The organism is Salinisphaera aquimarina (genome assembly GCF_042643355.1).
In the GTDB taxonomy this organism is placed as follows: Bacteria; Pseudomonadota; Gammaproteobacteria; order Nevskiales; family Salinisphaeraceae; genus Salinisphaera; species Salinisphaera aquimarina.
The window spans coordinates 1,030,922-1,086,668 of record NZ_JBHRSS010000003.1 but is presented as its reverse complement, the minus strand read 5'-3'; the positions used below and the strand labels follow the sequence as shown (position 1 = coordinate 1,086,668).

At 64.4% G+C, this 55,747-nt stretch carries 55 protein-coding genes and 2 pseudogenes (2 of these 57 cut by a window edge); 29 read left to right on the top strand and 28 right to left on the bottom strand.

Annotation, left to right across the window (positions count from 1 at the left end; genetic code table 11):
• From ACFOSU_RS08505 to ACFOSU_RS08495, 3 genes are all read left to right on the top strand, one after another.
• A protein-coding gene (locus tag ACFOSU_RS08505; RefSeq protein WP_380688435.1) for a DHA2 family efflux MFS transporter permease subunit crosses the window boundary here: on the top strand, positions 1-393 show its end. The gene continues 1,167 nt to the left of window position 1, outside the view; the window shows 393 of its 1,560 coding nt (coding positions 1,168-1,560); its start codon lies beyond the left edge, outside the window; the stop codon is at positions 391-393.
• Positions 394-420: 27 nt separating this feature from the next.
• Positions 421-1,680: an HlyD family secretion protein gene (locus ACFOSU_RS08500; RefSeq protein ID WP_380688433.1), complete on the top strand. Its 1,260-nt coding sequence runs from the start codon at positions 421-423 to the stop codon at positions 1,678-1,680.
• Positions 1,681-1,797: 117 nt separating this feature from the next.
• A complete protein-coding gene (locus ACFOSU_RS08495) occupies positions 1,798-2,091 on the top strand; it encodes a hypothetical protein (protein ID WP_380688431.1) in 294 nt (97 codons plus the stop codon).
• Positions 2,092-2,125: 34 nt separating this feature from the next.
• Here the strand turns inward: ACFOSU_RS08495 and ACFOSU_RS08490 are convergent, their stop codons facing one another.
• Positions 2,126-3,385, bottom strand: a complete 1,260-nt coding sequence (locus ACFOSU_RS08490) for a GGDEF domain-containing protein (protein WP_380688429.1) — start codon at positions 3,383-3,385, stop codon at positions 2,126-2,128.
• A 129-nt stretch (positions 3,386-3,514) separates the two neighbouring features.
• Between ACFOSU_RS08490 and ACFOSU_RS08485 the strand changes: the two genes are divergently transcribed.
• Positions 3,515-4,273: an SDR family NAD(P)-dependent oxidoreductase gene (locus tag ACFOSU_RS08485; RefSeq protein ID WP_380688427.1), complete on the top strand. Its 759-nt coding sequence runs from the start codon at positions 3,515-3,517 to the stop codon at positions 4,271-4,273.
• On the opposite strand, the gene ACFOSU_RS08480 is transcribed toward ACFOSU_RS08485, so the two are convergent.
• Positions 4,270-4,542 (bottom strand): hypothetical protein, encoded by a 273-nt coding sequence (locus ACFOSU_RS08480; protein ID WP_380688425.1) that lies wholly within the window; start codon positions 4,540-4,542, stop codon positions 4,270-4,272. The two genes, ACFOSU_RS08485 and ACFOSU_RS08480, sit on opposite strands and share 4 nt — an antisense overlap.
• Positions 4,543-4,553: 11 nt before the next feature.
• On the opposite strand from ACFOSU_RS08480, the gene ACFOSU_RS08475 reads away from it, so the two are divergent.
• Positions 4,554-5,657 carry a PA0069 family radical SAM protein gene (locus ACFOSU_RS08475; RefSeq protein WP_380688423.1) on the top strand — a complete coding sequence of 368 codons (1,104 nt, stop codon included), beginning with the start codon at positions 4,554-4,556 and terminating at the stop codon, positions 5,655-5,657.
• On the opposite strand, the gene ACFOSU_RS08470 is transcribed toward ACFOSU_RS08475, so the two are convergent.
• Positions 5,654-6,604, bottom strand: coding sequence for an alpha/beta hydrolase (locus tag ACFOSU_RS08470; protein WP_380688421.1), 951 nt, complete (start codon positions 6,602-6,604; stop codon positions 5,654-5,656). The genes ACFOSU_RS08475 and ACFOSU_RS08470 overlap by 4 nt on opposite strands.
• Before the next feature lie 115 nt (positions 6,605-6,719).
• On the opposite strand from ACFOSU_RS08470, the gene ACFOSU_RS08465 reads away from it, so the two are divergent.
• Positions 6,720-7,109 carry a DnaJ family domain-containing protein gene (locus tag ACFOSU_RS08465; protein ID WP_380688419.1) on the top strand — a complete coding sequence of 130 codons (390 nt, stop codon included), beginning with the start codon at positions 6,720-6,722 and terminating at the stop codon, positions 7,107-7,109.
• A complete protein-coding gene (locus tag ACFOSU_RS08460) occupies positions 7,106-7,627 on the top strand; it encodes a GNAT family N-acetyltransferase (protein ID WP_380688416.1) in 522 nt (173 codons plus the stop codon). The genes ACFOSU_RS08465 and ACFOSU_RS08460 overlap by 4 nt, the downstream gene beginning before the upstream one ends.
• A gap of 33 nt (positions 7,628-7,660) precedes the next feature.
• Here the strand turns inward: ACFOSU_RS08460 and ACFOSU_RS08455 are convergent, their stop codons facing one another.
• From ACFOSU_RS08455 to ACFOSU_RS08440, 4 genes are all read right to left on the bottom strand, one after another.
• Positions 7,661-8,863 carry an SH3 domain-containing protein gene (locus ACFOSU_RS08455; RefSeq protein WP_380688413.1) on the bottom strand — a complete coding sequence of 401 codons (1,203 nt, stop codon included), beginning with the start codon at positions 8,861-8,863 and terminating at the stop codon, positions 7,661-7,663.
• A 79-nt stretch (positions 8,864-8,942) separates the two neighbouring features.
• Positions 8,943-10,853 carry a propionyl-CoA synthetase gene (locus tag ACFOSU_RS08450; protein ID WP_380688411.1) on the bottom strand — a complete coding sequence of 637 codons (1,911 nt, stop codon included), beginning with the start codon at positions 10,851-10,853 and terminating at the stop codon, positions 8,943-8,945.
• Positions 10,854-11,096: 243 nt separating this feature from the next.
• Positions 11,097-12,206, bottom strand: coding sequence for a bifunctional 2-methylcitrate synthase/citrate synthase (prpC, locus tag ACFOSU_RS08445; RefSeq protein WP_380688409.1), 1,110 nt, complete (start codon positions 12,204-12,206; stop codon positions 11,097-11,099).
• A 210-nt stretch (positions 12,207-12,416) separates the two neighbouring features.
• A complete protein-coding gene (locus ACFOSU_RS08440; RefSeq protein ID WP_380689217.1) occupies positions 12,417-13,115 on the bottom strand; it encodes a GntR family transcriptional regulator in 699 nt (232 codons plus the stop codon).
• A gap of 181 nt (positions 13,116-13,296) precedes the next feature.
• Between ACFOSU_RS08440 and ACFOSU_RS08435 the strand changes: the two genes are divergently transcribed.
• The 3 genes from ACFOSU_RS08435 (at position 13,297) to ACFOSU_RS08425 (ending at position 17,591) form a co-directional block, all read left to right on the top strand.
• Positions 13,297-14,184 carry an isocitrate lyase/PEP mutase family protein gene (locus ACFOSU_RS08435; protein WP_380688407.1) on the top strand — a complete coding sequence of 296 codons (888 nt, stop codon included), beginning with the start codon at positions 13,297-13,299 and terminating at the stop codon, positions 14,182-14,184.
• A gap of 219 nt (positions 14,185-14,403) precedes the next feature.
• Positions 14,404-16,617, top strand: a complete 2,214-nt coding sequence (locus ACFOSU_RS08430) for an ABC transporter substrate-binding protein (protein ID WP_380688405.1) — start codon at positions 14,404-14,406, stop codon at positions 16,615-16,617.
• The gene (locus ACFOSU_RS08425; RefSeq protein ID WP_380688403.1) at positions 16,617-17,591 is read left to right on the top strand and encodes an ABC transporter permease; all 975 of its coding nucleotides are present in this window, start codon (positions 16,617-16,619) and stop codon (positions 17,589-17,591) included. Before ACFOSU_RS08430 ends, ACFOSU_RS08425 begins: the two co-directional genes overlap by 1 nt.
• A 23-nt stretch (positions 17,592-17,614) precedes the next feature.
• Here the strand turns inward: ACFOSU_RS08425 and brnA are convergent, their stop codons facing one another.
• Entirely contained in the window at positions 17,615-17,854 is a 240-nt protein-coding gene (gene brnA / locus ACFOSU_RS08420; protein WP_380688401.1) for a type II toxin-antitoxin system BrnA family antitoxin, read from the bottom strand.
• Positions 17,844-18,099 (bottom strand): annotated as a pseudogene (locus ACFOSU_RS08415) (BrnT family toxin). Before ACFOSU_RS08415 ends, brnA begins: the two are co-directional and overlap by 11 nt.
• Before the next feature lie 89 nt (positions 18,100-18,188).
• On the opposite strand from ACFOSU_RS08415, the gene ACFOSU_RS08410 reads away from it, so the two are divergent.
• Positions 18,189-19,652 carry an ABC transporter permease gene (locus ACFOSU_RS08410; RefSeq protein WP_380689215.1) on the top strand — a complete coding sequence of 488 codons (1,464 nt, stop codon included), beginning with the start codon at positions 18,189-18,191 and terminating at the stop codon, positions 19,650-19,652.
• Positions 19,652-21,667, top strand: a complete 2,016-nt coding sequence (locus tag ACFOSU_RS08405; protein WP_380688399.1) for an ABC transporter ATP-binding protein — start codon at positions 19,652-19,654, stop codon at positions 21,665-21,667. Before ACFOSU_RS08410 ends, ACFOSU_RS08405 begins: the two co-directional genes overlap by 1 nt.
• Here the strand turns inward: ACFOSU_RS08405 and ACFOSU_RS08400 are convergent.
• Positions 21,661-22,194 carry an O-acetyl-ADP-ribose deacetylase gene (locus tag ACFOSU_RS08400; protein ID WP_380688397.1) on the bottom strand — a complete coding sequence of 178 codons (534 nt, stop codon included), beginning with the start codon at positions 22,192-22,194 and terminating at the stop codon, positions 21,661-21,663. The two genes, ACFOSU_RS08405 and ACFOSU_RS08400, sit on opposite strands and share 7 nt — an antisense overlap.
• Before the next feature lie 70 nt (positions 22,195-22,264).
• Here ACFOSU_RS08400 and ACFOSU_RS08395 point away from each other — a divergent pair, with 70 nt between their 5' ends.
• On the top strand, positions 22,265-23,593 hold the full coding sequence (locus ACFOSU_RS08395) for a DUF2254 domain-containing protein (protein WP_380688395.1): 1,329 nt from the start codon (positions 22,265-22,267) through the stop codon (positions 23,591-23,593).
• A gap of 127 nt (positions 23,594-23,720) precedes the next feature.
• On the top strand, positions 23,721-25,931 hold the full coding sequence (locus ACFOSU_RS08390; RefSeq protein WP_380688393.1) for a S9 family peptidase: 2,211 nt from the start codon (positions 23,721-23,723) through the stop codon (positions 25,929-25,931).
• Positions 25,932-26,183: 252 nt separating this feature from the next.
• On the opposite strand, the gene ACFOSU_RS08385 is transcribed toward ACFOSU_RS08390, so the two are convergent.
• The 9 genes from ACFOSU_RS08385 to ACFOSU_RS08345 all read right to left on the bottom strand — a co-directional run bounded on the left by ACFOSU_RS08385 (position 26,184) and on the right by ACFOSU_RS08345 (position 36,430).
• The gene (locus ACFOSU_RS08385; RefSeq protein WP_380688391.1) at positions 26,184-26,849 is read right to left on the bottom strand and encodes a DUF799 domain-containing protein; all 666 of its coding nucleotides are present in this window, start codon (positions 26,847-26,849) and stop codon (positions 26,184-26,186) included.
• A complete protein-coding gene (locus tag ACFOSU_RS08380; protein ID WP_380688389.1) occupies positions 26,846-27,238 on the bottom strand; it encodes a DUF4810 domain-containing protein in 393 nt (130 codons plus the stop codon). Before ACFOSU_RS08380 ends, ACFOSU_RS08385 begins: the two co-directional genes overlap by 4 nt.
• Positions 27,238-27,945 carry a CsgG/HfaB family protein gene (locus ACFOSU_RS08375; protein ID WP_380688387.1) on the bottom strand — a complete coding sequence of 236 codons (708 nt, stop codon included), beginning with the start codon at positions 27,943-27,945 and terminating at the stop codon, positions 27,238-27,240. Before ACFOSU_RS08375 ends, ACFOSU_RS08380 begins: the two co-directional genes overlap by 1 nt.
• A 427-nt stretch (positions 27,946-28,372) precedes the next feature.
• On the bottom strand, positions 28,373-29,776 hold the full coding sequence (locus ACFOSU_RS08370; RefSeq protein WP_380688385.1) for an APC family permease: 1,404 nt from the start codon (positions 29,774-29,776) through the stop codon (positions 28,373-28,375).
• Positions 29,777-29,847: 71 nt separating this feature from the next.
• A complete protein-coding gene (locus ACFOSU_RS08365; protein ID WP_380688383.1) occupies positions 29,848-30,198 on the bottom strand; it encodes a GlpM family protein in 351 nt (116 codons plus the stop codon).
• 159 nt (positions 30,199-30,357) lie between these two features.
• Positions 30,358-31,731 (bottom strand): ABC transporter ATP-binding protein, encoded by a 1,374-nt coding sequence (locus ACFOSU_RS08360; RefSeq protein ID WP_380688381.1) that lies wholly within the window; start codon positions 31,729-31,731, stop codon positions 30,358-30,360.
• Positions 31,728-33,761 carry a dipeptide/oligopeptide/nickel ABC transporter permease/ATP-binding protein gene (locus ACFOSU_RS08355; protein WP_380688379.1) on the bottom strand — a complete coding sequence of 678 codons (2,034 nt, stop codon included), beginning with the start codon at positions 33,759-33,761 and terminating at the stop codon, positions 31,728-31,730. Before ACFOSU_RS08355 ends, ACFOSU_RS08360 begins: the two co-directional genes overlap by 4 nt.
• Before the next feature lie 6 nt (positions 33,762-33,767).
• Positions 33,768-34,784, bottom strand: a complete 1,017-nt coding sequence (locus ACFOSU_RS08350; RefSeq protein WP_380688377.1) for an ABC transporter permease — start codon at positions 34,782-34,784, stop codon at positions 33,768-33,770.
• Positions 34,785-34,849: 65 nt separating this feature from the next.
• Complete coding sequence (locus ACFOSU_RS08345) at positions 34,850-36,430, bottom strand: ABC transporter substrate-binding protein (protein ID WP_380688375.1); 1,581 nt, start codon at positions 36,428-36,430, stop codon at positions 34,850-34,852.
• Between the two features lie 580 nt (positions 36,431-37,010).
• Here ACFOSU_RS08345 and ACFOSU_RS08340 point away from each other — a divergent pair.
• The 4 genes from ACFOSU_RS08340 to ACFOSU_RS08325 all read left to right on the top strand — a co-directional run bounded on the left by ACFOSU_RS08340 (position 37,011) and on the right by ACFOSU_RS08325 (position 41,475).
• Positions 37,011-38,234 (top strand): Tm-1-like ATP-binding domain-containing protein, encoded by a 1,224-nt coding sequence (locus ACFOSU_RS08340; RefSeq protein WP_380688373.1) that lies wholly within the window; start codon positions 37,011-37,013, stop codon positions 38,232-38,234.
• A gap of 2 nt (positions 38,235-38,236) precedes the next feature.
• Complete coding sequence (locus ACFOSU_RS08335; protein WP_380688371.1) at positions 38,237-39,067, top strand: phosphoenolpyruvate hydrolase family protein; 831 nt, start codon at positions 38,237-38,239, stop codon at positions 39,065-39,067.
• An 18-nt stretch (positions 39,068-39,085) separates the two neighbouring features.
• Positions 39,086-39,997, top strand: a complete 912-nt coding sequence (locus ACFOSU_RS08330) for an SRPBCC family protein (RefSeq protein ID WP_380688369.1) — start codon at positions 39,086-39,088, stop codon at positions 39,995-39,997.
• 257 nt (positions 39,998-40,254) lie between these two features.
• Positions 40,255-41,475: an ABC transporter substrate-binding protein gene (locus tag ACFOSU_RS08325; protein WP_380688366.1), complete on the top strand. Its 1,221-nt coding sequence runs from the start codon at positions 40,255-40,257 to the stop codon at positions 41,473-41,475.
• A 72-nt stretch (positions 41,476-41,547) separates the two neighbouring features.
• Here the strand turns inward: ACFOSU_RS08325 and ACFOSU_RS08320 are convergent, their stop codons facing one another.
• From ACFOSU_RS08320 to ACFOSU_RS08300, 5 genes are all read right to left on the bottom strand, one after another.
• The gene (locus ACFOSU_RS08320) at positions 41,548-42,519 is read right to left on the bottom strand and encodes a branched-chain amino acid ABC transporter permease (RefSeq protein WP_380688363.1); all 972 of its coding nucleotides are present in this window, start codon (positions 42,517-42,519) and stop codon (positions 41,548-41,550) included.
• The gene (locus ACFOSU_RS08315) at positions 42,516-43,379 is read right to left on the bottom strand and encodes a branched-chain amino acid ABC transporter permease (RefSeq protein ID WP_380688361.1); all 864 of its coding nucleotides are present in this window, start codon (positions 43,377-43,379) and stop codon (positions 42,516-42,518) included. Before ACFOSU_RS08315 ends, ACFOSU_RS08320 begins: the two co-directional genes overlap by 4 nt.
• A gap of 10 nt (positions 43,380-43,389) precedes the next feature.
• Complete coding sequence (locus ACFOSU_RS08310) at positions 43,390-44,118, bottom strand: ABC transporter ATP-binding protein (RefSeq protein WP_380688359.1); 729 nt, start codon at positions 44,116-44,118, stop codon at positions 43,390-43,392.
• Complete coding sequence (locus ACFOSU_RS08305) at positions 44,118-44,879, bottom strand: ABC transporter ATP-binding protein (protein ID WP_380688357.1); 762 nt, start codon at positions 44,877-44,879, stop codon at positions 44,118-44,120. Before ACFOSU_RS08305 ends, ACFOSU_RS08310 begins: the two co-directional genes overlap by 1 nt.
• A gap of 310 nt (positions 44,880-45,189) precedes the next feature.
• Positions 45,190-45,678 (bottom strand): metallophosphoesterase family protein, encoded by a 489-nt coding sequence (locus tag ACFOSU_RS08300; protein WP_380688355.1) that lies wholly within the window; start codon positions 45,676-45,678, stop codon positions 45,190-45,192.
• Here ACFOSU_RS08300 and ACFOSU_RS08295 point away from each other — a divergent pair.
• The gene (locus ACFOSU_RS08295) at positions 45,677-46,546 is read left to right on the top strand and encodes a ParA family protein (protein WP_380688353.1); all 870 of its coding nucleotides are present in this window, start codon (positions 45,677-45,679) and stop codon (positions 46,544-46,546) included. The genes ACFOSU_RS08300 and ACFOSU_RS08295 overlap by 2 nt on opposite strands.
• A gap of 16 nt (positions 46,547-46,562) precedes the next feature.
• On the opposite strand, the pseudogene ACFOSU_RS08290 reads toward ACFOSU_RS08295, so the two are convergent.
• Positions 46,563-47,479: pseudogene (locus tag ACFOSU_RS08290) on the bottom strand (haloalkane dehalogenase).
• A 256-nt stretch (positions 47,480-47,735) separates the two neighbouring features.
• Between ACFOSU_RS08290 and ACFOSU_RS08285 the strand changes: the two are divergent.
• The 4 genes from ACFOSU_RS08285 (at position 47,736) to ACFOSU_RS08270 (ending at position 49,521) form a co-directional block, all read left to right on the top strand.
• Complete coding sequence (locus ACFOSU_RS08285) at positions 47,736-48,107, top strand: DUF3015 family protein (protein WP_380688351.1); 372 nt, start codon at positions 47,736-47,738, stop codon at positions 48,105-48,107.
• Between the two features lie 50 nt (positions 48,108-48,157).
• The gene (locus ACFOSU_RS08280; RefSeq protein WP_380688350.1) at positions 48,158-48,844 is read left to right on the top strand and encodes a superoxide dismutase family protein; all 687 of its coding nucleotides are present in this window, start codon (positions 48,158-48,160) and stop codon (positions 48,842-48,844) included.
• Between the two features lie 132 nt (positions 48,845-48,976).
• Positions 48,977-49,351, top strand: a complete 375-nt coding sequence (locus ACFOSU_RS08275; RefSeq protein ID WP_380688348.1) for a hypothetical protein — start codon at positions 48,977-48,979, stop codon at positions 49,349-49,351.
• Positions 49,348-49,521 (top strand): hypothetical protein, encoded by a 174-nt coding sequence (locus ACFOSU_RS08270; RefSeq protein WP_380688346.1) that lies wholly within the window; start codon positions 49,348-49,350, stop codon positions 49,519-49,521. Before ACFOSU_RS08275 ends, ACFOSU_RS08270 begins: the two co-directional genes overlap by 4 nt.
• 15 nt (positions 49,522-49,536) lie before the next feature.
• Here the strand turns inward: ACFOSU_RS08270 and ACFOSU_RS08265 are convergent, their stop codons facing one another.
• Positions 49,537-50,289: an NYN domain-containing protein gene (locus ACFOSU_RS08265; protein WP_380688344.1), complete on the bottom strand. Its 753-nt coding sequence runs from the start codon at positions 50,287-50,289 to the stop codon at positions 49,537-49,539.
• Positions 50,290-50,736: 447 nt separating this feature from the next.
• On the opposite strand from ACFOSU_RS08265, the gene ACFOSU_RS08260 reads away from it, so the two are divergent.
• Positions 50,737-51,198, top strand: coding sequence for a DUF2147 domain-containing protein (locus ACFOSU_RS08260; RefSeq protein WP_380688342.1), 462 nt, complete (start codon positions 50,737-50,739; stop codon positions 51,196-51,198).
• Between the two features lie 92 nt (positions 51,199-51,290).
• Here the strand turns inward: ACFOSU_RS08260 and msrB are convergent, their stop codons facing one another.
• Complete coding sequence (gene msrB, locus ACFOSU_RS08255; RefSeq protein WP_380688340.1) at positions 51,291-51,833, bottom strand: peptide-methionine (R)-S-oxide reductase MsrB; 543 nt, start codon at positions 51,831-51,833, stop codon at positions 51,291-51,293.
• A 170-nt stretch (positions 51,834-52,003) separates the two neighbouring features.
• On the opposite strand from msrB, the gene ACFOSU_RS08250 reads away from it, so the two are divergent.
• The 5 genes from ACFOSU_RS08250 (at position 52,004) to ACFOSU_RS08230 (ending at position 55,428) form a co-directional block, all read left to right on the top strand.
• Positions 52,004-52,810, top strand: a complete 807-nt coding sequence (locus ACFOSU_RS08250; protein WP_380688338.1) for a phytanoyl-CoA dioxygenase family protein — start codon at positions 52,004-52,006, stop codon at positions 52,808-52,810.
• Entirely contained in the window at positions 52,803-53,216 is a 414-nt protein-coding gene (locus ACFOSU_RS08245; protein ID WP_380688336.1) for a DUF4174 domain-containing protein, read from the top strand. Before ACFOSU_RS08250 ends, ACFOSU_RS08245 begins: the two co-directional genes overlap by 8 nt.
• Entirely contained in the window at positions 53,213-53,587 is a 375-nt protein-coding gene (locus ACFOSU_RS08240; protein WP_380688334.1) for a DUF2237 family protein, read from the top strand. The genes ACFOSU_RS08245 and ACFOSU_RS08240 overlap by 4 nt, the downstream gene beginning before the upstream one ends.
• Positions 53,588-53,630: 43 nt before the next feature.
• Entirely contained in the window at positions 53,631-55,031 is a 1,401-nt protein-coding gene (locus tag ACFOSU_RS08235) for a WS/DGAT/MGAT family O-acyltransferase (protein ID WP_380688332.1), read from the top strand.
• A gap of 82 nt (positions 55,032-55,113) precedes the next feature.
• On the top strand, positions 55,114-55,428 hold the full coding sequence (locus ACFOSU_RS08230) for a hypothetical protein (RefSeq protein ID WP_380688330.1): 315 nt from the start codon (positions 55,114-55,116) through the stop codon (positions 55,426-55,428).
• A gap of 3 nt (positions 55,429-55,431) precedes the next feature.
• Here ACFOSU_RS08230 and ACFOSU_RS08225 read toward each other — a convergent pair whose 3' ends face one another.
• Positions 55,432-55,747, bottom strand: partial view of a YbfB/YjiJ family MFS transporter gene (locus ACFOSU_RS08225; protein ID WP_380688328.1) — the 3' portion only. It continues 866 nt past the right edge of the window; 316 of the gene's 1,182 nt are visible here — the last part of the coding sequence; its start codon lies off the right edge, out of view — the gene reads right to left on this strand; it ends in the stop codon at positions 55,432-55,434.

The following is a 55,747-nucleotide window of genomic DNA, read 5'->3' as shown; positions in this document are numbered from 1 at the left end:
AGCGCCCTGCCGGCGCATCTGATCGGCTACGGCTCCGGCGCAATCAATTTCGCCCTGCAACTGGGCGGCGCCTTCGGCACCGTGCTGCTGGTCGCCATCCTCGACCGGCATACGCTCTATCACAGCGATCATCTGACCGCGCGCCTCAATCCCGGCAACGAAATGGCCATGCAGACGATGGATCGTCTCGGCGCCATCGTTGCCCGCACCGGCACCGGCGATGTCTACCGTCAGGCCGCGGCCCAGCATGTGCTCTCCGGCATCGACCGGATCTGGGCGGTGATCTATGCCTATCAGGACGGCTTTCTGCTAGTGGCCGTCGCGCTGCTGAGCATTGCCGTGCCCTCTTACCTGCTCAGCCGCTGGGGCGAACCCGCCACCGCCGGCCGCTAAACCCGATTCCCGGACCTCATTCGCATCATGACCCATACAGACACAATCGAAACAACGACTCCGCAGCCGTCCACGCATCCCGGCAGGCGCCGGCTCAAGATCGTGGCCGCACTGGTGGTGGCCGTGATCGTGGTGGTGTGGATCGGCTTCTGGCTGTATCACCGGCTGACCCACGTCAGCGAAAACGATGCGCGCGTGGCCACCCACGAGATCACCGTGAGCAGTCGTCTCGATGGCCGGGTTGCCGGTTTCGACCTGATCCAGGGTGACCGACTGGCCGCCGGCGCCCGCGTGGCCCAGCTCTATAGCCGGCCCGACGATCTCATGCGCCAGCAACTGGCGGCCCGCGTCGAGCGCATGCAGGCCGAGCTCGATGCTCAGGCCACGCGGATCACGCTGGCCAAACGCCAGATCGCCGGCGGCACCGAGCAGACACGCGACAGTCTGCAGGCCGATATCGCGGCCATGCACGCGGCCCAGGCCAACCGGGAAAAAGCGCGTCACAACGCCAAGCGTTCGCAGGCGCTGTACCAGCAGCACGGCGTATCCCAGGAAGAGCGCGATATCGACCGCTACAACGATCAGGCCGCCGAAGCCGAATACGAACGCGCCCAACGCCAGGTCACCATGGACCGCATCGCCCTGGCCAACGCCGAGACCGGCATGCTCACCGCGCCCTCCACCACGATCGACAACCCGCAGGTACTGGAAAACGAGCGCGCCGTGATGCAGCGCCAGCTCGCCGAGGCGCAGGCCGCGCTCGCCCACCAGAACAACCGCATCGCTGATCTGACCGTCGCCGCGCCGCTGGCCGGCGTGGTCGACCAGACCTTCATCGAGCAAGGCGAGTACGTCTCCGCCGGCCAGCCGATCGTGATGATGCACGACCCGAAGGACGTCTGGATCGAGGCAAAGATGAAAGAGACCAAGATCGGCGATCTCAAGATCGGCCAGCCGGTGGCGATTCACGTCGACGCGCGCCCGGATACGACCTATCACGGCCATGTCCGCATGATCGGCCATGCCGCCACCAACCAGTTCGCGCTGCTGCCCGACCCCAATCCGTCGGGCAACTTCACCAAGATCACCCAGCGGCTGCCGGTGCGTATCGCCATCGACGACGGCCCACGTGCCGCGCTCGCGCCGGGCATGATGGTGGAGGTGGATGTAGACATCACCGCCGACGACGCGACCCTTGCGCGCAATCGCAGGAAGCATGAAAAGACCGGTTCTTCGGCGCGGTTCGGCCGGCTTGACCTGCAGACGCCGGCGCGCCAGACAGACTGAACCGGCCGGCCCGCGCCGGGTAACGTCCCGGTGCGCAGCGCGGGGCGGGCCGCGCGGCATGATGGCTTACACTATGGCCATTGATATACGGTCCGCGCGGGCCGCCGGATCGGGCTCATGGATAGCAACAACTTCTTTCACTGGATCGGCGAAAAACTGGGCGCGGCGATCCGTTTCATCGTCAATATCCTGCACTGGCTGTTCACCCATCTCTACGGCGCGATCGATAGCTTCTTCCACGGCCTGACCTCGGCGCTGGGGATCAGCACGTCGCTGTTGAGCATCGCCCTGCTGGTGATCGGCCTGGCACTGCTCTATGCCGCGCTGCGTGCGCTCATGCGGCGGGCCTGGGTCGGTGGCGTCGTCTGGGCGGTACTGGGGCTGATCCTGCTGAGCTGGCTGATTCACTAGCGCGTGTTGCGGACGGCTGGCATCAACACGGCGCTCATCCGCTCGCGCGACGCGCCACCGGCGCGGCCACGAAACGCTCGCTGACCACGCGATTACGGCCACGCGCCTTGCCTTCATAGAGCAGGCGATCGGCCTTGCCGAGCACATCCTTGAGGCTCACCAGCCCGTCACTGCTGCTGACATGGCACACCCCGACGCTGGCCGTCACCCAGGGCGCCACGGTGGATGCCGCGTGCGGAATCTGGTTCTGCTCGACGGCAGCGCGGGTCTGTTCGGCGAGGGTGGTAAGCTCCAACGCGTTGCCATCCATCCACAGCAGTACGAATTCCTCACCGCCGAATCGTCCACAGACATCCAGAGGGCGACGGGTCGATGAATCGAGGGTATAGGCAACCTCGGAAAGCGCCACGTCGCCGGCTTGATGGCCGTAGTAATCGTTGTAGGCGCCAAAGGCGTCGATATCGATCATCGCAATCGCGTAATCGATCTTTTCGCGATAGGCATGCGCAATTGATTTCTCCAGGGCGTCTTCAAGCGCCTGCCGGTTAAGCAGGCCGGTGAGGCTGTCGAGACGCGACATGTAGCGCAGCAACGTGCCATTGAGCCAGGTCCAGCGAATGAAATACTCCGACGAATAACCGCCCATCACGCCGATGGTGAGCAGCAGCGAGGCCGCGAACAGGTGGTAATACGCGTTCGCCCCGGCATCCACGAACAGTAGCTCGGTAGCCACCGCCGCCGCGGTGGCGACAATCGCAGCCGGCAGCATCAACCAGAAGCGAATACGTGCCAGCGAAAACATGGCCACGATCGTTACGCCCACCATTTCGGCCGGCACGTCGAAGCCGTGATGTGACGCGACCACGCGCTGGCCCATCATGCCCACGTTCATGCCGACAAACATGAGCAGCATGACCCCTTCGATATAACGCGAATAGGGCCAGCGCCAGCAGAAAAAACCGCAGAACACGACGACTGGCATCATCACGCCCAGCTCCAGCAGGCGCGTCGGCCGGACCAGTTCGCCGGGCACACCGAGCAGCGCTTGATCAATCAGGATGATCACGAGGATGCCGACGAACGACACGGTGATCAGGCTGGCCCGACTCAGCCGCCCGGAAACACGCAGATAACGACAGAAATCCGATTCCAGCGCGTTGCCGAAACGCAATGCACGAAAACCGCGCCGAATCTGCGCCTGCAGCAGCCGTGTCGGCCGGATACGTGGCCCAATGCCATCCTGCATCCCCGGGGCGGCGCTCAGGCTATATATATCGGTCGGCGAAGATTTCATGAAAACGGCGTTTTCCGGACTCCACTGGATCGCGCGTGATTAATTCGGCCGCAATTGTCGGAATATAACAATGATTACCGGCAGTTTCTGTTTCATCTTCAACAGACTCATCAGTGAGAACAATACGACGTGGTAGATAACACGACTTTCATCCAGGGCGGCGGCCGAGGCCTTGGGCTTGCGTTCGTCGACTGCCTGCTGGCCGCGGATACCGACAACCGGGTCATCGCCAGCACTCGCGACCCCCACGCCTCGCCGGGCCTGCACAGGCTGCGCGAGACCTATGGCCGCGACCGTCTGCAACTCGTCGCCCTCGATATCGGCGATGAGAACAGCGTTCGCACCACCCGCCAGCAAACCGCGGACCTCACCGACCGGCTGGATCTGATGATCAGCTGCGCCGGCCTGCTGCACGACGACCACGGTCTGTGGCCCGAGAAGCAGCTCGCCGACATCGACGCCGACAACCTGGCTCGCAGCTTTGCCGTGAACGCCACCGGCCCGCTGCTGATGATCAAACATTTCCATGATCTGCTCTCCCACGGGGAACGCGCCGTGATCGCCAGCCTGTCCGCCCGGGTCGGCTCGATATCGGACAACCGCCTCGGCGGCTGGTATGCCTATCGTGCCGCCAAGGCCGCCCAGAACCAGTTCACGCGTACTGCCGCCATCGAACTCCGACGCAAATCCAGGGCGCTGATCTGCGTGGGTCTGCATCCGGGTACGGTCGATACCGGCCTGTCCGAGCCGTTCCAGCGACGGGTACCCGACAAACAGCTGCAAAGCGCCGAGCAGGCCGCCCGCCATCTACTCGACGTTATCGGCCAACTGTCGCCGCAGGACAGTGGCCATCTGTTCGACTGGGCGGGCAGCAAGATCGAGCCTTAGACCGGCGAGCATGGCATCCGCCGATAGCGGTGGCCGTATGGGAAGACATTGATCCACAGATGACGCAGATGGACATGGATGGAATCGGCGATGTCCCCAGGCGTATCGAGCAGTGCGGACTTGCCTGGGCCGACTCGGGAAGGCGTGCGCTGATATTTTTGGTTGATACCGATGCGTTCCCGGTAGACGGATCGCGCGCGGCCCTCAAACGGTCTTGTGATCTGGCTCCCCCGCAGATGAAATGCTTGCGGCGATAACTGTTCGTCCATACAGTTATCAAATGCATCGCCCGACCCACCACAAATCACGCGGCGCGCTGACCAACCCGGCCTCGCGCTTCGCCGATCGCCACGCCGTCGATTTCGACGACGGCTGGGGCAGCCTCGAAGCCGACCCGGCGGCCGAACCCGCGCGGCCCGCCACTCATCTGCACGCCGACCCGGCCCGCCGCGTGATCAGCCGCAACGACTCGCCGGACGTCCCGTTCTCGGCATCGATCAATCCCTACAAGGGCTGCAGCCATGGCTGCATCTACTGTTTTGCCCGGCCGACGCACGAATATCTCGATCATTCGGTCGGCCTGGATTTCGAAACCGAGATCTACTACAAGTCGCACGCCGCGGAGCGCTTCGAGGCCGAATTGCGCGCGCCCGGCTATCGCTGCACGCCGATCACCCTGGGCGCGAACACCGACCCCTATCAGCCGGATGAAAAACAGCTCGGCGTCACCCGTGCCCTGCTGGCGGTTGCCGATCGCTTCAATCAGCCGTTGTCGATCGTCACCAAGGGCGCGCTGATCACACGTGATCTGGATATTCTGACCCGCCTGGCCGAGCGCAATCTGGTTAGCGTCTATATGAGCGTCACCAGCCTGGACAACGCCATCAAGCGCACTCTGGAGCCGCGCGCCGCCAGCCCGACGCAGCGGCTGCGCGCGATCACTGCCCTGCACGACGCCGGCGTGCCGGTCGGCGCTTTGGTAGCGCCCATCATCCCCATGATCACCGATCACGAACTGGAAACACTGGTCGAGCGGGTTGCCGCCGCGGGCGCAGAAAGCGCGGGCTACGTCATGCTGCGGCTACCGCACGGCATCAAGCATCTGTTCCGCGAATGGCTGGCCGAGCACTATCCACAGCGCGCCGAGCACGTCATGAGCCTGATCAACCAGATGCACGGCGGGCGCGACTACGATTCGGCGTGGCGCACGCGCATGACCGGCACCGGCGTCTATGCCGAGCTGATCGCACGGCGCTTCCGGCTGGCCTGCCGGCGCGCGGGCCTGGCCGAGCGCTCGGGTTCGCGGCGGCGTTTTGCTCTCGACACCGCGTGTTTTTCGGTGCCGCCCGCCCCGGGCGAACAGCACACGCTGGATCTGGGCTAGTCCGGTATCGAAGGCGCATCCGCAGCGTGGGCCAGCCGCGCAATCCGCGTCACGAACAACGGCAGCAGGCGTGGCGGCAGATCGTGACCCATGCCATCGATCTCTTCATAGTCGGCGTTGGCCAGACAGTCGGCGGTATCGCGTCCGTGCCTGACCGGAATCAGCGGGTCGGCCTTGCCGTGGATCACCAGGGCCGGACAGGTAATGCCCCCGAGCAGGTCAACGCGTGACGGTGCGGCCATCACCGCGAGCATCTGTCGGCGCGTACCCGGCGGGTAATAACTACGCCGGACGTTACGCCGGATCTCGCTCATCCAGTCCTCGAGGCTGCGCCCGTACTGTGGACTGCCGATCATGCGCATGGTCTGGGCCATATGCCGGGTCACGGTCTCCAGCCGATTGTTCTTCGGAGGCTTGCCCAGCCGCATGAGGACCTTGAGCTTGCCACGCGGCAGCCCGCGCGCGCCGGATGACGACATGATCGAGGTCAGCGTACGTGTGCGCTCGGGATAGAGCGCGGCGACCAGCTGGGCGATCATGCCCCCCATCGATGCACCCACCAGATGCGCGCGCCGGATACCCAGCGCGTCCATGAGCCCGACCGTATCCGCTGCCATGTCCTCGAGCGTGTACGGCGCCTCGATGGTGCGATTGAGCACGGACTTGAAAAAAGCCTGGCGCGGGCCGTCATAGGCCTGCGCGCTACGCATTTTGGTGGACAGGCCGATATCCCGATTATCGAAACGAATCACCCGCAGCCCGGTATCCGCCAGCGCGCGACAGAACGCGTCGGGCCAGCCGGTCAGCTGGGTGCCCAGCCCCATGATCAGCAACAGTGCCGGATCGTCGTCATGCCCGAATTGTTCATAGGCCAATTCCAGACCGTTGGCCTCGACCCGGTCACGGATGTCGGCGCCGTCCAGATCGGGCGCCAGATAATCTGCCATGCAATACGTCCCCTCGTGCCGTTCAGCCGCGCGACATGTCGCAGCGCTAGGATTGGCTCAGTTTGAAACCTGTGCCAAATTCTTGCACGGACGACTCTGCGAACGGAGTGAATCGATGAGCCTACTGGAACGACTCGCCGACGCCCATATCGAAGCCGCGGCCGAGCGCGGCGAATTCGACAATCTGCCCGGCGCCGGCAAGCCGTTGCCACCGGACGACGCCCAGCATGTGCCCGCGGAACTGCGCGCCGGCTACCGCCTGCTCAAGAATGCCGGCTTCGTGCCGCCCGAGATCCAAACGCGTCGCGATATCCGCGATATAGAGGATCTGCTTACCGCTGCGCAACCACGCAGCGCGGAATCCGAACGGCTGACCCGCAGACTGCGTTGGCTGGAGACCCGTCTGCGCGCCAGCCGCCAGGGTCGCGCGCTATTGCGCAACAGCGAATACGGACAGGCGATCCGCGGCCGGCTTGCGGCCCGCAATATCGGAGACGACTCATGAGCGGGCTGGTACTGCGCGCCGCCACCACCCCGACCGAACATGCCCGGCTGAGCGAACTCGCGCACGCCATCTGGCATGAACACTATCCCGGCATCATCAGCGTCGCGCAGATCGATTACATGCTCGCCCACGGCTACAGCGCCGCGACCCTGGCCGCCGAGCAGGACGCCGGCACCCGCTTCGTGCTCGCCTATCTGGAAAACACCCCAATCGGCCTGGCCGCCACCACGCCGGTCGGCCCCGAGGCGTGGCTCGACAAGCTCTATGTGCATGCCTGCGCGCGCGGCGAGGGTGTGGCCCGCGCCCTGTGCCAGGACGCGATGGGCTTTGCCCGTTGCAGCAATGCCCGGCAACTGCGTCTGCGCGTGAACCGCGACAATCAGCAGGCAATCGCCGCCTACGAGCGCCTGGGTTTCGTCATAGACACGCAGGACATCAAGGACATCGGCAACGGCTATGTCATGGACGACTACCTGATGAGCACCGCGCTACAGCTACCCCGCGCCGGCACCGGCTAAGCGCCGCTTTAAGCCAGCGCGCTGGCCGCCGTCCTAACCACCGCCCTGGCCAACCGGCGCGGACGCCGGTGCTCGAGAGGGCGTATCTGCTGCCGGCTTTGGCTTGACCACCTGCGGGGTCAGATTGTCGTCGAGCAGAAAGCCGGCGACCCAGCTCTCCCCGGGCTGGCCGGGCAGCTCGATACGCTGCCAGTCGCCGCGCGTTTCCAGTACACGGACGATGTCATTGCGGCGCAGCTGGGTCTCGATCGGCGCGCGTTTGGAGGGCCATTCGCGCACATTCAGCCCCTGCACCTTCACCCGCATCGGCGTGCCCCGCATCGCAGCCTGCAACGACCCCGTCGTGTCACCGCCGATGGTCGCCAGCCAGCCTGAGTTTCGCAGCAGCCGGGTGGTGTGTGGCGGCGCCGCTTGCCGCGTGGTCGTCAGGCGCGGCGGCGCGTCCGCGTCCGCGCGCAGCTGCGGCGATGTCGCGGCCGGCGTCATGATCGGCCCCTGCGCAAGCGTCGCCAGCGCGACCCGCGACCCCCCGGGCTCGGGCAGCCCGCGCAACAACCGGCGCGCGACCCAGCCGACGGTGTCGTTGTCGACACGCCAGACCTGGGCCCAGTCCTGCTGCTGGGCAAACACGCGTAATGGCGTGCTGGTGAGAACGCGGCCCAGACGCTTGCCCTCGAGCGTCGGACGCGCGCGCAGGTTCGCGGTGGTGATCGCCCCTGCCTCGGGCAATGCGTCGATCAGTCGGCGCCGATCATCCGCGTTGGCGCGCTTGAGCAGAGCCACGGCCATCGCCGGTTCGCGTTGCACGCCGTCGCCCGCAAGCGTCATCAGGGCGAGGTTGTTGGCAGCGGCCGGCAGATTCCGGCGGGCGGCCTCGCCGTACCAGAACGCCGCCTGCGAGCGGTCGCGGGGCACGCCGTCGCCGGTCTCGCGCATCACTGCGAGATTGTATTGCGCCGCCGCCTGACCGCGTTCGGCGCTCATCGTGTACCAGTGCTGGGCGGCCAAGGGGTCGCGGGCAACGCCCAGGCCGTTGGCATACAGCAGCCCGAGGCCGAACAGGGCGCCGGCGTCGCCGGCCCTGGCGGCCGGCTGCCAGGCGCTGCGCGCGGCCTCGTAGTCGCCGCGTGCAAACGCCGCCCGGGCCGCATCGTCCTCGGCGGCGACCGCCGGCGCGATCCCTGCTATCGCCACGATCAGAGCAACGATAAACCAGCCGACACGACGCACGCTCACGTCGGCCACGTACGGTGGCGCGCTGCTTTCCACGGTCGCGGGGCGCGCGTGATCATTGCAGGCATCGGGCCGCCACCGCTCAGCTGCGCGAGCGCGCGTAGCCGATACGGCCCAGCTGTTCCTCGATATCCGTCAGAATCGCCGGGTCGTCGATGGTGGCCGGTGTGGTCCAGTCCTTGCCGTCGGCGATCTCGCGCAGGGTCGCCCGTACCACCTTGCCCGAGCGCGTCTTGGGCAGCCGCTCCACGATGGTGGCCTTGCGAAATGCCGCCACCGGACCGATGCGCTCGCGTACCAGGGCAATCAGCGCGGCGATCACGTCGTCGTTGCTCCGGGTCACGCCGGACTTGAGCACCACCATGGCCACCGGCAGCTGGCCCTTGTCGGCGTCGAAGGCGCCGACCACGGCGGCCTCGGCGACATCGGGATGGGCGGCGATCACTTCCTCGATCATGCCGGTGGACAGGCGATGACCGGCGACGTTGATGATGTCGTCCACCCGACTCATCACCCACAGATTGCCATCGGCATCGAAATAGCCGGCATCGCCCGAGCGGTAGTAGCCCGGAAAATCCTCGAGATAGGAGCTCTTGTAGCGCGCATCGTTCTGCCAGAGGGTCGGGAAACACCCCGGCGGCAACGGCAACTTCACGCAGATATCGCCCATCTCGCCGTTGACGACTTCCGCGCCGTCGGGCCCGAGCACGTGGGTGTCGTAGCCTGGCACCGGGCGCCCCGCCGACCCCAGCGGCACGTCCAGCTGTTCGATGCCCAGCGGATTGGCGGCCATCGGCCAGGCGGTCTCGGTCTGCCACCAGTGGTCGACCACCGGCACGTTAAGATGCGTGCCCGCCCAGACCGCGGTATCCGGATCGCAGTGCTCGCCGGCCAGAAACAGTGCCCGCAGGCTGGAGACGTCGTACTGCTTCGCCAGCTCGCCCTGCGGATCGACCTTCTTGACCGCGCGAAACGCGGTCGGCGCGGTGAAGAAGACATTGACCTTGTGTTCGGCGATCACGCGCCAGAACGCGCCCGCGTCCGGCGTGCCCACCGGCTTGCCCTCGTAGAGCACCGAGGTGCAGCCGAGCAGCAGCGGTGCATAGACACAGTAGGAATGACCCACCACCCAGCCGACATCCGAGGCGGTCCAGAACACATCGTCGGGGGCCACGCCGTAGACGGCTTTCATCGAGTAATGCATGGCCACGGCGTGGCCGCCGTTGTCGCGTACCACACCCTTGGGTTTGCCGGTGGTGCCGGAGGTATAGAGCACATAGAGCGGGTCGGTGGCGGCCAGCGGTACGCAGTCGGCCGGCGTCGCGTCGGCAAGCGCCGCCTGCCAGTCCACGTCCCGCCCTTCGATCAGATCACAGGTGAGCGTATCGCGCTGGAAGATCACACAGCGCTCGACCTTGTGCTCGGCCAGTTCGATACCGCTATCGAGCAACGGCTTGTATTCGACGGTGCGCGTGGGCTCGATGCCACAGGAGGCAGACAGCACCAGCTTGGGCGTGGCGTCGTCGATACGCTTGGCCAGCTCGGCGCCGGCGAAGCCACCGAAGACCACCGAATGCACCGCGCCGATACGCGCGCAGGCGAGCATGGCGATCACCGCTTCCGGGATCATCGGCATATAGATGATTACGCGATCACCTTTGTCCACGCCCTGGTCGCGGATCACGCCCGCGAACCGGGCCACGGCATCGCGCAACTGCGCGTAGGTATAGCGCTGCTGGCTGTCGGTGACCGGGCTGTCGTGGATAAGCGCGACCACGTCGCCGCGTCCGGCGTCGACATGCCGGTCCAGGCAGTTGTCGCAGGTGTTGAGCTCGCCGTCGGCAAACCAGCGGTAGAACGGCACATTGCTGTCGTCGATGATCTGCGTGGGCTCGCGGCTCCAGCGAATCGCTTGCGCCGCCTCGCCCCAGAATTTCTCCGGGTTGTCGCGGGCGGCGTCGAACTGAGCTTGGTATTCGTTGTTATTGCGCATCGTCTCTCCTCAACTCGCAATTATTTTCAGTACGTCAGCATTGCACGCTCAGGGTAAGTCGGAAATCGACCACGTCCAGATCGATCAAAGTCCCATGCGGACAAACGCGACGTACGCCGGGTCAACCCGCGCTATACGCCCGCCTGTTTTCTGCACGCTGCCCGGGCCGTATCCAGCAGCGAGCGCATTCGACGCGCCCCGACCCGGTACGCCGAACCGGGTCGGGCCACGGGATGGCCGCGCCTACGGCACCTTGCGCGGCGCGGGGCCGATATATTCGGCGCTGGGACGGATGATGCGGTTGTCCGCGCGCTGCTCGAAGACATGCGCGGCCCAGCCCGACAGGCGGCTCATCACGAAGATCGGCGTGAACAGCTTCGTGGGGATGTCCATGAAGTGATAGGCCGAGGCATGGAAGAAGTCGGCGTTGCAGAACAGCTTCTTCTCGCGCCACATGACTTCCTCGCAGCGCACCGAGATCGGGTACAGCGTGGTGTCGCCAACGTCTTCGGCGAGTTTCTCCGACCACTGCTTGATGATGCCGTTGCGCGGATCGGACTCGCGATAGATCGCATGGCCGAAGCCCATGATCTTGTCCTTGCGCTCGAGCATGCCCAGCATCTTCTGCTCGGCGTCGTCGGGGTCCGAGAACTGTTGGATCATCGCCATCGCCGCCTCGTTGGCGCCGCCGTGCAGCGGGCCACGCAGGGTGCCGATAGCGCCGGTGATGCAGCTGTGGATATCGCTCAGCGTCGAGGCGCACACCCGGGCGTTGAACGTCGAGGCATTGAATTCGTGCTCGGCGTACAGGATCAGCGAGGTGTTCATCGCCGCGGCATGCAGGGCGCTGGCCGGCTTGCCGTGCAGCATATGCAGGAAATGACCGCCCACCGACTCGGCTTCGGTCTCGGTGTCGATACGTTCGCCGTCGTGGCTGTAGCGATACCAGTAGCAGACGATGCCGGGAAAGGCCGCCATCATGCGGTCGGTCTTGTCCTGCTGTTCGTCGAAGCTCGCCTCGCCTTCCAGATTTCCGAGCATCGAACAGCCGGTACGCATGACGTCCATGGGATGGGCGTCCTTGGGAATACGCTCTAGCACTTCCTTGAGCGCCGAGGGCAGCGCACGCAGGCTCTGCAGCTTGGTCTTGTAGGCCGCCAGTTCCTTGGCATCCGGCAGTTCGCCCTTGAGCAGCAGATACGCCACCGCCTCGAACTCGCATTTGTCGGCGAGATCCTGGATGTCGTAGCCGCGGTAGGTCAGGCCGGAGCCGCTCTGGCCCACGGTGGACAGCGAGGTACGGCCCGCGACCTGGCCACGCAGCCCGGCGGTATTGGGTTTCTTCTCGGTCATGACGACTCCTCAGTCGGTATCGGTAGTCAAAAGTTTTCTTTGTTCAGGATGGCGAAGCCGGCCCGCGCAGCACAACGCTGCTGACGCGCGTCTGTTGTGCGTGCATCGAACACGACAACTGCAGGGTTTTACGCAGCTTTGCATAGTTGTCCTCTTGCACGCTGCCCCCGTGGCGATCGCGGGCGCACGACGCCTGTGCCCAACCGGTTCTCATGAGACGTTGGACACGGCCGGATGCGCGCTCTCGGCCTCGATATTGCGGCGCGCCCGGCTGATATGCCGGCGCATGAGCAATTCCGCGAGTTCGCCGTCGCGCGCCTCGATCGCCTCGACGATCTGGCGATGTTCCTGCAACGCCTTGCGCGGGCGTTTGGCGACGCTGCTGAACTGATAGCGCGACATGCGGATCAGGTAGTAGAGCTCGCCGATGAGTGTCTCGACCAGCGCCGGATTGTGGCTGCCCTGAATGATGCGGTAGTGGAAATCGAGATCGCCTTCGCGCTGGAAATAGGCGATGTCTTCCTTGAGATCCTGCTGCTGCTCGTGCTGTTCCAGCAGCGCGTGGAGCATGGCAATTTCGGCATCGCTCATCGCCGTCGCCGCAGTGCGTGCGGCCATGCCTTCCAGGGCTTCACGCACGAAATACAGATGCGCTAGCCGTTGCGGGTCGAGCGAGGTGACACGCGTACCCACATGCACCTTGCGCTCGAGCAGCTTGCGCGACTCCAGCCGGCGGATGACCTCACGCATGGGCCCGCGGCTGACGCCATAGCGCGCCGCCAGCTCCGACTCGCCCAGTTTGGTGCCCGGCGCGATCACGCCGCGCACGATATCGTCCTGCAGACGGGCCAGCGCACGATCGGCGAGCGTGCGTGGCGGGTCGGGACTCTGCGCGGTAGGCTCTGGCATCATTGTCGACAATGAATCGTATTTTGATGTTCAAACGATATGAAAACTTTACCCAAGAATAAGATTGTCTACAATGGCGTCATTCGACACGGCCGGGCCCGAGTCGCCCCCGGCTGCGAGGCCATCACGCCTCTATTAATGGCCGCCGTGCTTTTCTATTCATCACCGCCGAGGAACCGTCATGTCTGATTCTGCCGCTTCACGCCGCGCCGCCTTTCGCACCCAGGTCGCCAGCCGCCAGGCCCTGCTGCTGGCCGGAGCCTTCAACGCGATGAGCGCCCGAGTCATCGAGGACTCGGGCTTCGAGGCGGTGTACCTGACCGGCGCCGGCGTCACCAACATGTCGTTCGCCCTGCCCGACCTGAGTTTCGTCGGTCTGCACGAAATGAGCGAGCAGACCGCGCGGGTGCGCGACGCCGTGTCGCTGCCGCTGATCGTCGATGCCGACACCGGTTTCGGCAACGCGCTCAACGTGCGCCAGACCGTGCGCACGCTCGAACGCTGCGGCGCCGACGCGATTCAGCTCGAAGATCAGGTGCTGCCCAAGAAATGCGGCCATTTCGAAGGCAAGCAGGTGATCAGTGCCGCTGAAATGGTCGGCAAGGTCCGCGCCGCAGTGGATGCGCGTAGCGACGACAACTTCCAGATCATCGCGCGCACCGACGCCGCCGCGGTACACGGCATCGAGGACGCCATCGAACGCGCCCATCGCTACGCCGAGGCCGGCGCCGACATTTTGTTCATCGAGGCCACCGAAACCCGGGCCGATATCGAACGTCTGCCGGCGCTGTTCGACACGCCCCAGATCATCAACGTGGTGATCGGCGGCAAGACGCCGACGCTGGCACAGTCGGAACTGTCCGAACTCGGTTATGGCCTGACGCTGTACGCCAACGCGGCGTTGCAGAGCGCGGTATGCGGCATGCAGCGGGCGCTATCAAGGCTGCGCGAGGACGGCAAGCTGGACGAGGATCCGGAACTGGTCATCCCGTTCGCGGAGCGTCAGCGCCTGGTCAACAAGCCGCTGTTCGACCGGCTGTCGCTCGAATACGGCGACGCCAAGGACTGAAGCACGCCGACCGCAACCGACCGCCGCTGATCCGGCGCGCAGCGACTCGGCCCCGCGCAATCGGCGGGGACGAGTGCGCTGTGTGGCCGGTTCGCTCGGCGCTTGCGCTCGAACCGGCGCCGCGGGCCTGTGTCCGCAGGCGGGCCGGCATTCGGGTTTTCAGGGCGGCATACGAACTCAGTGTTTCCTCAAGCCCCTCGAATCAGCTAGATTGCGGCCATGCCCTTTCGTTTCCGCGTGTCCGTTTCGCGAGCCGTCGCGCTACGCGCCTCGGCCGGCCTGCTGCTGTGCCTGATCGCGGCCGGTCTCGCCGGCTGCGACACCCCCTGGAACAGCCCGTATCCGGACAGCTCGGCCGACGCGGACACGCTCTATCGCTCGTTCTCCGAGCCGCCGCGCCATCTCGATCCGGCCCGCTCCTATGCCAGCGACGAGGCAACGTTCACCGAACAGGTCTATGAACCGCCGCTGCAGTATCACTATCTCAAGCGCCCGTACACGCTGATTCCACGTTCGGCCGTGGCCGTGCCCGAGCCCCAGTTCCTGGATGCCGACGGCCGACCGCTGCCGCCCGACACGCCGCCCGATCAGGTGGCGACCAGCGTCTATACCGTGGCCATCCAGCCCGGCATTCGTTATCAGCCGCATCCGGCGTTTGCCCGCAAGGCCGACGGCAGCCTGCGCTACGACCACCTCACGCCAGCCGATCTGGACGGCATCGACTCGCCCGCGGATTTCGAGCATCAGGGCAGCCGCACGCTGCGCGCCGGTGATTTCGTCCACGAAATAAAGCGACTGGCCAGCCCCGAGGTGAATTCACCCATCCTCGGCGTGATGACCGAGCATATCGAGGGCCTGGCCGATTACGCCGAGCGGCTGCGCAAGATCAAGGCCGAACTGCCGGCCGACAAGCATCTGGATCTGACCCGCTACGATTTTGCCGGCGCCAGTATCGTCGACGATCTGCATTTCCAGATTCGCGTGAAGGGCGTCTATCCACAGCTGCGCTACTGGCTGGCGATGCCGTTCTTCGCGCCGGTGCCGCCCGAGGTCACGCGTTTCTACAACCAGGCCGCGCTCACCGCGAAGAACATCAGCATCGATACCTTCCCCGTCGGCACCGGGCCGTACATGCTCACAGAGAACAACCCGAACCGGCGCATGGTGCTCGAGGCCAATCCCAATTTTCACGGCGAGACCTATCCCAGCGAAGGTGAACCCGGCGACCGCGCCGCCGGTCTGCTAGAGGACGCCGGCAAGCCGCTGCCTTTCATCAAGACAGTGGTGTTTTCGCTGGAGAAGGAATTCATCCCCTACTGGAACAAGTTCCTGCAGGGCTATTACGACAGCTCCGGCATCTCTTCGGACGCCTTCGGCCAGGCCATTCGTATCGACAGCGACGGCGAGCCGCATCTGACCGAGACCATGGCCGCGCACGACATGCGCCTGGCCACCACGGTGATGCCGGCGATCTATTATCTGGGCTTCAACATGCGCGACGATGTCGTCGGCGGCCTGGACGAGAAACACCGCAAGCTGCGCCAGGCAATCTCCATCGCGATCGATTACGACGCTTATGTGGCGATCTTCCTCAACGGCCGCGGCATCGTGGCCCAGAGCCCGCTACCGCCGGGCATCGAAGGGGCGCGCGAGGGCGAAGCCGGCACCAACCCCGTGGTCTACGACTGGAACAACGGCGCGCGCCAGCGCAAGTCCATCTCCACCGCCCGCAAACTGCTGGCCGAGGCCGGCTATCCAAACGGCGTGAGTCGCGATTCCGGCCGGCCGTTGCTGCTGCATCTGGACACGCCCGCAAGCGGGCCCGAGTTCAAGTCGCAGATGGACTGGATGCGCCAGCAGTTCGACAAGCTCGGCGTCCAACTGGTGGTGCGGGCGACCACCTGGAGCCGATTCCAGCAGAAGACCGCGGATGGCAACGTGCAGATGTACTTCGGCTCCGGCTGGCTGGCCGACTACCCCGATCCCGAGAACTTCCTGTTCCTGCTCTACGGGCCCAACAATGCCGCCGACGAGCACGGCCAGAACATCGCCAATTATGAGAATCCGCAGTTCGACGCCCTGTTCCGCAAGATGCGCGATATGGACAACGGCCCCGAACGTCAGGCGATCATCGACCGGATGATCGCCATCGTGCAGAAAGACGCGCCCTGGGTCTGGGGCACGTTCCCGCGTCAATACGGCCTCTATCAGGGCTGGCTGCGCAACGCCAAGCCCAACGCCATGGCCAACAACACAGTGAAATATCTGCGCCTGGACGCCGCCACCCGCGCAGAAAAACGCCGCGAGTGGAATCAGCCGGTGCTCTGGCCGTTGATCGTGGCCGTACTCGCACTGCTGGTGCTTCTGTTACCGGCGGTCTGGATCTACCGGCGCCGTGAAAACACGCCTGTGCGCACCGGAGAGCAACGCTGATGTTCGGTTATATCGTGCGGCGCGCGCTGTATGCGATTCCGGTGCTCATCGGGGTCAACCTGATCACCTTCATGCTGTTCTTCGTGGTCAACACCCCCGACGACATTGCCCGCATGCAGCTAGGTGCCAAGCGCGTCACCCCGGAAGCGATCCAGGCCTGGAAGATCAACCACGGCTACGACCTGCCCTATCTCTACAACGCCGATGAAGACGGCATGAGCACGGTCACCGACACCCTGTTCTTCCAGAAATCGGTCAAGGTCATGGCCTTCGATTTCGGTACCTCCGACGCCGGCCGCTCGATCTCCGCCGATATCCGCGAGCGCATGGGCCCGAGCCTGGCGCTGGCCCTGCCCACGCTCATCGTGGGCATGCTGGTGAACATCACCTTCGGCCTGCTGCTGGTGTTCTTCCGGGCCACCGCCATCGACTGGGGCGGGGTCGTGCTGTGCGTGGTGCTGATGTCGATCTCGTCGCTGTTCTACATCATCGCGGGCCAGTTCGTGGCCGGCAAGCTGATGAATCTGGTGCCGATTTCCGGCTTCAACGCTGGCTGGGACATGCTCAAGTTCCTGGTCCTGCCCGTCATCATCGGCATTGTCGGCGGCATCGGTGCCGGCTCGCGCTGGTATCGCACCATCTTCGTCGAGGAATTCGGCAAGGATTATGTCCGCACCGCCCGCGCCAAGGGCCTGAGCGATCTACGCATTCTGTTCGTGCACGTACTCAAGAACGGCATGATCCCCATCCTCACCGGCGTAGTCGTGCTGCTGCCGCTGCTGTTCATGGGCAGCCTGATCATGGAATCCTTTTTCGGCATCCCCGGCCTGGGCAGCTACACCATCGAGGCCATCAACAACCAGGACTTCGCCATCGTCCGGGCGATGGTCTTCCTCGGCTCGGTGCTCTATATCCTCGGCCTGCTGCTGACCGATATCAGCTATACGCTGTTCGATCCGCGGATACGGCTGTGAGCTTTCACACGCATACTCCGAGTCTAGGTGCGCTTGTTCGCCCCGACTTGCTCCAGCCGTTCCGACAGCCATACCTTGATGATGGACTGCCGCGTGACCCCCAATCGACGCGCTTCGCGGTCCAGTTCTTCCACCATCCAGCCCGGGAAATCCACGTTCACGCGCCGCGATGCTTGATTCGGCCGGTGTGCTTTGGACAGGTCGAGATCGGCCGTAACATCCTTACCGGCCTCGATTTTTTCATCGAACGATTCAGCTTTCATACAACGCCACCTCCTCGTCGCGCGCGTCGCACCGAGATAATCCTGATGTTATCGCCCCGATGCGTGACAACCGCCGACCAGTGCTTTTGCTCAATGACACCAATCAGTAGGAACCGTGGCTCATCGATGGTCCGCGCTGGAATCTCCAACAAGTTAGGATCATTCCAAAGCGTCTGGGCACGAACAAAATCGATGCCGTGCTTGGCAAGGTTCGCTTCGCTCTTCGCGTCATCGAACTCGAAAATATATAGAAATTACACCTAAATCGACACTGCCCAGCAGCTTAACGGGCAACGAAAATCCGACCGCTAGAATCAAGGCATAGAAGAAGCTTATAAATATCGTGTACGTCCTCCTCTACACCGACGCGCTGATCTACCTGTTGCTGCTCGCAATAGCGGTGTTCATCGTGTGCGCGGCGCGCAGCAAGCCGTTGCGGGTGCCGTGGCTGCGGGTATTGTCGAAGCCCGTGGGCATGATCACGCTGGTGATTCTGCTGACGTATACGACGGTGGGCGTGCTGGACAGTGTTCATTATCGACCGACGGTGACCAACGCCGCGGGCGAAAGCCGGGTCTCGGGCGAGTTGATCAGCGTGCTGGACGCAATCGCCAAGCCGCTGATCGACAACACCGAATACACTTATTCGGCGCCGTTCGCGCTGCATCAGTTCGTGCAGCAGGTGGTCACCGAACCCGGCGGTGCCAAGGCGCAGGTCTATCCGCGGCTGGCCCATGCCGGCACGACGCTGGACGAGACCGGGCTGACGCGCGGCGAGGACATCGCCCGGCGTATCGGCGTCGGCGCGGCCGGCGGGCTGGCCGTCTGGGCAGTACTGGCGCTGTTGTTACTGCTTGCGATCTACGCACGGACACGCGAACGCATCACCCGGATCGCCGGGCGCATCGCCCGCGACGCCACGCCGCTGGCCTGGCGCGCCGCGCTGATCGCCGCCGCGGTCGTGCTCATGCTGATCGGCGCGCTTGCGGCCCTGGCCCCGCACTATCATGTGTTCGGCACCGACAAGGTTGGCCAGGACGTGTTCTATCAGTCGATCAAGAGCATCCGTACCGGACTGGCGATCGGTACCCTGACCACGCTGGTCATGCTGCCCTTCGCTCTGCTGCTGGGCACGCTGGCCGGTTATTTTCGCGGCTGGGTGGACGATCTGATCCAGTATCTCTATACGACCCTGTCGTCGATCCCCGGCGTGCTGCTGATCGCCGCCGCGGTGCTGATGATGCAGGTCTACATGGAGAACAACGCGGACTCTTTCGGTACCACCGCGGCCCGCGCTGACCTGCGCCTGCTGTTTCTGTGCCTGATTCTGGGCATCACCAGCTGGACCGGGCTGTGCCGGCTGCTGCGCGCCGAGACGCGCAAGATTTCCGAGCTGGATTACGTGGCGGCCGCACGCGGGCTGGGCACCGGGCCGCTGCGGATTCTCGCCAGGCACATGCTGCCCAACGTCATGCATATCGTGCTGATTCAGGTGGTGCTGGACTTCTCCTCGCTAGTTCTGGCGGAAGCGGTGCTTTCCTATATCGGGGTGGGCGTGGATCCGACCACGAACAGCTGGGGCAACATGATCAACAGCGCGCGTCTGGAAATGGCGCGTGATCCGGTGGTGTGGTGGCCGCTGGCCGCAGCTTTCCTGTTCATGCTGGTACTCGTGCTGGCGGCCAATCTGTTCGCCGACGTGGTGCGCGACGCATTCGATCCGCGCCTGCGCGGCGACGATGGCGGCCGTGCGGTCGAATCGGCCGCGCCGGCCGAACCCGCGGGCGGAGCGCATTGATGACCCAGGCACGGCCGTTGCTGGAAGTCACCTCGCTGTGCACGTATCTGGATACGCCGCAGGGCCTGCTGCGCGCGGTGGACGACGTGAGCTTTTCCATCGCCGCCGGCGAAACGCTGGCGCTGCTGGGCGAGTCCGGCTGCGGCAAGTCGATGACCGCGCTGTCGTTGATGGGCCTGGCGCCGCGCCCGGCCACGCGCGTTCTCGACGGGCGCGTAGCGCTGGCTGGGAGCGATCTGCTGGCGCTGTCCGAACGCGAACTGCGCGCGGTGCGCGGCAAGCGTATCGGCATGGTCTTCCAGGAGCCGATGAGCGCGCTCAATCCGGTGCTCACCGTCGGCCAGCAGATCGGCGAGGCGCTGTCGGCGCATCTGGGCCTGCGCGGCAAGGCGATCCGCGAACGCGGGCTGGCGCTGCTCGAAGAAGTCGGCATGCCCGAACCCGCGCGCCGCTGGGATGCCTATCCGCATCAGCTCTCCGGCGGTCTGAAACAGCGTGTGGTGATCGCCATCGCCTTGGCTGGCGAACCGGAACTGCTGATCGCCGACGAGCCGACCACGGCACTCGACGTGACCATCCAGGCCCAGATTCTGGCCCTGCTCGCCCGTCTGCAGCGCGAGCGCGGCATGGCGCTGCTGCTGATCACCCATGATCTGGCGGTGGTCAACGAGGTCGCCGATCGCGTGGCGGTGATGTACGCCGGGCATATCGTCGAACTGGCCGATCGCGACACGCTGTTTGCCGCGCCGCGTCACCCCTATACCCGCAAGCTGTTCGCCTCGCTGCCCGGCGCGGCGCAACGTGGTCAGCAGCTGGCCGCGATCGCCGGCACCGTGCCGCCGCTGACCGCGACCATGCCGGCCTGCCGCTTTGCCGATCGCTGCGAACACGCCTGGGCGGCCTGTTTCGAGACGCCGCCGACCTGGTCGCGCGATCACGGCTCCGCCGTGCGTTGTCATCTCTATGACGCCAGTCACAAGGGCGAACCGTTGTCCGCCGAGCCGCCGGTAGCCCAGGCACAGCGGGATCAGGCGCGGCCCGACACGAGCGCGGATGCGCCGCTGCTGGACGCGCGTGACGTGGCCGTGCATTTCCCGATCACCAAGGGCCTGTTCAAACGCACGGTCGGCTACGTGAAAGCGGTCGATGGCGTATCGCTCACGCTGAAAGCCGGACGCACGCTCGCGCTGGTCGGCGAATCCGGCTGCGGCAAGACCACACTCGGGCGTGCTCTCGCCCGTCTGCTCGACCCCACCGCCGGCCGCGTCGACTTCGGCGGCCGCGATCTGGCCCGGCTGTCCGGCGGCGAACTGCGACGGGCGCGCCGCCAGCTGCAGATGATCTTCCAGGATCCGTTCTCATCCATGAACCCGCGCATGCTGGTGGGCGAGATCCTGGCCGAGGGCCTGGTGGCCCAGCGGATCGGCAAGAACGCGGCCGAACGCCGTGCGCGCGCCGCCGGGCTGCTCGCCGATGTCGGTATGCCGGAGGCCGCACTCGACCGCTATCCGCACGAATTCTCCGGCGGCCAGCGCCAGCGCATCTGCATCGCCCGGGCGCTGGCGCTCGAACCCCAGCTATTGGTCTGCGACGAACCCACCAGCGCGCTCGATGTGTCCGTACAGGCACAGGTGCTCAACCTGCTCAAGCGCCTGCAGGCCGAGCGCGACCTGGCTTATCTGTTCATCACCCACGACATGGCCGTGGTGTCGTATCTGGCCGACGATATCGCGGTGATGTATCTCGGCCGTATCGTCGAGTCCGGCCCGGCCGAAAAATTACTGCGCGAGCCCAAGCATCCCTACACCCAGGCGCTGCTCTCGGCCATGCCGAGCGTGACCGCCCGCGAAGGCGAACGCATACGCCTGGAAGGCGACCTGCCCTCACCGGCCAACCCGCCGGCCGGCTGTCATTTCCACCCGCGCTGCCCGCACGTGATGGATCGTTGCAAACACGAAGACCCGGCCGCACGTGAATTCGGCGACGGGCATAAGGCGCGGTGTTTTCTTTATTGACGCAGCGCGCCCAGCGCATTCGAAAACGCTGCCAGCGCATCGTCGGAGAACAGCACAAAGCGCACGAGACCGACACGCGTGCCCTTGGCCGCGCACTCAGCCACCGTGGTAAGCGCAATCCCCGCAGCCTCCTCCAGTGGGTAGCCATAGACGCCGCAGGAAATCGCCGGAAAGGCGATCGACTCGGCGCTGGCTTCGACCGCCAGCCCCATCGCCTCGCGATAACAACTGGCGAGCTGTTCGGCGACCGGCTGGCTTTGACTGTAGACCGGGCCGACGCAGTGGATGACGTGATCGTTGGGCAGATCGAAAGCCGGCGTGATCACGGCCTCGCCGGCCTCGATCGGCCCGAGCGCGCGGCTGGCCTCGACCAGGCGCGGGCCGGCCGCGCGGTTGATGGCGCCATCCACACCGCCGCCGCCCTTGAGTTGCTTGTTGGCGGCATTGACGATGATGTCGATATCGCATTGGCGCGTGATATCGCCTTTCACACATTCGATATGCATGTCGTTGATCGTGCGCTGCATGGTGCGTGTCCTGCTGTAAAGTGCCCCTATTCTTCGTCATTCGACGGGCGCAGGCCCAATCGGTTCCCGCATGGTTCAACTGATCAAGTTCTGGAACAACCTGCGCAGCAGCTACTGGTTCGTGCCCACGGTGATGTCGCTCGGGGCGGCACTACTGTCGTTTGCGCTGATCGCGCTCGATCGCGTCATCGGCAACGAATGGGTGGACGCGGTGCCCTGGGTGTACCGCATCCAGGCCGACGGCGCACGCGGGCTGCTGACCACCGTCGCCGGCTCCATGATCGGCGTGGCCGGGGTGACGTTCTCGATCACCATTGCGGCCTTGTCGTACACGACTTCGACGCTGGGCCCGCGCCTGCTCACCAACTTCATGAACGACACCGGCAACCAGGTGACGCTGGGTACGTTCGTGTCGACCTTTGTCTACTGCCTGCTGTTGCTGCGCACGATCCAGGCCGGCGACGAGCCGGGGGCCCAGTTCGTGCCGCATCTGTCGATGCTGTTCGCGATGGTGATGGCGGTGGCCAGCCTCGCGGTATTGATCTATTTCATCCACCACATCACCGAATCGCTGCATGTCTCCAACGTGGTCGGCAACGTCGCCCGCGATCTGGACGCGGCCATGGACGCCTACGATGCGCGCTCGATCGAGGCCAGCGAGCAGCCGGCCGCCTATCTGCCGGCCGATTTCGCCGAGGCCGCGGTGGCGGTGCGCGCCGACGGCAACGGGTATATCCAGAATCTGGTCTACAGCTCGCTGATGCGCCAGGCGGTCGACAATGACCTGGTGCTGCGTCTGGAACGCGCGCCCGGCGATTTCGTCGGCGAAGGCCAGACCCTGCTCTGGGTCTGGCCGGCCGCACGCTTCGACGCGGACGTGGCCGCATCGCTGGCCGGCACCTACGTGCTGGGCCGACAGCGCACCCAGTCACAGGACGTGTTCTTTCTGGTCAACGAACTCGTCGAAATAGCGGCGCGTGCCCTGTCCCCCGGCATCAACGACCCCTACACCGCCATGGGCTGCCTGGACTGGCTGAGCGTGGCGCTCAACCGGCTGGCGCGGCGTGATGTCACCACCCTGCATTTCTTCGATGATGACGGCAAGCTGCGCGTCTGGGCGTCGGGCTTCAATTTCCAGGCGCTGGCCGAGGCGATCTTCGATCAGCTGCGCTCTTATTTTGCCACTGACCACAATGCCACCCTGCACATGCTGCGGCGCATCGGTGACACCGGCGAATTCCTGCACAACGGTGATCAGCGCAAACTCATGCGCGAACAGGCCGATGCGCTGCGCGAGGCCGCGATCGAAGCGATGACCAGCACCCGTGACCGCGCGGCCGTCGAGCATGCCCACCGACGCGCGCTGCGCCAGCTGACCGCGCAGAAAACCCCGGTCTGAGCCGGGCTCGCGGTGAGCGCGGGCCAGGCCAATCTTGAATAAGCGCCCCACGAACGCAATCATCGACAGGTTCTGGTTGCGCGCGTCGTAGTCGTGCGCGCCTGTTTTTCCAACGTACTCGCTGCCCATGACCCATAACTCCGTCGCCGCTACCGCCTCAACGACTGCCCCGCCGGTCGCCGAACGCCGGCGCAAGACGCAGGTCGTCCACGGCGTCACCCTGGTCGACGACTATGCGTGGCTGCGCGACGCCAACTGGCGCGAGGCGATGCACGACCCGGCGCAGCTGGGCGACGACATCCGCGCCTATCTCGACGCCGAGAATGCCTATACCGACGCCCACATGGCCGCCAGCAGCGATCTGCGCCAGCAACTGGTCGCCGAGATGCGCGCCCGTATCACAGAGCGCGACGCGAGCGTGCCCACGCCCGAGGGCGACTGGGTCTACTACGTGCGTTTCCGCGAGGCCGGCCAGCACCCGATCTTCTGCCGCGCGCCGCGCAACCACGACGGCGAAAGCGAACCCGGCGAACCGCTGCCCGAGGAACAGATCCTGCTCGACGGCGATGCAGAAGCCAGCGGCCGAGCGTATTTCGACCTCGGCGCGGTCAATCACAGCCGCGATCACAAACTGCTGGCGTTCGCCCTCGACGAACGTGGCTCCGAGGCCTACACACTGCATGTGCGCGACATCGCCACCGGCAATGAAATCCAGCCGCCGATCAGCAACACCACCGGCAACCTGCTCTGGTCCACCGACAGCGCCACGCTGTTCTACACCACGCTGGATGACAATCACCGGCCGTGCAAGGTCTGGCGGCTGCCGCTGGGCGCCGACCCAGCCACCGCGGAACTGGTTTATACAGAAGCCGACGCCGGCTTTTTCGTCTCCGTGGCCACGACCCAGAGCGAACGCTTCATCCTGATCAACGCACACGATCACGCCACCAGTGAAACCCGCTTCATCCACGCCGACACACCCTGGGAAGCGCCCACGCTGATCGCCGCCCGCGATACCGGCGTCGAGTATTCGGTGGAGGACGACGGCGACGATTTCGTGCTCCTTACCAACGCCGACGGCGACGAGGACTTCAAGCTCGTGCGCACCCCGGTGGACACGCCGGATCGCAGCCACTGGCAGACAATCGTCGAGCACGAACCCGGCCGTTTGCTCCTCGATCACGTCGAATTCGCGCATTTTCGGGTACGTATGGAGCGCGCCGACGCCCTGCCGAAGATCGTCATTACCGACAAGCAGCGCGACGAATCACACGCCATCTCTTTTCCCGAAGAAGCCTACAGCCTCGGCATCGCACCGGGCTTCGAGCACGACACCACCACGCTGCGCTTCATCTACAGCGCACCGAATACGCCCGACGAGACCTACGATTACGATATGGGCACGCGAGTACGCGTGCTGCGCAAACGCCGTGACGTGCCCAGCGGCTTCGAGCCGGCCCGCTATGTGGTGCGGCGCCTGTCCGCGCGAGCCACCGACGGCGCGGCGATCCCGATCACGCTGATTCATCATGTCGATACCGCGATCGACGGCAGCGCGCCCTGCCTGCTGCACGGTTACGGCGCCTACGGCATATCGGAACCGGCAGCATTCTCATCCAGCCGTTTCTCGCTCGTCGACCGGGGCTTCATCCATGCCATCGCGCACGTGCGCGGCGGTCAGGAACGCGGCTATGCCTGGTACGCCCAGGGCAAGCTGGAACACAAGCCCAATACCTTCAGCGATTTCATTACGGTGGCCGAGTATCTGGCCGACAACCACTACACGCGACGCGGCGCGATCGTGCCGCACGGCGGCAGCGCCGGCGGCATGCTGGTGGGCGCGGTGCTCAACCAGCGGCCGGACCTCTGGGGCGCGGCGATCGCCGACGTGCCGTTCGTGGACGTGCTCAACACGATGATGGACGACAGCCTGCCGCTGACCCCGCCTGAATGGCCGGAATGGGGCAATCCGCGCGACGATGCCGACGCGTTCGCGACCATTCGCGGCTATTGCCCGTATCAGAACGTCACCGCTCAGGCCTATCCGCCGACGCTCGTCATCGCCGGCGTCTCCGACCCGCGCGTGACCTACTGGGAGCCGGCCAAGTGGGTCGCCAAGCTGCGTGAGCGCAAGACCGACGACAATCCGCTGCTGCTCAAGACCCACATGGCCGCAGGCCACGGCGGCCTACCGGGGCGCTTCACCGCGCTCGAGGAAACCGCACTGATCTTCGCGTTCGTGCTCGAACAGCTGGGGCAAGGCGACACGTTGGCGAGCGGCGGCGGCGCCGGGAATAGTCGACAGGCGGCCGCCCCCTTGGATCCGAACGCCGGCTAAACCACGCCACGCGAGCGAGCGGCTCGGCGTTCTCCCTGCCCGCCCGGCTCACCGCAACACTGCGGCGGCGGCTGCCCTGGCATGAATGGCCGTGGTATCGAACAACGGGATTGGCGTATGCGTATGCTGAACCAGCATCACGCTCTCGGTACAGCCTTCGAGCAGAACTGCACGCCGTCGCGACCCGCCGGCCTTGCGGATCTGCTCCGCGATCGCGTCGGTCAGATGGATGAGCGGAATGAGGAACGCCGACTACTGTCTTCTGGCATCGGTTACATGATCCGGATTATATGGCCCCAACGGCAGGCCGTTGTCCGGGTCGTTGATCATGGTTGCGTTCGCTCGGGTTGCCACCTCGCGGGTCCGTTCGTTGACCGTGTCCACGATCTGATCCACCAACGCGGCGATCGCGGCACCGATAAGTCCGCCCTGTCCGTTGCCGGACGCTTCCACCACGCGCGCCGACCCCTCCCATAAGAGCGTGCCACTATCGGCATCGACCAGTCGCGCCTTGATATCCACCGTCGTGTCGGAAGAAATGAGGTGGTACTTCTGCCCCCATTCAACGATATGGGCATACAGAACGGCATCGGGATCGATGATTTCATCGATCTTTTGCAACGGCACCGCCTGCATTTCCGCCGGGTCGGCGAGTCCGTTTTCCGTCATGAATCTATCGATGACGGCGACCGGAAACACGTAGTAGCCCGCCTCGGCCAGGGGCCGCGTGATCGTCGACAAATAGACATAGGGCGCGTTGACGGCAACGCTGTCGTTGGTCGGCGGCAAAACGAGGATCGAGCGCGGCGGATCGTTGCGATACGCCGAGTAGTCGTAGCTCTTCGGTGCCGTCGCACAAGCCGACAGCGCGAGGGTCATGACAATCACAATGACCCTGGCCCACTGGCGCAGACTCACGAGCCACCGCCAGCACGCGCCCGGTTGATCAGTCTATCCATGAGCGTCGCTGATTCCGGATAGACGTTACGCTCGACCTGGAATTCCTGAACCGCCTGATCGGTATTGCCGATCTGGTACTGCATATACCCAAGATGCGCGTGCTCACCGGGCGGAACACGCTTACCTTCGGCCTGCGTGCGCTCGATATCTGCCGAAAGTTTATCCACCTGTATGCCCGGCTCTGCCGTGCCCGGCTTCACATACTGCTGATATATAAGCGACTGGTAGCCCCCCCAGCGATACAGGGGCTGCTTGCCCTGTGATGCGCATCCGGTGACCGTCAGGGCGGTTAGCAACAGCACACCCAGGAAGACCAACGACCGGAGAGGAAATGATCTGTCGCTCATCACCGTGCCACCGGTGACCAGGCGCCGCTCTCCATGGCCTCGGTGAGATTGTTGACCGCCTCGGTGATGGCCAGATTCAGCACTTTGCCGTTCAACGTGGCGTCGTAGCCCGACGTGCCGCCAAAGCCGATGACCTGCCGATCGCTGAGCGCGAACTCGCCGGCGCCCTGAACCGAGTAGATGATTTCCGATGTGGTCACATCAACGATATTCAACGCGACCTTTGCGTACGCGACCTGTTTCTTGCCCGCACCCAGAATCCCGAAGAGCTGGACGTCGCCTGTCGTACGGCGACCAAACTCGGTCACATCGCCCGTGACGGCCACCTGCGCACCCTTGAGAGATTGCGCCTGACCTCGGATCGACGCCTCCTGCGCGATCGCCGACATGTTATCCCGATCAACGACGACAAAACGGTTGGTTTGTTGCAGGTGCGTCTTGAGAATCGTCTTCGCCTGGCTACCGAGTCGGTCGGTGCCGGCGCTGAACAGACCCTGCTGATAGGCAGAGCGATTCTGGAAATTACTCACGACAATCGCGTAACGCGGACCGTTGTAAGCCTTGGCGTAGGTCGCCACTTTCTCGGTAGCAACCGTGCGATGCGACTCGGTCGCACACCCCACCAACACCAGGACCAACAGCACGGCGAAAACGCCATGCCAATCAAGACATCTGGACACACTCTCCCCCTCGGCCAAATCGGCCATGAAATACAGATATCGCGCGGCATCTCACCCATGCCGGCACGAGCCTGGACAAGTCAATTCTTATTGATTTGAATACGGCCCCGATAGCTTTGACTTTAGCAAAACGTGCCACTTTTATGTGACACACGCCGGCGCATCCGACAAACGGTACGATCGCGCTTGAAACGGACACGCACCGCGACCAATCCGCGCAGCCTGCGGCGCTGGCCGATCGCACCGGCGCATCTGGGGGCAGGTCTCTATGGCGTGGCTGCCAAGATAACGCGCCAGGAGACGCGTCCCTGCCGGCAGTAACCAATCGGCCGTCAAGTCAGGCAGCGATCGAAGGCCCGAAGGATTTTCCATGCTCGAGATCTGCGGCTGTCCGGCGGCTAAGACCGCAAGTCAGAATAGCGAGCCGCCCACCGACGGCTTGTAAGCCAGAACGCTACTCACCCCGGACGCCGGCCACACCGGGCACGGTCTGCAGGATGGCGTGCACGTCGGTGCCCTGCTGTCTCTCGCGCCGGGCGTAGATCGCGAATATCACCAGCCCGACAGCCAGCCACGGGATATAGATGCCGAGTGTCGTCAGCGCCCCGAAGTCGCCCGCGAACAGCGCACTCCAGTTGGCCGCCTGGGTGAGCAGGGCAAACGAGCCGACGATCGCGACGAACAGCGGAATATAGAACCAGGCGCCGGGGCGAAAGGCCGCCTGCGCGGCCAGATCCGGCCGTTTCAGATACACATAGCCAACCGTGATCGATACCGTGAGATAGGCGATCAGGTAGCTGAAGGTCGCGATCGACAGCGCCTTGTCGAGCCCGTCCGACCAGAACGTCAGGGCGGAGGCCACGACATACAGCATGAGCAAAGACCAGTGGGGAGTGCGGAATCGCCGGCTCACGGCCGAGAAGGAGCGCGGGAATATGCCGTCCCAGGACCACGAATACGGCATCTTGATCGCCGCGGCCATCACCGCGTGGACGCTGGAGGCCGTGGCCAGCAGCCCGCCGATGGCCACGATCGCGGTCGCGTATTCGCCCAGGAAGGCATCAGCCGCGGTCGCCAGCGGGCGTTCCGAGTCGGCCAGCACCGTGTAGTCGTCGACGATGCCGTAGATCACCACGGCCGTGAGCACATAGATGAAGATCAGCAGGGCGGTGCCGCCAGCCATCGCCAGCGGCAGGTTGCGGCCGGGATTGCGAACCTCCGCGCCCATCTGGGCCGCCACGGCAATGCCGATATAGGCATAGAACAGCGGCACGGCAGCGGCGAAGAATCCGCTGGCGCCGCCGGTAAAGAACGGCTGGTAGTGCGCCGGGCGGATATAGAACGCGCCGGGCACCACGAGCACCAGTATCGAGACCATGAGCAGCCCGAAGATGATGTTCTGGGACCAGCTGTAACCCTTGGTGCCGACGAGATTGACCAGAAACAGGACGGTCAGCAGTGCAAAGCCGGCAATTGCCGGATCGATGCCCGGAAAAAACACCTTGAGATAGCTGCCGAAGCCGATTGCGAGCACCGCGTCGGCCGCCATATAACCGAGCCACTTGGTCCAGGTGACGACGAAGCCCGGCAATCGTGCGCCGAAGCTGCGCGAGATATAGGTATAGGCGCCGCCCGCGCCCGGAAATATGGTCGCGATCCAGCTGTAGTTGGTCGCGATCGCCATCGCGACGATGCCGGTGAGGATCACCACCAGAATGATGCTGGGCCCGGTCGTGCTGCTGGCCGTGCCGATGGTGACGAACAGGCCCGCGCCGAGCGTGCCGGCCACGACCGTGGCGATCGCGCCCAATGCCCCCATGTCGCGCGACAAGCTGTTATCCCGGTTTTGCGATTCCATGCTGCCCCCTGCCCGCAGAGCGAGAAACGACTCTTTCGCGCCGATTGCAAGCTCGAACGATTTGTCAGGCGCTACCTCAATGTGGGATGAAATCTTGTCCATCCAGCCAATAACAGGAACGCGAATAACAGCCACACGACGGTCGCCATTGATAACGTCCAGACCAGATTGAATTTATAACTGCAGTAATAGACTGCCATCAAATACGCGGCGTAGGGCACAAGAGAATAAAGACCGAACAGCGCGGTTGTTCGCAAATCCTCCATGCTTCGCTCGGTGCCGACAATATAGTGAGCGATCAGCGCAAACGTGGGAAACAAGGGCACCAGCCCGGATACGAAGAAACTTTTGCTCTTGGAAAGCAGAGCAATCAACAACACGGCTGCGGCACCGAGCAAACACTTTAAAAACAATGCAACCATAGTTCCGTTTATTCGGTTTGGCGCCAATGAACGGCATCGTCGCCTGGCACGCTTTCGGTCGAACACCGGTCAGTCATCGAGTCGATTTCAGTCCTAGCACGACCGGTTCAAGCCGTCGATTCGGTGCACGCCTGCACACTGTGCCCATACGCCGCCGACTTACTGCTGCCAGCTCGGCGTTGGCGGCTGATAATCGCGCAGCGCTTCCAGATCGGGCTCGCCGACGTGATCGCCGTCGGCCCGGGCATGGATGCCGTAGAGATGGCAGGCCACATGCCGGCCGGCACCCCATTGGGCGACCGGTTCGGGGGCGGCGCGCAGGCGCACGGTCACGCCGCCGCGTTCGGCGGTCACATCGGTGACGGCCGAGAACACGCGGCTGGGCAGATTCGGGCCCTGTTCCTTGAGCCAGGCGGCCAGCTTGTCGGCATCGCCGCTGGGAAAACGCACGCGATCGCGGCCGACCTCGGCGTCGGCGAGCTTGCCGACCAGCGCCAGCTCCTGTTCGAAGGTGTCGGCATCGACCTCGGTCCAGCGCCGCTCCAGCGCCTCGACGAGATCGCGCCCTTCCCAGCCGCACAGTTCGAATGCCTCGCGACAGCGCGGGTGGAAACGACAGCCCGCGGGCGGACGCGCGGCGTCCGGAATCTCGCCGCGCGGCAGGCGCTTGGTGCGGGCGCGGCGCCCGGCCTCGGGCAGCGGGATGGCGTCGAGCAGGGCGCGCGTATAGGGGTGCTTCGGGTCGTCGAACAGCGTCTTGGCACCGCCCCATTCGACGAAATTGCCGAGATAGAGAATGCCGATGCGGTCGCACATGAAGCGTGCGGTGGCCAGATCGTGGGTGATGAGGATATAGGTTAGATCGAGCTCGCGCTTGAGCTCGAGCATCAGCTCCAGCACCCGGGCACGCACGCTCATGTCGAGGGCGGCCACCGGCTCGTCGGCGATCACCAGCCTGGGCCGGGTGATCAGCGCACGGGCGATCACCAGACGCTGCTTCTGGCCGCCCGAAAGTTCTTCGGGGTAGCGGTCCAGAAACGAACCGGGCGGATGCAGGCCGACCCGGTCGAGCATCTCGGCCACCTGGCGGCGCTCGTCGGCGCGGTTTTCGGCCAGGCCATGGATACGCAGCGGATGGCCGACGCCTTCGGCGATGGTCATGGCCGGATTCAGGGCCGCGTTCGGGTCCTGGAAGATCAGGCCCAGTTCGCTGCGCAGCGGGCGCATCTGTTTTTCCGACAACGGCATGAGATCGATGCCGCGATAGTGCAGGTGGCCGCCAGTCGGCTGGATCAGCTTGAGCAGCGAGCGTCCGAGTGTGGTCTTGCCCGAGCCGCTCTCGCCGACGAGGCCGAACACCTCGCCCTTGGCGACGTCGAAGCTCACGCCATCGACCGCGCGCACCGGATCGCCGGCGCCGCCGAACAGGCTGCCGCGACCGGGAAAATGGGTCTGTAGATTCTCGACCGACAGCAACGGCGCGTCGGCGTCGGACGGCGCGCGGTTGTCGTCGTTCTGGCTGGATTCGCTCATACGCCAGTGACCTGCGGATGGCCGCTTGGCGGCGTGATGTCGGCCGGCACCTCGGCGCCGGCGCCCGGATACAGATAACAGGCCACCTGTTGGCCGGCGTTGGCCTCGGTGAGCACCGGCTCCGCGTCACGGCAACGATCCATCACATAGGGACAACGCGCGGCGAAGCGACAACCCGGCGGCGGGTCGAGCAGATTCGGCGGATAGCCCGGGATCGAGTGCAGTTCGGTGGTATCCAGGGAAATGGTCGAGGCCAGCAGGCCGCGCGTATAGGGATGCTTGGGGTCGGTGAAGATCTGGTCGACCGGGCCGATCTCCACGATCTTGCCGGCGTACATCACGGCCACGCGATCGCAGGTTTCGGCGACGATGCCCAGGTTGTGGGTGATCAGCAGCAGACCGGCACCTTCCTTGCCACGCAGGTCGTCGAGAATGTCGAGAATCTGCGACTCGACGATCACGTCGAGCGAAGTAGTGGGCTCGTCGGCGACCAGCAGATTGGGCCGCAGCACGATGCCCAACGCGATCATCACGCGCTGGCGCATGCCCCCGGAGAACTCGTGCGGATAGTGATCGGCACGGGTCGGCGGCACCCCCATCTGCGAGAGCGCCGCGCGGGCCATGGCACGCGCCTGCTTCTTCGAGGTCCTGGGCTTGTGGGTACGGATCATCTCGACGAAGTGATCGCTGATACGCATCAGCGGGTTGAGCCGGGTCATCGGCTCCTGGAAGATCAGCGAGATATCCTCGCCGCGGCGCTGGCGCAGGCGGCGCGCGCTGGCGCCAATCAGTTCCTCGCCGCCGATACTCACGCTGCCGTAGGTCGCCCCGCCCGGCGGCATGAGCTGCATCAGCGCACGCCCGAGCGTGGACTTGCCGCAGCCCGACTCGCCGACCAGGCCGAGACTCTCGCCGGGGGCGATATCGAAATTGACGCCGTCCACCGCCCATAGCGGCCCGTCCGGCGTGCGATAGCCGACTCGCAGTTCCCGCACCGACGCGGCCGCGGTTTTCGCCGGCGCGGACATGGCGTCCGCCGACAGCTTCTGGCGTCTGGGCATGCGCGGGCCCGAGGTACCGCGCGAGCGCAGCAGCGGGTTGATGACGTCGTTCAGGCCCTCGCCGATCAGGGTCAGGCCGGTTACCAGCAGCACGATCGCCAACCCCGGCCAGAACGCCGTCCACCAGATGCCCGCCGACACGTCGGTGATCGCCTGCGAGATGTCGTAGCCCCACTCGGGGGTGGGCGGCTGCACGCCGTAGCCGAGAAAGCCAAGCGCGGCCAGGGTAAGGATGGCATCCGCCGCGTTCAGGGTCAGGATTACCGGCACGGTGTGGACGACGTTGAAGAACACGTAGCGCCCGAGGATGATGGAATCGCGCGCGCCCAGCGAGCGGGCCGCCTCGACGAACGACTCCTGTTTGATGGCAAGCGTCTGATTGCGCACCACGCGAAAGTACTGCGGGATATAGACCACCCCGACCGCGGCCGCCGCCGAGAACACCCCCGGCGAGATATACGCCGCAAGAATGAACGAAATGATGATCGCCAGCACCAGCGGCGGGAACGCATAGATGGCGTCCATCACGGTCACCAGGGTGCGGTCGACCGGCCCGCCGCGATAGCCGCTGGCCAGACCCACGGTCACGCCCACCAGCATGGCGATGGACACCGCCAGCAGCATGACCAGCAACGCCAACTTGGCGCCCCCGATAATCCGCGCCATGACGTCGAAACCGTCGCGCGTGGTGCCCAGCGGATACGCATCCGAAGGCGGCGCGAGGCGGGGAATGGACTGGAACTGGCCGGGCGCGGTCTCGAGCCGGTACTCGGTGGCGCCGATACCGTAGAGCGACGGCCCGATCAGGGCCACGACGGCAAAGAAGACGACGATCGCCAGGCCCAGAAAGATCAGCAGCCGCGAGGTACGGCTGGCCTGGCGGAACGGCCGCCAGAAATGACTCAGGCGGGTACGCAGGCCGAGCCTGGGGACGGCTGCTGTGGAGACGGTTTCACTGCTTGAGGCCATAAGAAACTAGTAGCGCACGCGCGGGTCGATGAACGCGTTGATCACATCGATCAGCAATGACAGCAGCACGATCACCAGCGCGATGAAGGTGACGATGCCCTGCACCGCCGCATAGTCGCGCGCACCGATGAAGTGCACCAGCGCCCGGGCGATGCCGGGCCAGGAGAACACCGTCTCGGTGAGCGTGGCGTTGCCGATCAGCAGCGCGAACTGCAGGCCCATGATCGTGACCACGGGAATGAGCGCGTTCTTGAAGGCATGCCGAAACACCACGTTGCGCTCGGGAATGCCGCGCGCACGGGCAGCCTCGACGTAGTCCGAGCGCAGGCTCTGCAGCATGTTCACGCGCACCAGGCGAATGAACACGCCGCCCACCAGCAGGCCCAGGGTGATCGCCGGCAGCGCCAAGTGACTGAGCGTGCTCGCCAGCGCCTGCCAGTTGCCGGTGATGATCGAGTCGATCACATAGAAGCCGGTGATGTGGTCGGGCACATAGAAGCCGCCGATGCGGCCGCTGCTGGGCAGCCAGTGCAGATCGACGCTGAAATAGAGCTGGGCCAGCAGCGCGGTCCAGAACAGCGGCGTGGCATAGATGAGGATGCCGAAGAAACGCCCGCCGACATCGAACAGCGTGTCGCGCATTCGCCCGGCCAGCGCGCCGATACCGATACCCACGGTCACCGCGATCAGCATGGCCGCGGTGACCAGTTCCAGCGTGGCCGGCGCGGTATCCAGCACGATACGCAGCACGCTGCGACTGTCGGTGACCGGGCGCCCGAAATCGCCCCGCAGGGCGTTGCCAACGAAACGAAAATACTGCACATAGACCGGATCGTTGAGCCCGAGCGCCTCCTTGCGCGCGGCAATCTCGGCCGGCGGCAGGCGCGAGCCGACGGTCGCGGTCACCGGATCGCCCGGGGCGGCGTGCAGCAGCACGAACACCAACGTCAGCAGAATCAGCAGCATGGGAATGCTGAGCAGCACCCGCATGAGCAGATAGTGACCGAGCGAGCCGGACTTCATGCCTGGCGCTCGCTCACTTCAGCGTCATACCGTTCACGAATCGAACCGCGCGCGACCCGCGTGGCTCAACCGCCGCTCTTGGACAGCAGCGAATAACGGAAGATCTGCTCCGCGCCCATGGTGTCCTCGACGCCGGCAATGCCCTTGCGCGCGAAGGCGAACGGCGTGAGCACATACAGCGGCACGATCGGGGTGTCCTCGGCGGCCAACTGCTGGATCTCGGCCAGCGACTTCAGGCGCGCATCGCTGTTCGGGCTGTCGGCTGTCTTCTCGTCGGCCAGCAGCTGATCCATGCGCTTGTTGGAATAGACGCGCGGGAAGCTGTGCTCGGAGTGATAGAACGGCGCCAGATAGTCGTCCGGATCCAGGTAGTCCGGATACCAACCCATCAGGAAGGCCGCGTACTGCCCGCTCGGGCCGGGATAGGCATTGGCGGTGAACTGGGCCCATTCGCTGGATTGCAGATCGACGTTGAACAGGCCGGTCTCCTCGAGCGTGCGGGCGATGGTCTGGGCCAGCGCCGGCTCGGTGTCACCGTAGTGACCACGCGAGTACCAGAGCGTCAGATCGACTTTGTGATCGAGATAATCGGACGCCTTCTTGGCGCCGTAGAGTTTCTTGAAGTCGGGCTTGGCGGCCTCGCCGAACGCCGGCGGTACCATCGAGTACAGCGGTTCGGCGTCGCCGCCCAGCACGTCATCGATGATGCGCTTGCGATTCAGGGCCGCGGCAATCGCCTGGCGCACCTTCTTGTCGCCGACCGGCTCCAGGCGCGGGTTGAACACCATGTAGCGGATCGACGCGCCGTCGCCCTCGACTGTCTTGATATCCGCTGCGTTTCTCAGGCTCTTGCGCTGCTCGGGCGTGAAGTGACGAAAGGCCACGTCGATCTCGCCCGACTTGAGCGCCACCAGCATCTGCGAGCTCTGGGCGAAGAAGCGCACCAGCACCTTGTCGTTCCTGGGCTTGTCGCCCCAGTAGCCGTCATAGCTGTCGAGCAGCAGCGACTGGTCCTGGCGGAAGTTCTCGATCTTGTAGGGCCCCGAGCCGATCAGGTCTTCCTGCACATACTGTTCGTAGGTGCCGCGCTTGGCATCGTTGGGGATCGGCTTGTCCGGCGACTTGTAGGCATCCGACGGCAGGATCGTCGCCTCGACATAGGCCAGCTTGGACACGAAAGTGATATCCGGCGTGTCGATATGGATGACCACGGTGTAGGGATCGGGCGTATCGATCGACCGGATGCCCGACAGCAGGAAGCCCGCGCCTTCCGGATGATTCATCCACAGGCTGCGGTTGAGCGAGAACTTGACGTCCTCGCTGGTCAGCTTGGAGCCGTCCTGGAAGGTCACGCCCTCGTGCAGCTTGAACGTATAAGTACGCCCGTCGTCGCTGATCTCGGGCATGGACTTGGCCAGCAGTGGTGCCAGCTTGCTGCTGCCCGGAGGATAGGTCACCAGCGTCTCGCCTACGTTGTGCATCACGTTGGCGCAGTAGAACGAATAACATTTGGCCGGATCGAGCGTCTGCACCGTGTCGGTGGTGCCGACGATGATGTTGCCGGCCGCGAAAGCCGCCGGCGCGGGGCCGATCGCAAATAGCGCGGCGGTCAGTACCAAAGCCCATAGCCGGATGATCGATTGCATCTACTGTCTCTCCCTGCGGTCCTGTCGCGATCGACACAAGCCGGATCGGCTCGCACGCAACGAAACGCGCATCGGACCCTGTTGGTCTGGATCGGCACCGCAGACGGCCGGGGGCAAACTGCGGTGCCGGAACTGTTTTTCACCATAGACCGCTGTAGCGCGGCGCTCAAGCCTTCACCATACAAGCAAGTTCCACGCCTAGCGCCAGCCAAGCCGCCCCTGCGCCCCAATCCCATGCCACGCCGTCCGCGCCCGCCCGGCGGCATCTTGTCGCGGCATCCACGCTGCATAGTGGTGCAACAACGCCAGCGACGGCCGCGCAATGGAGAGAAATCGTGCTCCCTGCAGCCGCCGCGACGAGCGGAGCGATGGACACGCATGATCGAGACAGCGTCCTGCCCTGTATGCCCGCCGCAGAATCCGATGCCGGTTGCCGCTGCTCGACTCGCATACGAAGGATCGCTTGCGCGCATCGGCGCAACACAGGCAGTGTGATATTCGGGAAAAAGATGCGGTCGCGACCGCCGCCCAAGGTGGCGTGGACGAATCGCACGAACGATAAAAAGTGCGAGAGGTGGCCATGGCAAAGGCTGGAACGGTCTATATCGTCGGCACCGGCGACACCAAAAGCGACGAATTGCGCTTTGTGCGCGATCGGATCGCAGACGCCGACATGGCGACCTGCCTGGTCGACGTCTCAACGCTGGAACGCAGCCACAGTGCGGACTTCGACGTGGTCCCGAAGACGGTCGCCGACTGTCATCCCGCCGGCGCCGATGCGGTATTCACCGGTGACCGCGGGCAATCGATCGCGGCGATGGCGATCGCGCTCAGGCAGTTCATCGCGGGCCGCGACGATCTCGCCGGCATCATCGGCCTCGGCGGCTCTGGCGGGACCGCGCTGATCACCCCCACCATGCGCGAACTGGCGATCGGCGTCCCCAAAGTAATGGTGTCCACAGTCGCCTCGGGCAACGTCGGCGCCTACGTGGGGCCGACCGATATCTGCATGATGTATTCGGTAACCGATGTCGCCGGGGTGAACCCGATTTCGCGGGTCATATTCGCCAACGCCGCACACGCAATCGCCGGCATGGCCCGCGATTACCAACCGATTGACGCCCAACCCTCCGACGGCAGACGCGCGATCGGCTTGAGCATGTTCGGGGTGACCACCTCCTGCGTAAACCAGGTGGTCGAGCGGCTGGACCCCCAGTATGACTGCATCGTCTTCCATGCCACCGGCACCGGCGGCCAGTCGATGGAAAAGCTCGCCGAATCCAGCCTGTTCGCCGGCGTGCTCGATATCACCACCACCGAGGTCTGCGATTTGTTCATGGGCGGCATCTTCGCCTGCACGGACGACCGCTTCGGCGTGATCGCACGCACGCAGATTCCTTATGTGGGATCCTGCGGCGCGCTCGACATGGTCAACTTCGCCGCCCGAGACACGGTCCCGCCCCACTACAGCGATCGCAACCTGTACGAACACAACGCCCAGATCACGCTCATGCGCACGACCGCCGAGGAAAACGCCCGCATGGGCCGCTGGATCGGCGAAAAGCTCAATGCCTGCGACGGCGACCTGCGTTTTCTCATACCGGAAAAAGGCGTATCCGCGCTGGACGCGCCCGGCATGGCGTTTCATGATCCCGAAGCCGACGCGGCTCTGTTCGGCGCGCTCGAAGACACCGTGAAGCAAACCTCGAAACGCCGCCTGATCCGCCACCCGCTTCATATCAACGACCCGGAATTCGCCGACGCACTGGTCGCCGAATTCAAATCGGTTACCAACGAGACCTGACCATGGCCCATATCGAACGCCGCCAACTGCTCGAGCGCTTCCAGACCATGAAAGCCGAGCGGCGCCCTATCGTCGGCGGTGGCGCCGGCACCGGCCTGTCCGCGAAATGCGAGGAAGCCGGCGGCATCGACCTCATCGTCATCTACAATTCCGGGCGCTACCGCATGGCCGGGCGCGGCTCGCTAGCCGGGCTGCTAGCCTACGGCAATGCCAACGAGATCGTCATGGAGATGGCCAGCGAAGTACTGCCGGTGGTCAAGCACACGCCGGTGCTGGCCGGCGTCAACGGTACCGACCCGTTTTGCAATTTCGACCGCTTTCTCGACGAAGTCCGGGCGGCCGGTTTTTCCGGGATTCAGAATTTCCCCACCGTCGGGCTGATCGACGGTACCTTCCGCGCCAACCTGGAAGAAACCGGCATGGGTTACGACCGCGAAGTCGAGGTTATTCGACTCGCGCGTGAAAAAGACATGCTGACCACCCCGTATGTATTCAACGCCGACGATGCCCGAGCCATGACCGAGGCCGGCGCTGATATTCTGGTGGCCCATATGGGGCTGACCACGGGCGGGACCATCGGCGCCGAAACAGCGCGCTCGCTCGACGACAGCGTAGCGCTGATCGACGAAATCGCCGACACGGCGCTGGCCATCCGCGACGATGTGATTGTCCTTTGCCACGGCGGCCCCATCGCCATGCCTGAGGATGCCCGCTACGTGCTCGGCAAATGCAGCAACTGTCACGGCTTCTACGGCGCGAGCTCAATGGAACGCTTCCCGGTGGAAACCGCCTTGACTGAGCAGACTCGGAAATTCAAGGATTTATCGTTCTAGCCTCCACCGGAGAGAGCAGTGGCCAAAGCTTATGCGAGCATCGTTATCGAGCAGCCGATAGACATCGTCTGGGCGCTCGTGCGCGACTTCAACGCCATGCCGAAATGGCACACGGCGATCCCTGAAAGCATGATCGAGGACGACCGCCGTGCCGATGCCGTTGGTGCGATTCGTCGCTTTTCGCTGGCGGACGGCAGCCAGGTGCGAGAACGGCTGCTGTCGCTCGACGATCGCTGCTACCGGTTTTCCTACGGCTTCGAGACACCGGCGTTTCCGGTTCGCAATTATATTGCCGAGATGTCCCTGATCCCGGTCACCCAAAACAATGCGACGTTCGTGCAGTGGTCGGCACACTTCGACGAGGCCGCAGAGGACGAAGGCAAGTACGCGCACATCATCTCCAACGACGTGTTCGCCGCCGGCCTGGCGTCACTGCAAGAGGCCATCGCGGGCAACAGCCACGACGAGACCGGCCCGCCACGGCCCGGCATGAAACCGGCCAAGGTATTTTGCTCGTCGATTCTCGCGGCTCCAATAGATACAGTATGGCAATCCATGCGCGATTTCTCGGGCATGGACGGCTGGCATCCGGATATCGAGGACATGCACATGGAAGACGGCGTGTCCTGCGACACGGTGGGCGGCGTGCGACGATTCGCACTCGGCGGCGATACCCTGCGCGAGCAGCTGACTTTTCTCGACGATAGCCGCTATGCGTTTGCCTACCGCATGCTCGACGGGCCGCAGCCCTGGCTGGACTATTGTGCCGGCGTGCAGCTGTACCCCGTCACCAGCAGCGGCGCCACGCTTGCAGTCTGGCAGGCCGACTGGACCGCGGCCGTTCAGGACGATCTGACGCTCGTGCTGCTGGTGCACGACTCGGTATTCCAACTCGCACTCGACACGCTTGACCAGAAACTCAGCAGGTAAGAAAAAAGTAAGGCGCAAGATCCTCGATGTTCATCGCCGACGCAATATCAGAACAGCGCCAAGCAGTATCGCTCGGTCGCAGTGGATAGCGGCGTGCGTTTTCCCCGGCTGATAAGGTAAATTCGAGACCAAGCACGATCGCGTGCGACGGCTGTGGTATTACCAGGAGTCGGCTGGGGCAAAGCCGCCTGTGCTCATATCGCCGTAATAATCAATGGCAGTCCGTTTGCAATATTCATCCGGACCGGGAGACAACGATGCTAAGAAAGAAATGGATTGCGGCAGCCGCACTGGTGCTGGCGTTCGGGGCGAGCACGACACAGGCGGCCGAGCCGCTGCGTCTCGGCGTGGTGGTGCCGCTGACCGGCGACCTGCAGTCGTATGGGGTGCCGGGCCTCAAGGGCGCCAAGCTGGCAGCCCAGGAAATCAACGCCGCCGGCGGTGTGCTGGGGGCCGATATCGAGATCTCGACGGGCGACAGTCAGACCCTGCCGCAGGCCGGGGTCGACGCGGCCCAGAAGCTGGTCAACCTCAATCGCGTGGTCGGTCTGGTGGGGGCCATGTCCAGCGGCGTGACCATTCCGGTCGCCCTGTCGGTGAGCAAACCCAACGGCATACCGCAGATCTCGAATGCGTCGACCTCACCCAAGATCACGTCGCTCGACGACAACGACTTCCTGTTCCGCGACATCCCGTCCGATGCCTTCCAGGGCGTCGCGCTCGCACAGGTGGTCAAGGATGCCGGCGTCGACAAGGTGGGCATCATCTACGTCAACAACGACTACGGCGAAGGCCTCAAGGACGCGTTTTCGACCGCGTTCAAGGACAGCGGCGGCAGTGTCGTGGGCACGGCGGCCTATGAACAGAAACAGTCGTCATACGACGCCGAAGTAAGCAGGGCCTATGGCGACGGCTCGACCCAGGCGCTGGTGCTGATCGGCTATCCGCAGAACGGGCAGACGATCCTGCGCCAGTCACTGGAAGGCGGCAAGTTCGACCGCTTCTTCTTTTCCGATGGCATGAAAGCGACGGATCTGATCACGAATCTGGGCGCGCAGTACCTGAACGGGTCGCTGGGAACGGTGCCGCAGGCCGAGGCCGGCAGCGAAGCCGCCAATCACTTCGCCAACGCCTACAAGAAGGCGAACGGCGAACTGCCGCCCCAGCCCTATATCGACACCGCCTACGATGCGACCTATCTGCTGGCCCTGGCGGCGGCGAAGGCCGGCACCACCACCGACAGCACCAAGATCCGCGACGCCCTGCGCGACGTGGCCGGCCCGCCCGGCGAGAAAGTCTATCCCGGCGAATGGGCCAAGGCGGCCGACCTGCTCAAGCAGGGCAAGGATATCGACTGGGTCGGCGCCGCCGGTGACGAGGACTTCGACGAACATGGCGATGTCGCCGGCACCTACGGCAAATGGACGATCAAGGACGGCAAGATCGAAACACTGGAAGTGTTCACGCCGTCCAAATAAGGCAACCGTAGCGGGCGGCCCGGCCGAGTCCGGGCCGCCTCTGATCCGCGCAGTATCGGGTCGGCGATTCGGCTAGTTCCGCGTGCCGGTCTTGTCCACGTCGGCGGCCTTGCGTGGCCGGCCGATCAGCGGCGGCGGCCGCTCCGGGAACAGGCCTTCGGGGCGAGTCAACAGAATCACCTGCAGGAGCAGGCCGATCAGGAAGATCCGGATCGCCCCGGCCTGGGTGGCCATGTCGGCCGGCAAGAGGTCGGTGAGCACACTGCTGAACGACCATACGAACCAGACCAGGAAGGTGCCCACCACGGTGCCGATATTGTTGCCGCTGCCACCGGCGATCAGCATTACCCAGATCACGAACGTGCCATAGAGCGGCTGAAAGGCCTCGGGGCTGATAAAGCCGATGGAACTGGCATAGAGCGCGCCGGCCAGACCCATGAAGGCGGACCCGGCCACGAACGCCTGCAACCGGAAGCGGGTCACGGACTTGCCGGCCGCGAGCGCCGAGTCCTCGTTTTCGCGAATGCCGCGCAGCACGCGCCCCCAGGGCGACACGCGCGCCCGCTCCACCAGCCAATAGATGAGCACCAGCGTGATCGCCACGATGATCAGCATCACCAGGCCGCTGTGGGCATCGAACGGCGACGGAATGCCGGACATGCCGCGTACACCGCCGGTCAGCTCGCTTTCGTTCTTGATCACCAGCCGTATCACCTCGGCGATGCCGAGCGTGGCAATGGCCAGGTAGTCGGAACGCAGGCGCATGGTGGCCGCGCCGATCACGAACGCGAGTACCGCCGAGCACAACATGGCCACGGCCACACCCACCGGCAACGGCAACGCGAAGCCACCCCAGTGGTCGGGCGTCGCCGGACCGGTCACCAGCGCGCTGGCATAGGCACCCACCGCAAAGAAGCCGGCAATGCCGAGATTGAACAGCCCGGACAAGCCCCACTGCAGATTCAGCGCCAGCGCCAGAATGCCGAAGATCCCGGCCGTGGTCAGAAAGTACAGCCCGTAGTGATAGAGCCCGATGGCACTCATAGGCGGATCCCCCGGAGGATGCCCTGCGGCCGCAGGATCAGGACCGCGATCATAATCACGAACGCGACCGCCAGCTTGTAGGCCGACGGTATGAACAGCACCGAATAGTTCATCGCCAGGCCGATGATCAGGCCGCCGAGGATCGCCCCGTACGGCTTGCCCACGCCGCCGAGAATGGCCGCGGCGAATATCGGCAGCAGCGCATTCCAGCCCATGGTGGGAATCAGGCGGGTGTTGACCCCGAGCAGGATGCCGGCCACCGCGGCCAGTACCCCGGCGAATACCCAGGTCCAGAAGATCACGCGGTTCACGGGCACGCCGGAGATACGCGCCAGATCGACGTTATCGCTCATCGCCCGCATCGACTTGCCCATGCGCGTGCGGCTGAGAAACAGGTGCACGATGATGACCATCAGCACCGCCCCGCCCAGCACCTTGAGGCTGTCGGGCGTGATCACCAGGCCGAGTACGCGATAGGGAATGCTGATGCCGGTCGCATAGACCTGATTATCCGGCCCCCAGATGATCTGCACCACCGCGCGCAGCATGAGCGCCGTGGCAAACGACGAGATCAGCAGAATCACCGGCGCGACCCGGCGCAGACGCCGGTAGAACATCTGATCCAGCACCACGGCCACCGCCGCGGTCGTCACCAGCGCCGGCAATGCCGCCAGCCACACCGGCCAGCCGAAGCCTTGCACGAAAGCCAGGGTGGAATAGGCACCGACCGTCATCATGTCGCCGTGGGCGAAGTGCGCGAAGCGCAGCACGCCGAAGATCATGGTCACGCCAATCGCGCCCAGCGCCAGAATGCTGCCGAGAATGATGCCGTTGTACGTGAGCTGTAAAAACTCTTGCATTCAGGTTTCCCTACCGTCCGCCAAGAAACATCTGCGCGACCTCGCGGTTGGCCAGCAGGCCCGCGCCGCTGTCTTCGTGGCGATTCTCGCCGGTGGCCAGCACATAGCCGCGGTCCGCGATCCCCAGCGCCTGCTTGGCGTTCTGCTCGACCATGAGAATACTGATGCCCTGAGCGTTGATGGCCCGGATCCACTCGAAGACCTGCTGCACGAACGCCGGCGACAGGCCAGCGGTGGGCTCGTCCAGCATCAGCAGGGTCGGCTCGATCATCAGGGCACGGCCCATGGCCACCATCTGGCGCTCGCCGCCGGACATCAGCCCGGCCGGCTGTTTGCGCCGCTCCTTGAGCCGCGGAAACAGATCGAACACGCGCTCCATCTGCGCGCTGGCGCTGTCCTTGCGGATATAGGCGCCCATTTCCAGGTTTTCCTGCACGCTCATCGTCGGGAACACGTTGCGTTCCTGCGGCACGTACGACATGCCGCGATGCCCCAGCCGATCCGGGCTGATATTGGTGATATCGGCGCCGGCCAGGCGCACCTGCCCGCTGTTGATCTGCAGCAGGCCGAACGCTGCCTTCATGAGGGTGGACTTGCCCGCGCCGTTGGGGCCGACGATGACCACCAGTTCGCCCGGGTTCACCGTGAGGCTGACCCCGTGCAGGATATCGACGCCGCCATAACCGCCGCGGACGTCGTCTATTTCCAGCACGGGGCGCACGCCGTCTTTATCGTTCATCAGGCCGGCACCCCGCCGAGGTAGGCATCGATGACCTGCGGATTGCGGCGGATGGTATCGAAATCGCCCTGGGCGATGACGCTGCCGTTGGCCATGACGATCACCGGCGCACATAGCTGGGCGACCAGATCCATGTCGTGCTCGATCACGCAGAAGGTATAGCCGCGCTCGCGATTGAGGCGGGTGATCGCGTCCGCCAGCGTTGCCAGCAGGGTGCGATTGACGCCCGCGCCGGGCTCGTCGAGCAGTACAACGCGCGCATCGGTCATCATCGTGCGGCCCAGTTCCAGCAGCTTCTTCTGGCCGCCGGAGATATTGCCGGCCAGCGTGTCGGCGATATGATCGAGATTGAGAAACGCCAGCACATCGTCGACCTGGTCGAGCAGCTGGCGTTCCTGATCCTTCACGCGCGCCCAGCGCAGCCAGGACTGCAGCAGATTCTCGCCGCGCTGACCGGCGGGTACGAGCATGAGATTCTCGCGTACGGTCATGCGCGAGAATTCGTGCGGGGTCTGAAACGTGCGTACCAGGCCGCGGTGGAAAAGCTGTTCCGGCGGCACGCCCGCGACGTTGTCGCCGTCGAGCAGAATCCGGCCGGAATCGGGCTTGAGAAACCCGGTCACGATATTGAACAGCGTCGATTTGCCGGCCCCGTTGGGCCCGATCAGCCCGGTGATGCTGCCTTCGGCCACCTCGAAGGAGCAGGCGTCGACGGCCTTGATGCCGCCAAACGACTTGGCAATGTTATCGACTTGTATCAATGCTCGAAGGCCCTCCCGGCCCAACATCATGCCCACGGCGATTAGTGGCGCATCAATCCCCCACCAGCGCCGCGACAATACCGTGACACGGCCGGCCAGCGCTGACCACTACAAAATAGTCGTGGGCAAGAGCCTAGCAATCAACCCGAATTGCGCCCAACCCAGCGTGAAAAAGCAGCTGGACAACCCGAAAGTTGGCCACCATGGCGGCTTCGCCCTTAGCCGCACCGTTTCCATGCGTAGACCGTGACATTCTCAAGATGCACGGCAATCCCGAATCATCACCGGCAACCGGGACTCGTCGCCCTCGCTAGCGCCGACGCTTCGATAACGGCGCATATTCGAATAGACGCGTGCTCCAGCGGCCGCTGTTGGCGGTCAATTCGATATAGCCCGGCCCGCCGTAGGCCCGGGTTCGACCCGCCGCGCCCGGATTGAGCACCCAGGGGTCGGTCGTGTCGTCGAGGACACGACGGTGGCTGTGGCCGCACACGATCGCGGCCGCAGCCGGGAACGCGTCACGCAGTTTTCCGTGGCGTGTCTTCGCCGGCCATTGATGCCCGTGCATGACCGCAAGTTCACCGCCGGGCAAATCGAGACGCACCGATTCGGGCCAGCCGCTGTCGGCCGGGTCGTTGTTGCCCTGGACGATGACGACGTCTTTGGCGAGCGGCGCGAGTTCGGCTTCGACGCCGACACCGACATCGCCGGCATGCACCAGCAGATCGGCGCCGCGCACGGCGTCGGCGATACGCGCGTCGAGCGCGCCGTGGGTGTCGGCAATCAGGGCAATCCGCATGCGCGCAGCCTACGCGATGACGGACGGTCGTCAATTCGGGCATGCTGCGGTGCTGGAGATGCGCGCCCATGCCGTCGCCAGCCGTCGTCATGGTCATGCCATATTTCTGTCACATTCGTTGGGTAGGCTCGCCACCATGAAAACCTGGGCGCTCTACAGTTTGAAAGGCGGGGTCGGCAAGACCGCCGCTGCGGTGAATCTGGCCTACGAGGCGGCTGCCAGCGGCAAGCATGTGCTGCTGTGGGATCTGGACCCGCAGGGCGCGGCCAGCTGGTACATGGGCATCGACGAGAGCCCGGAGATATCGGCCAAACGCGTGGTCGCCGGCAAGGAGCCGCTGGGCCGATACGTACGCCCCAGCGCATTCGAGCGTCTGGATGTGCTGCCCGGCGATCGCGGCTACCGCGACTGGGACGCCCATATCCACGCCTCCAAGCAGCCGCGCAAGGTGCTCGAATCCCTGATCGAGCCGTTCTCCGAAACCTACTCGCTGCTGATTCTGGATTGCCCGCCCGGCATCGGCGCCCTGGCGACCGCGATCCTCCGGGCGGCGGACCGTGTGCTGGTGCCGGTGGTGCCGACACCGCTGTCGCTGCGCGCGCTCGATGAAGTCAACGCGCACGTCGAGGCCAAGAAAGTCGGCAAGACCAATATCACGCCATTCTTCTCGATGGCCGATCGGCGCCGGCGCATGCACAAGGATCTGATCGCCGCACCGCCGGCGGCGATGAAGAAGGCGCCCAAGACATTCATCGACTACGCCACCCACGTCGAGAAGATGGGCGAGCATCGGGCGCCGGTCGCGGTCTTCGCGCCGCGCAGCCGGGCCGCCAGCCAGTACCGGGCCCTCTACAAGACACTCGCCTGAGCACCGACGCGACTATTCAGCCGGCTGCCGACGCCTTCATCTGCGCGAGCATGAAGGCCGCGATCGCCGGGCCCTGATCTTCCTGCAGGAAATGCCGCGCACCGCGGATCGTGGTGTGCTCGGCGTGCGCCGCGCGGGGAATCCGTCGCTGCAATGCCTTGTCGGCGCCGCGGGTGATCGGGTCGCCGTCTGCAAAACAGGTATGAAACGGCTTGTCGAAACGCTCCAGCGCCGCCCAGGCCGCGCGATTGGCCGGCGTAGCGGGATCGTCGGGCGTAATCGGCACCAGCGCCGGAAACGCACGGATGCCGGCCATATAGCGTTTGTCGGGAAACGGTGCCCAGTAGGCAGCGCGCTCGTCGCGTGACAACCAGCGCTTGCTGCCGACCTGCAGAATGCCGCCCACCGGAAACACCGGACTGCGTAGCGCGAAGGCGCGCCAGGCCGAGAACAGCCAGGGCATGTTCTGGTCGCCGGTAGGCAGAAAGCCGTTGCCCACGAACACGCGCGCGAAACGTTCCGGATGCTCGGCGACCAGCCGCAGCCCGATCAGCGAGCCCCAGTCCTGACAGAACAGGGTCACATCCGTGAGCTCCAACTGCTCGAACCAGCTCCAGGTCCAGTCCACGTGGTTCTGATAGCTGTAATCGACGATGGCGGCCGGCTTGTCGGAGCGGCCGCAACCGATGAGATCGGGCGCCAGCACGCGATATCCGGCATCCACCAGCGGATCGATCATGTGGCGATACAGATAGCACCAGCTCGGCTCGCCGTGCAGCAACACCACGACCGGCGCATTGCGCGGCCCTGCATCCACATAGTGCATGCGCATGTCTGCATGCGCATGTCGTCGACCTCGGCATAGCGCGGCGCAAGACTGAAACCGGACAGCCGCGCGAAGCGTTCTTCCGGCGTGCGATAGACCGTTCTCATCGGAAACGTCCCTGGCGGCGACCCCATCGCCGCAATGCGGTGGCGTTCATCGCCACCGGCAAATTGTTGTATTTATACGACTCATGAAACCGTAAGGCGGCTTAATCCCGGCTGTATCCGGCGGACGACGCCGGCAGCGGTGACCTGTTGTGCTGCGCGGACCAAGGCGATAGCGTGGTCGTCATCCCTCCAAGAACAGCGGTTACCATTGAAAATCATTTCGTATTCGAATAATCGCCTGACGGCTGTCTGCCTGATGGGCGCCGCGATTACCCTGCTCGGCGGCTGCGCTGCGTTCACCAGCACGACCAATGTAGCCGCGGACGCCGCCGCCACCATCTCGCACGGCATCTCCAAGGCCAGCCGCGCGTCGACCAATGCATCGGTCACCGACCCCGATGTGCCCCGTTATGCGCAGGCGGTCGAATTCGTCGGCTCGCAGCGCGACCAGCTCCAGCGGGAGGCCGCGCAAGGCGGCGGCGAACACGTCGACACGCTCGCGCAGTTGCTCGACACATCCGACAGCACGCCGCTCGGTCCCTGGCTGCAGACGCATTATCAACAGGTATTTGGCGCCGACCGCGACGCCACCGCCGTGGTTGACGACATCAGCGCGCGCCGCAGCTGAGACCCCGCCGACCCCGGACCGGACTCTTTTTCCTACGCAGGAGCATCAAGATGAAGCCCGTACTTTCCATATCAGCCGCCGTTTTGCTGGCCATCAGCATGACCGCCTGTGGCGACAGCGACACCCAGAACAAGCCCAGCGAGAATGCGCAGACCAACACGGCCAGCGAAAACAGCCAGGCCATGCCCGAAGACAACGGGTCGAGCGAGGACCAGGGCGAACAGGACATGAACGGCGACGAGTCCTCGGCCATGGCCTCGAGTCAGTCGTCCAGCGAGGACATGCCCAGGGCGGCAATCGCGGTGCTGCATGGCACCCAGGGCAATGACGACGCCACTGCCACGATTCGCTTCACCCCCAAGGACGGCGGCGTGGCCTACACCACCACGGCCACCGGTCTGGCGCCCGGCAAGCACGGCTACCATATCCATCTCTACGGCGATTGCTCCTCGGGCGACGGCAAATCGGCCGGCACCCACTTCAATCTGAAAGGCAGCTCCGAGAACCCGCCCAAGGATATCGACCGCATCACCGGCGATCTCGGTGATCTGGAGGTGGGCGACGACGGCAGCGCGAATGCCGATGGCATGATCGATGGGGCGTCGCTGACGGGCGCGAAATCGATCATCGGTCGCGGCGTCATCATCCACGCCAAGGCGAACGACCCGAGCCAGCCGCCGATCGGCGCCGCCGGTTCACGCCAGGCCTGTGGCGTGATCGGTATCGCCAAGCCCTGAACCGCAACGCGGACGCCCCCGGGCCGCTCCTCCAAGGCGGTTGAACAGAACCCGACGTCGCTACGCGATGCCGGGTTCTATTGTTCACAGCTGTTCTATACTCGACCGTGGGTCTCGTTACCGTATTGACGTATGCCCGGATCGGACGACGAAGATGAAATCTTCCGAAGCGCGATTATCAACGCGTGGCTGACGACACGGCTTGAACTGGATAAACAGCTGGTGACCCTGTCGTCCGCAGGGATCGGGGTCATTGTCGTGATACTGAGCAAATACGAAACCCAATGCGCCTACCAGAACTTCCTGTTCGCGATTGCGCTTACAGCGTTCGTGACCACGATATTCTGTGTGCTGGAAGTGTTTCAGCGAAACGCAGACCATCTGACGACAATCCTCACCACGGACACGGATTCGGATCCTGTACTGGAGCGGCTCGATTTCATCGCGCTCTGGTCATTCAGAGTCGGGATCGGATTCAGTGCGTTAAGCGGGTTTTCTTACCTATGAGCTCAAATGACACAAAAACGGTGCTTCCCGAAGGCGTGGGGCGTGATTCTGTAGAAGGCAGCTGGAGCGGCGCCGGCAAGTTGAAGCGCGGCAAACTCCAGACCACGTCGTCGCCCTCGGAATCGGAAGGCGACAACAAGCCCCGGGAACCTGAAACGAAGAAACGTTGACTCTCTCGAGTCAACTCAAGCCACGGCGACCTTGTAGTTGCCGCGCTCGGCGTCGTATTCGAGGCTGATCTGACCGTGCTGCTCGGCCGACTTGAGCAGATCGGTGAAGCTCTTGAAACCGGAATAGCTTTCATTGAAGCCCGGATACACGCGCTTGATGGTCTGCTTGACCAGCGAGCCCCAGACCGGGTCGTAGTCGGACTCCAGCGAGGAGACGATTTCCAACAGCTTTTCGCGTGCCTCCGCGCCCTTGTCCTGCTTCTGGCCGGACTCGGCCTTGCGCTTGCGCTGACGGCCGGACTTGCGCACCAGATCGTCGTAGTAGATGAATTCGTCGCAGTTGGCGACCAGCAGCTCCGAGGTAGATGATTTCACCCCGCAGCCGATCACGCGCTTGTCGTTTTCCTTGAGCTTGGAGACCAGCGGCGAGAAATCGGAGTCGCCGGACACCAGCACGAACGTGTCGATATGGCCCTTGGCGTAGCACAGGTCCAGGGCGTCCACGACCATGCGGATATCGGCGCTGTTCTTGCCGGAAATACGGGTCTGCGGGATATCGATCATCTCGATGCCCATGGAATGAAACGAGCGCATCTGATCCCGATAGCGGCCCCAGTCGCAGTAGGCGCGCTTGAACACCAGCCGGCCTTTTTCCAGCACCCGCTTGTGGATCAGACTCATGTCGAAATCGCCGCCGGGCACATCCTTGACCCCGAGGGCGAGATTCTCGAAATCGATGAAAACAGCAATCAGTGCTTCGCCGGACATGGCGGTCTCTCTACAGCAGGAGCGCGACGATCGCGCGTGAACAGACCGCCGAGTCTAGCATCGCCGAGTGTTACGACCCGTGCGTTCATCGTGCGTTCGGCTCTAGGGCCTGTTGCCGTTTCATACGACGCCGCGCCGGCGGCTATTTTTTTGCAAGACAAGGCGCAGGGAGCGCGATGTAGCCGAGCTACATGAGCGAGCTGCAACGCCGGATTGCGGAAAAATAGCGGCCGTCCCATCTTTATTTACTGGGGGTTGCGGCCCAAAATCGCGCCATCCGTCGTAGCAGAGCTTGACCGCAGAATCACTGCGGCCGGCGCTCTGCGCCTTGTTTGACGTGATTTTGGGGTGCAACGCGGGGCCGTATGAAACGGCAACAGGCCCTCGCAAGCATGCTAATCTTGCCAATGTGAAATAGATTATTTTGAGAATGAGAGGAGAAACATCATGCTGAAACGTGCGTTGCTTTGTACTGCTCTGTTGGCTACCGCCGGCATGGCCTTCGCGGCCGACCAGAAAGCCGAAGATGCCGCCGGCGTCTGGGAAACCGCCAGCGGCGGTTATGTCGAGCTCTATGAGGACGGCGACCACTGGAAGGGCAAGATCGTCGGCTCGAAAGACGGCCAGGCGCGCTACGACAAGAAGAACCCCGATGAATCCAAGCGCGACCGTCGCCTGCTCGGGGTCACCGTGCTTGACGGTCTCAGCTATGCCGGCGACGGCAAGTTCGAAGGCGGCACCATCTACGATCCGAACAACGGCAAGACCTACAAGGCCAAGGCCAGCCAGTCCGATCCCGACACGCTCGATGTGCGTGGCTATATCGGCATCAGCCTGATCGGCAAGTCGCAGACATGGAAACGCGTGGACAAGAACGCCGAACACGTGCACCAGGATCTGCTCGAGTAACGGATTCCGGTCGCCCGGCTTTAGTCAGTCGTAGACCGCTCGCAAAAAACCCGGCGATGCCGGGTTTTTTGCTTTCGGATCGACGAGACAGGTCAGGCCGGTTGATCGTCCCTATCGTCGGCGGGCACGAATTTCAGCGCCACGCCGTTGTTGCAGTAACGCAACCCCGTGGGATCAGGGCCATCCTTGAACACATGGCCCTGATGACCGCCACAGCGGGCACAGTGATATTCCTTGCGCGGCATGAGCATCTTGAAATCGGTCTTGAACTCGAGATGACCGTCGATGTAGTCGTAGAAACTCGGCCAGCCGGTGCCGGACTCGTATTTATAGTCGCTCGGGAACAACGCCAGGCCACAGCCCGCGCACTGAAACTCGCCCTTGGCCTTGACCGCGTTCAGGGCGCTCGAACCCGGTGCTTCCGTGCCTTCCTTGCGCAACACCTTGTAGGCGTCCGGCGCCAGTTCCTCTCGCCATTCACTATCACTTTTTTCCACGGTTTGAACCTCGCTCGCTGTGGATGGCCGGGCATGGCCGACCGGCGGCCCGGCCGACGCGGATGAGCGCGTGAACCGCCACAGGCCGAATCCGGCTGCAGTGCCGGCCGCGATGCCGATGAATTGTCGTCTGTTCATGTTATCGATCGATAAATGGGGTTGGCCTGCATACAGGGCAAGTCGCGCCGTCATCATGCCGGGATCGGTATCGCAAAGCGTCACGCCGAGATCACGAAACCCGGCGTGACGGTTCTGCGCAGGCTGGCAATGCCCTCTACAATAGAGTCGATCGACCGCTGGTTAGAGTCATGAACACACGCATCGAAACACCTCTGCAACCCACCCTGACCCCTGCCCAGCGCGAGGTGTTCTTTCGCGACGGCTTTCTGATCATGCGCCAGCTCGCCAGCGTCGAGCGCCTGGGTGCGATGCGTAGCGTCGCGCTCGAACACACCGAGTCCCATGTCGCGCCGATCGAATATGAAGCCGACGTCGCCTATCCCGGCGCCCCCGCCAGCCGCGAAGCCGCCGGCGGCGATACCCCGCGGCGCCTGCTCCAGGCCTACGATCGCGACCCGCTGTTCGCCGACTGGGCAGCCGATGCACGCCTGACCGCGATCGTGGCCCAGCTGCTCGACTCGGATACGGTCTGGCTTTCGCGCAATCATCACAACTGCGTGATGACCAAATCGCCGCGCTTTTCCACCGCCACGGCCTGGCACAAGGATCTGCGCTACTGGGCGTTCGAATCACCGCGTCTGGTCAATGCCTGGCTGGCGCTCGGCGACGAGACGCCGGCCAACGGCTGCATGCGGCTGTTGCCCGGCACCCACCGCATGAGCTTCGATCAGGAACATATGGACGCGGACCAGTTCCTGCGCGAGGACCGCGAGGACAACGCCGCGCTGATCGACTCCGCCGTCAACGCCGAACTGGCGCCGGGCGATGTCCTGTTCTTCGATGCCAGCGCGTTGCATGCCGCGGGCGCGAACACCACCGACCAGCGCAAGCTGTCCGTGGTCACCACCTACTACGGCGCCGACAACGCGCCGGTGCCGGGCACCCGGTCGGCGCGCCTGGAAGCCGTGCGCGTACGCGAGCCTGATCATGCCTAGTTTTCTGCGCTGGAGCCTGTTCGCGGCTCTGACCTGCGCTGCCGGAAGCGCGGACGCCGCTACGCTGCACGATCTGCAGGGCCGCTATCGGGTGATCGTGGTGTTTGCGCCGGCCGAGACCGTGGCAGCCGATGCCGCCGCCACGCTCAAGCGCGCAGCCGACGGCATCGACGATCGCGATATCGCCTGGTTCGTGGTCGGCCCCGGGGCCCTGCAGTCGAATATCGACACGCCGCTGGACCGCGACGCGCTTGAGACACTGCATCAGACCGACGGTTTCGAGACCGTGCTGGTAGGCAAGGATGGCGGCGTGAAATCACGTCAGACCGAGACACTCGATGTGAATACACTGTTCGCCGACATAGACCAGATGCCGATGCGCCGCAGGGAAATGGAGAATCGATGAGTACACCGGCCCGTAATGTCCTCGGCGAACCGCTGGCACTGTGCTGCAGCGCGCCGGTCACCGGCTTCTACCGCGACGGCTATTGCCGCACCGACGACCGTGATCCCGGCGTGCACGCCATCTGTGCCGTGGTCACCGACGCGTTCCTCGCGTTTTCCGCCGAGCGCGGCAATGACCTGTCCACGCCGCGGCCGGAATTCGATTTCCCCGGGGTGCGGGCCGGCGACCGCTGGTGCCTGTGCGCGGCGCGCTGGGCCGAAGCACTGGCGGCGGGTGCGGCACCGCGCGTGGCCCTGACCGCCACCCATGAAGCAGCCCTCGAAATCGTGGACATGGCCGACCTGAAAGCCCACGCTATCGATCTATCCTGAGGCGGGGCACGCACGGCGCGGCTTCGCTGCCGTGCGAGACGTCATGCAACTGCTCAACCCCGTCGATCAGATATTTCTCCGGCTGGAACGCCGCAACCAGCCCATGCACGTGGGCGGGCTGCAGTTGTTCACGCTGCCGGAAAACGCCGGCGAGCACTATGTGCGCGATCTGGTCACCAGGGCACGCACCTTCGACGAGGTCACGCCGCCGTTCAACCGCCGCCTGAAGTATCGGCTGGGCCAGCCGTTCTGGGTCGACGACACCAGCTTCGACCTCGAATACCACGTGCGCCATCTGGCGCTGCCCCAGCCGGGCGCCATCCGCGATCTACTGGCACTGGTATCGATGCTGCACGGCGCCCTGCTCGATCGCTCCCGGCCGATGTGGGAGGTGTACGTGATAGAGGGTGTGACCGGGGGACGCTTTGCGATCTACAGCAAGTTTCATCACGCGATGATGGACGGCGTCAGCGCAATGCGTATCCTGCGCCGCTCGCTGACCGCCGAACCGGACACCGGCAACATGCGCGTCCCCTGGCAGCTGCCGCCGAAACCCGGCCAGCCAGAAAACGCCAGGGCCACGCCCTGGGGTGGCGCCTGGCGGACGCTGCGGGCGACCGCCCGCCAGACCGCCGCCCTGCCGCGCGCGGCTCAGGAGCTCTATCACGCATGGCAGGACGCCGGCGTCGACCCCGATTTCACGTCGATAACCCAGGCGCCGCGGAGCCTGCTCAACCGTCGGGTCAGCGGCTCGCGCCGGTTTGCCGCGCAGTCGTATTCGCTGACCCGCATCAAGCGCCTTGCCGGCCACTACGACGCCACCGTCAACGACATCGTGCTCGCCATGTGCGCCAGCGCCCTGCGTGCCTATCTGGCCGAGCAGGACGCTCTGCCGGACAAGCCGCTGGTGGCGATGCTGCCGGTTTCGCTGCATGAGGACGACAGCCACACCGGCAACCGCATCGCGATGATCTTCGCCAGTCTGGCCACCGATATCGCCGATCCGGTCGAGCGCCTGGATGCCATCCGGCGCTCGGTCAACCACTGGAAAAACCGCTATCGCGACATGTCCGCCGAGCAGATCATGGCGTTCATCGCCGCACTGTCGGCACCGGCCGGCGTGAACCTGCTCAGCGGCGCCGCACCGCGCCATCAGTCCTTCAACGTGGTGATCTCCAACGTGCCCGGCCCGAAGGAGACGCTGTATTGCGGCGACGCCGAAATGCAGGGCATGTACCCGGTGTCGATCGTACTCGACGGGCAGGCGCTCAATATCAGCATGGCCAGCTATCGCGACTCGCTCGAGTTCGGCCTGATCGCCTGCCGCAAGTCCCTGCCAAGCATGCAGCACATGCTGCAGTATCTCGAAGATGCGCTGGACGAACTCGAACCCGTGGACACGGCCCACGTCGGCGCGGACGAGCTGGTCGTCGACGGCGGCTGACGCGGCACGGAACGGCGCGCAGGATCCACGCACGCAAAAGCGGCGTAACGGTACTCATGGACCCGACCACCCGCCGTACTCCATGACCGCCGGCCGCTGCGAACTGTGCGGCCGGGCCGACGTACGCACCACGCGTCATCACCTGATTCCGCGCCGCACCCACCGCCTCAAGCGTATTCGCAAGCGCTTCGGCCGCGATGACCGGCTCGGGCGCATCCTGCATATCTGTCGCCCCTGCCACAGCCATATCCACGCCGTGCTCGGGGAGAAGGAACTCGCCGAGGTCTACAACAGCCGCGAGGCCCTGCTCGAACAGCCGGATATCGCCACATTCGTGGACTGGATCGCGGGCAAGCCGCCCGGATTCAGACCGCAGATCCGTCGGCCCCGGCGCTAAACCTCAGCGCCGACGCTGCGCCGCCCCGACGCTCACGCACAGCGTACCCAGCACCAGAATCACCGCGCCCGCCGCAATCGTGTCCCGGTAGCTGCCGACCTGGGCATACAGCTGTGCCATGGCGAAACCGCCGATGGTCTGCATGAGCGCGAACGACAGCGTCGCCCAACCCCAGATCTGGCGCTGCCGGCCCGGCGGCGAAAGTTCGACCACAGCACCCGCGGTGAGTGTGATAATGGCCGGCACCATGGCACCCACCAGCAGCGACGACAGCCCCAGGGCGACGCTCGTCGAGGACAACAGCGGCAACGCGGTCGCC

Excerpts from the sequence above, each read along its gene's own strand:
- ACFOSU_RS08500 (WP_380688433.1), top strand. The coding sequence starts at position 421 with ATGACCCATACAGACACAATCGAAACAACGACTCCGCAGCCGTCCACG.
- ACFOSU_RS08495 (WP_380688431.1), top strand. The coding sequence starts at position 1,798 with ATGGATAGCAACAACTTCTTTCACTGGATCGGCGAAAAACTGGGCGCG.
- ACFOSU_RS08490 (WP_380688429.1), bottom strand. The coding sequence starts at position 3,385 with ATGAAATCTTCGCCGACCGATATATATAGCCTGAGCGCCGCCCCGGGG.
- ACFOSU_RS08480 (WP_380688425.1), bottom strand. The coding sequence starts at position 4,542 with ATGGACGAACAGTTATCGCCGCAAGCATTTCATCTGCGGGGGAGCCAG.
- ACFOSU_RS08475 (WP_380688423.1), top strand. The coding sequence starts at position 4,554 with ATGCATCGCCCGACCCACCACAAATCACGCGGCGCGCTGACCAACCCG.
- ACFOSU_RS08470 (WP_380688421.1), bottom strand. The coding sequence starts at position 6,604 with ATGGCAGATTATCTGGCGCCCGATCTGGACGGCGCCGACATCCGTGAC.
- ACFOSU_RS08465 (WP_380688419.1), top strand. The coding sequence starts at position 6,720 with ATGAGCCTACTGGAACGACTCGCCGACGCCCATATCGAAGCCGCGGCC.
- ACFOSU_RS08460 (WP_380688416.1), top strand. The coding sequence starts at position 7,106 with ATGAGCGGGCTGGTACTGCGCGCCGCCACCACCCCGACCGAACATGCC.
- ACFOSU_RS08450 (WP_380688411.1), bottom strand. The coding sequence starts at position 10,853 with ATGCGCAATAACAACGAATACCAAGCTCAGTTCGACGCCGCCCGCGAC.
- prpC (WP_380688409.1), bottom strand. The coding sequence starts at position 12,206 with ATGACCGAGAAGAAACCCAATACCGCCGGGCTGCGTGGCCAGGTCGCG.
- ACFOSU_RS08440 (WP_380689217.1), bottom strand. The coding sequence starts at position 13,115 with ATGCCAGAGCCTACCGCGCAGAGTCCCGACCCGCCACGCACGCTCGCC.
- ACFOSU_RS08435 (WP_380688407.1), top strand. The coding sequence starts at position 13,297 with ATGTCTGATTCTGCCGCTTCACGCCGCGCCGCCTTTCGCACCCAGGTC.
- ACFOSU_RS08430 (WP_380688405.1), top strand. The coding sequence starts at position 14,404 with ATGCCCTTTCGTTTCCGCGTGTCCGTTTCGCGAGCCGTCGCGCTACGC.
- ACFOSU_RS08425 (WP_380688403.1), top strand. The coding sequence starts at position 16,617 with ATGTTCGGTTATATCGTGCGGCGCGCGCTGTATGCGATTCCGGTGCTC.
- brnA (WP_380688401.1), bottom strand. The coding sequence starts at position 17,854 with ATGAAAGCTGAATCGTTCGATGAAAAAATCGAGGCCGGTAAGGATGTT.
- ACFOSU_RS08405 (WP_380688399.1), top strand. The coding sequence starts at position 19,652 with ATGACCCAGGCACGGCCGTTGCTGGAAGTCACCTCGCTGTGCACGTAT.
- ACFOSU_RS08400 (WP_380688397.1), bottom strand. The coding sequence starts at position 22,194 with ATGCAGCGCACGATCAACGACATGCATATCGAATGTGTGAAAGGCGAT.
- ACFOSU_RS08395 (WP_380688395.1), top strand. The coding sequence starts at position 22,265 with ATGGTTCAACTGATCAAGTTCTGGAACAACCTGCGCAGCAGCTACTGG.
- ACFOSU_RS08390 (WP_380688393.1), top strand. The coding sequence starts at position 23,721 with ATGACCCATAACTCCGTCGCCGCTACCGCCTCAACGACTGCCCCGCCG.
- ACFOSU_RS08380 (WP_380688389.1), bottom strand. The coding sequence starts at position 27,238 with ATGAGCGACAGATCATTTCCTCTCCGGTCGTTGGTCTTCCTGGGTGTG.
- ACFOSU_RS08375 (WP_380688387.1), bottom strand. The coding sequence starts at position 27,945 with ATGGCCGATTTGGCCGAGGGGGAGAGTGTGTCCAGATGTCTTGATTGG.
- ACFOSU_RS08370 (WP_380688385.1), bottom strand. The coding sequence starts at position 29,776 with ATGGAATCGCAAAACCGGGATAACAGCTTGTCGCGCGACATGGGGGCA.
- ACFOSU_RS08365 (WP_380688383.1), bottom strand. The coding sequence starts at position 30,198 with ATGGTTGCATTGTTTTTAAAGTGTTTGCTCGGTGCCGCAGCCGTGTTG.
- ACFOSU_RS08360 (WP_380688381.1), bottom strand. The coding sequence starts at position 31,731 with ATGAGCGAATCCAGCCAGAACGACGACAACCGCGCGCCGTCCGACGCC.
- ACFOSU_RS08355 (WP_380688379.1), bottom strand. The coding sequence starts at position 33,761 with ATGGCCTCAAGCAGTGAAACCGTCTCCACAGCAGCCGTCCCCAGGCTC.
- ACFOSU_RS08350 (WP_380688377.1), bottom strand. The coding sequence starts at position 34,784 with ATGAAGTCCGGCTCGCTCGGTCACTATCTGCTCATGCGGGTGCTGCTC.
- ACFOSU_RS08345 (WP_380688375.1), bottom strand. The coding sequence starts at position 36,430 with ATGCAATCGATCATCCGGCTATGGGCTTTGGTACTGACCGCCGCGCTA.
- ACFOSU_RS08340 (WP_380688373.1), top strand. The coding sequence starts at position 37,011 with ATGGCAAAGGCTGGAACGGTCTATATCGTCGGCACCGGCGACACCAAA.
- ACFOSU_RS08335 (WP_380688371.1), top strand. The coding sequence starts at position 38,237 with ATGGCCCATATCGAACGCCGCCAACTGCTCGAGCGCTTCCAGACCATG.
- ACFOSU_RS08325 (WP_380688366.1), top strand. The coding sequence starts at position 40,255 with ATGCTAAGAAAGAAATGGATTGCGGCAGCCGCACTGGTGCTGGCGTTC.
- ACFOSU_RS08320 (WP_380688363.1), bottom strand. The coding sequence starts at position 42,519 with ATGAGTGCCATCGGGCTCTATCACTACGGGCTGTACTTTCTGACCACG.
- ACFOSU_RS08315 (WP_380688361.1), bottom strand. The coding sequence starts at position 43,379 with ATGCAAGAGTTTTTACAGCTCACGTACAACGGCATCATTCTCGGCAGC.
- ACFOSU_RS08310 (WP_380688359.1), bottom strand. The coding sequence starts at position 44,118 with ATGAACGATAAAGACGGCGTGCGCCCCGTGCTGGAAATAGACGACGTC.
- ACFOSU_RS08295 (WP_380688353.1), top strand. The coding sequence starts at position 45,677 with ATGCGCGCAGCCTACGCGATGACGGACGGTCGTCAATTCGGGCATGCT.
- ACFOSU_RS08300 (WP_380688355.1), bottom strand. The coding sequence starts at position 45,678 with ATGCGGATTGCCCTGATTGCCGACACCCACGGCGCGCTCGACGCGCGT.
- ACFOSU_RS08285 (WP_380688351.1), top strand. The coding sequence starts at position 47,736 with ATGGGCGCCGCGATTACCCTGCTCGGCGGCTGCGCTGCGTTCACCAGC.
- ACFOSU_RS08280 (WP_380688350.1), top strand. The coding sequence starts at position 48,158 with ATGAAGCCCGTACTTTCCATATCAGCCGCCGTTTTGCTGGCCATCAGC.
- ACFOSU_RS08275 (WP_380688348.1), top strand. The coding sequence starts at position 48,977 with ATGCCCGGATCGGACGACGAAGATGAAATCTTCCGAAGCGCGATTATC.
- ACFOSU_RS08270 (WP_380688346.1), top strand. The coding sequence starts at position 49,348 with ATGAGCTCAAATGACACAAAAACGGTGCTTCCCGAAGGCGTGGGGCGT.
- ACFOSU_RS08265 (WP_380688344.1), bottom strand. The coding sequence starts at position 50,289 with ATGTCCGGCGAAGCACTGATTGCTGTTTTCATCGATTTCGAGAATCTC.
- ACFOSU_RS08260 (WP_380688342.1), top strand. The coding sequence starts at position 50,737 with ATGCTGAAACGTGCGTTGCTTTGTACTGCTCTGTTGGCTACCGCCGGC.
- msrB (WP_380688340.1), bottom strand. The coding sequence starts at position 51,833 with ATGAACAGACGACAATTCATCGGCATCGCGGCCGGCACTGCAGCCGGA.
- ACFOSU_RS08250 (WP_380688338.1), top strand. The coding sequence starts at position 52,004 with ATGAACACACGCATCGAAACACCTCTGCAACCCACCCTGACCCCTGCC.
- ACFOSU_RS08245 (WP_380688336.1), top strand. The coding sequence starts at position 52,803 with ATGCCTAGTTTTCTGCGCTGGAGCCTGTTCGCGGCTCTGACCTGCGCT.
- ACFOSU_RS08240 (WP_380688334.1), top strand. The coding sequence starts at position 53,213 with ATGAGTACACCGGCCCGTAATGTCCTCGGCGAACCGCTGGCACTGTGC.
- ACFOSU_RS08235 (WP_380688332.1), top strand. The coding sequence starts at position 53,631 with ATGCAACTGCTCAACCCCGTCGATCAGATATTTCTCCGGCTGGAACGC.
- ACFOSU_RS08230 (WP_380688330.1), top strand. The coding sequence starts at position 55,114 with ATGACCGCCGGCCGCTGCGAACTGTGCGGCCGGGCCGACGTACGCACC.